Source organism: Xanthomonas arboricola, assembly GCF_003353015.1.
Taxonomy (GTDB): Bacteria; Pseudomonadota; Gammaproteobacteria; order Xanthomonadales; family Xanthomonadaceae; genus Xanthomonas; species Xanthomonas arboricola_E.
The window spans coordinates 1-57671 of the sequence record NZ_QREM01000008.1 but is presented as its reverse complement, the minus strand read 5'-3'; the positions used below and the strand labels follow the sequence as shown (position 1 = coordinate 57671).

The 57671-nt window shown below is 67.9% G+C and carries 46 protein-coding genes and 5 pseudogenes (1 of these 51 running past the window's edge); 25 read left to right on the top strand and 26 right to left on the bottom strand.

Annotated features, from left to right (window positions below; genetic code table 11):
- On the bottom strand, positions 1-387 hold the beginning of the coding sequence (locus C0541_RS08175) for a carbon starvation CstA family protein (RefSeq protein ID WP_115047498.1). The gene continues 1686 nt to the left of window position 1, outside the view; the window shows 387 of its 2073 coding nt (coding positions 1-387); it begins with the start codon at positions 385-387; its stop codon lies off the left edge, out of view.
- Positions 388-615: 228 nt separating this feature from the next.
- On the opposite strand from C0541_RS08175, the gene C0541_RS08170 reads away from it, so the two are divergent.
- On the top strand, positions 616-1476 hold the full coding sequence (locus C0541_RS08170; RefSeq protein WP_115047496.1) for a pirin family protein: 861 nt from the start codon (positions 616-618) through the stop codon (positions 1474-1476).
- A 29-nt stretch (positions 1477-1505) separates the two neighbouring features.
- Positions 1506-1631, top strand: coding sequence for a hypothetical protein (locus C0541_RS21475; RefSeq protein WP_274519094.1), 126 nt, complete (start codon positions 1506-1508; stop codon positions 1629-1631).
- 101 nt (positions 1632-1732) lie between these two features.
- Here C0541_RS21475 and C0541_RS08165 read toward each other — a convergent pair whose 3' ends face one another.
- Positions 1733-2194 (bottom strand): hypothetical protein, encoded by a 462-nt coding sequence (locus tag C0541_RS08165; RefSeq protein ID WP_115047494.1) that lies wholly within the window; start codon positions 2192-2194, stop codon positions 1733-1735.
- Between the two features lie 593 nt (positions 2195-2787).
- Positions 2788-3501: a deoxyribonuclease V gene (nfi, locus tag C0541_RS08160; protein WP_115047492.1), complete on the bottom strand. Its 714-nt coding sequence runs from the start codon at positions 3499-3501 to the stop codon at positions 2788-2790.
- Between the two features lie 103 nt (positions 3502-3604).
- On the opposite strand from nfi, the gene gpmA reads away from it, so the two are divergent.
- From gpmA to C0541_RS08140, 4 genes are all read left to right on the top strand, one after another.
- Complete coding sequence (gpmA, locus tag C0541_RS08155; RefSeq protein WP_115047490.1) at positions 3605-4354, top strand: 2,3-diphosphoglycerate-dependent phosphoglycerate mutase; 750 nt, start codon at positions 3605-3607, stop codon at positions 4352-4354.
- Positions 4355-4555: 201 nt separating this feature from the next.
- Positions 4556-4873, top strand: a complete 318-nt coding sequence (locus tag C0541_RS08150; protein WP_115048129.1) for a hypothetical protein — start codon at positions 4556-4558, stop codon at positions 4871-4873.
- Between the two features lie 248 nt (positions 4874-5121).
- Positions 5122-7221 carry a M13 family metallopeptidase gene (locus C0541_RS08145; RefSeq protein WP_115047488.1) on the top strand — a complete coding sequence of 700 codons (2100 nt, stop codon included), beginning with the start codon at positions 5122-5124 and terminating at the stop codon, positions 7219-7221.
- Positions 7222-7373: 152 nt separating this feature from the next.
- Positions 7374-8936: a phospholipase D family protein gene (locus C0541_RS08140; protein ID WP_115047486.1), complete on the top strand. Its 1563-nt coding sequence runs from the start codon at positions 7374-7376 to the stop codon at positions 8934-8936.
- A 25-nt stretch (positions 8937-8961) separates the two neighbouring features.
- Here the strand turns inward: C0541_RS08140 and C0541_RS08135 are convergent, their stop codons facing one another.
- The 8 genes from C0541_RS08135 to mfd all read right to left on the bottom strand — a co-directional run bounded on the left by C0541_RS08135 (position 8962) and on the right by mfd (position 21302).
- Positions 8962-10101: a protein-glutamate methylesterase/protein-glutamine glutaminase gene (locus C0541_RS08135; protein WP_161959998.1), complete on the bottom strand. Its 1140-nt coding sequence runs from the start codon at positions 10099-10101 to the stop codon at positions 8962-8964.
- Entirely contained in the window at positions 10098-10904 is an 807-nt protein-coding gene (locus C0541_RS08130) for a CheR family methyltransferase (RefSeq protein WP_115047481.1), read from the bottom strand. The genes C0541_RS08135 and C0541_RS08130 overlap by 4 nt, the downstream gene beginning before the upstream one ends.
- 2 nt (positions 10905-10906) lie before the next feature.
- Complete coding sequence (locus C0541_RS08125) at positions 10907-12190, bottom strand: EAL domain-containing response regulator (protein WP_115047479.1); 1284 nt, start codon at positions 12188-12190, stop codon at positions 10907-10909.
- 28 nt (positions 12191-12218) lie between these two features.
- The gene (locus C0541_RS08120; protein WP_115047477.1) at positions 12219-12746 is read right to left on the bottom strand and encodes a chemotaxis protein CheW; all 528 of its coding nucleotides are present in this window, start codon (positions 12744-12746) and stop codon (positions 12219-12221) included.
- Between the two features lie 10 nt (positions 12747-12756).
- Positions 12757-14910: a methyl-accepting chemotaxis protein gene (locus C0541_RS08115; protein WP_161959968.1), complete on the bottom strand. Its 2154-nt coding sequence runs from the start codon at positions 14908-14910 to the stop codon at positions 12757-12759.
- A gap of 68 nt (positions 14911-14978) precedes the next feature.
- Positions 14979-16973, bottom strand: a complete 1995-nt coding sequence (locus C0541_RS08105; protein WP_115047474.1) for a chemotaxis protein CheA — start codon at positions 16971-16973, stop codon at positions 14979-14981.
- Between the two features lie 18 nt (positions 16974-16991).
- The gene (locus C0541_RS08100; RefSeq protein WP_115047472.1) at positions 16992-17321 is read right to left on the bottom strand and encodes an STAS domain-containing protein; all 330 of its coding nucleotides are present in this window, start codon (positions 17319-17321) and stop codon (positions 16992-16994) included.
- A gap of 510 nt (positions 17322-17831) precedes the next feature.
- Positions 17832-21302 (bottom strand): transcription-repair coupling factor, encoded by a 3471-nt coding sequence (mfd, locus tag C0541_RS08095; RefSeq protein WP_115047470.1) that lies wholly within the window; start codon positions 21300-21302, stop codon positions 17832-17834.
- A 153-nt stretch (positions 21303-21455) separates the two neighbouring features.
- Between mfd and C0541_RS21290 the strand changes: the two are divergent.
- Positions 21456-21619, top strand: a pseudogene (locus C0541_RS21290) (IS5/IS1182 family transposase); the annotation flags it as partial.
- Here C0541_RS21290 and C0541_RS08090 read toward each other — a convergent pair.
- Positions 21591-21710 (bottom strand): annotated as a pseudogene (locus C0541_RS08090) (EcsC family protein); the annotation flags it as partial. The pseudogenes C0541_RS21290 and C0541_RS08090 overlap by 29 nt on opposite strands.
- 124 nt (positions 21711-21834) lie before the next feature.
- Here C0541_RS08090 and C0541_RS08085 point away from each other — a divergent pair.
- On the top strand, positions 21835-23214 hold the full coding sequence (locus C0541_RS08085) for an Hrp-dependent type III effector protein (RefSeq protein ID WP_238601288.1): 1380 nt from the start codon (positions 21835-21837) through the stop codon (positions 23212-23214).
- Positions 23215-23319: 105 nt separating this feature from the next.
- Here C0541_RS08085 and C0541_RS08080 read toward each other — a convergent pair whose 3' ends face one another.
- A complete protein-coding gene (locus tag C0541_RS08080) occupies positions 23320-23862 on the bottom strand; it encodes a GNAT family N-acetyltransferase (RefSeq protein ID WP_024939889.1) in 543 nt (180 codons plus the stop codon).
- A gap of 193 nt (positions 23863-24055) precedes the next feature.
- A complete protein-coding gene (locus C0541_RS08075; protein ID WP_115047465.1) occupies positions 24056-24964 on the bottom strand; it encodes a 23S rRNA (adenine(2030)-N(6))-methyltransferase RlmJ in 909 nt (302 codons plus the stop codon).
- 34 nt (positions 24965-24998) lie between these two features.
- Here C0541_RS08075 and creB point away from each other — a divergent pair, with 34 nt between their 5' ends.
- From creB to C0541_RS08030, 10 genes and pseudogenes are all read left to right on the top strand, one after another.
- Positions 24999-25703, top strand: coding sequence for a two-component system response regulator CreB (creB, locus tag C0541_RS08070; protein ID WP_193725896.1), 705 nt, complete (start codon positions 24999-25001; stop codon positions 25701-25703).
- Between the two features lie 48 nt (positions 25704-25751).
- On the top strand, positions 25752-27200 hold the full coding sequence (gene creC / locus C0541_RS08065; protein WP_115047463.1) for a two-component system sensor histidine kinase CreC: 1449 nt from the start codon (positions 25752-25754) through the stop codon (positions 27198-27200).
- A 126-nt stretch (positions 27201-27326) separates the two neighbouring features.
- Positions 27327-28646 (top strand): cell envelope integrity protein CreD, encoded by a 1320-nt coding sequence (gene creD, locus C0541_RS08060; RefSeq protein ID WP_115047461.1) that lies wholly within the window; start codon positions 27327-27329, stop codon positions 28644-28646.
- A gap of 7 nt (positions 28647-28653) precedes the next feature.
- Positions 28654-29070 carry a hypothetical protein gene (locus tag C0541_RS08055; protein WP_115047459.1) on the top strand — a complete coding sequence of 139 codons (417 nt, stop codon included), beginning with the start codon at positions 28654-28656 and terminating at the stop codon, positions 29068-29070.
- 42 nt (positions 29071-29112) lie between these two features.
- Positions 29113-29724, top strand: a complete 612-nt coding sequence (locus C0541_RS08050) for a GNAT family N-acetyltransferase (RefSeq protein WP_115047456.1) — start codon at positions 29113-29115, stop codon at positions 29722-29724.
- 58 nt (positions 29725-29782) lie between these two features.
- Complete coding sequence (locus C0541_RS08045) at positions 29783-30670, top strand: carbon-nitrogen hydrolase family protein (protein ID WP_115047454.1); 888 nt, start codon at positions 29783-29785, stop codon at positions 30668-30670.
- Positions 30671-30834: 164 nt separating this feature from the next.
- Entirely contained in the window at positions 30835-31926 is a 1092-nt protein-coding gene (locus C0541_RS08040; protein ID WP_115047452.1) for a DUF3616 domain-containing protein, read from the top strand.
- Positions 31927-31995: 69 nt separating this feature from the next.
- Positions 31996-33138 (top strand): annotated as a pseudogene (gene gltX, locus C0541_RS08035) (glutamate--tRNA ligase); the annotation flags it as partial.
- 115 nt (positions 33139-33253) lie between these two features.
- A pseudogene (locus C0541_RS21660) lies at positions 33254-33391 on the top strand (hypothetical protein); the annotation flags it as partial.
- Positions 33392-33404: 13 nt separating this feature from the next.
- Complete coding sequence (locus tag C0541_RS08030) at positions 33405-33911, top strand: transcriptional repressor (RefSeq protein ID WP_115047450.1); 507 nt, start codon at positions 33405-33407, stop codon at positions 33909-33911.
- Positions 33912-35172: 1261 nt separating this feature from the next.
- Here the strand turns inward: C0541_RS08030 and C0541_RS08015 are convergent.
- Positions 35173-36015 (bottom strand): annotated as a pseudogene (locus tag C0541_RS08015) (LysR family transcriptional regulator); the annotation flags it as partial.
- A gap of 166 nt (positions 36016-36181) precedes the next feature.
- On the opposite strand from C0541_RS08015, the gene C0541_RS08010 reads away from it, so the two are divergent.
- The gene (locus tag C0541_RS08010) at positions 36182-36385 is read left to right on the top strand and encodes a hypothetical protein (RefSeq protein ID WP_115047442.1); all 204 of its coding nucleotides are present in this window, start codon (positions 36182-36184) and stop codon (positions 36383-36385) included.
- A gap of 175 nt (positions 36386-36560) precedes the next feature.
- On the opposite strand, the gene C0541_RS08005 is transcribed toward C0541_RS08010, so the two are convergent.
- A complete protein-coding gene (locus tag C0541_RS08005; RefSeq protein WP_115047440.1) occupies positions 36561-38861 on the bottom strand; it encodes a TonB-dependent receptor in 2301 nt (766 codons plus the stop codon).
- A 113-nt stretch (positions 38862-38974) separates the two neighbouring features.
- Positions 38975-39682 (bottom strand): metallophosphoesterase family protein, encoded by a 708-nt coding sequence (locus C0541_RS08000; RefSeq protein WP_238601302.1) that lies wholly within the window; start codon positions 39680-39682, stop codon positions 38975-38977.
- 24 nt (positions 39683-39706) lie between these two features.
- Between C0541_RS08000 and C0541_RS21285 the strand changes: the two genes are divergently transcribed.
- Positions 39707-39862, top strand: coding sequence for a hypothetical protein (locus tag C0541_RS21285; protein WP_238601304.1), 156 nt, complete (start codon positions 39707-39709; stop codon positions 39860-39862).
- Positions 39863-40053: 191 nt separating this feature from the next.
- Here the strand turns inward: C0541_RS21285 and C0541_RS07995 are convergent, their stop codons facing one another.
- The gene (locus C0541_RS07995; RefSeq protein ID WP_115047438.1) at positions 40054-40959 is read right to left on the bottom strand and encodes a LysR family transcriptional regulator; all 906 of its coding nucleotides are present in this window, start codon (positions 40957-40959) and stop codon (positions 40054-40056) included.
- A gap of 100 nt (positions 40960-41059) precedes the next feature.
- Between C0541_RS07995 and C0541_RS07990 the strand changes: the two genes are divergently transcribed.
- The gene (locus C0541_RS07990) at positions 41060-42271 is read left to right on the top strand and encodes an MFS transporter (protein ID WP_115047436.1); all 1212 of its coding nucleotides are present in this window, start codon (positions 41060-41062) and stop codon (positions 42269-42271) included.
- 165 nt (positions 42272-42436) lie between these two features.
- Positions 42437-43468: an aldo/keto reductase gene (locus C0541_RS07985; RefSeq protein WP_115047434.1), complete on the top strand. Its 1032-nt coding sequence runs from the start codon at positions 42437-42439 to the stop codon at positions 43466-43468.
- Between the two features lie 102 nt (positions 43469-43570).
- On the opposite strand, the gene C0541_RS07980 is transcribed toward C0541_RS07985, so the two are convergent.
- From C0541_RS07980 to C0541_RS07965, 4 genes are all read right to left on the bottom strand, one after another.
- Positions 43571-45946 carry a TonB-dependent receptor gene (locus C0541_RS07980; protein ID WP_115047432.1) on the bottom strand — a complete coding sequence of 792 codons (2376 nt, stop codon included), beginning with the start codon at positions 45944-45946 and terminating at the stop codon, positions 43571-43573.
- A 400-nt stretch (positions 45947-46346) separates the two neighbouring features.
- Complete coding sequence (locus C0541_RS07975; protein ID WP_115047430.1) at positions 46347-47570, bottom strand: MFS transporter; 1224 nt, start codon at positions 47568-47570, stop codon at positions 46347-46349.
- Positions 47567-47989, bottom strand: coding sequence for a MarR family winged helix-turn-helix transcriptional regulator (locus C0541_RS07970; RefSeq protein WP_115047428.1), 423 nt, complete (start codon positions 47987-47989; stop codon positions 47567-47569). Before C0541_RS07970 ends, C0541_RS07975 begins: the two co-directional genes overlap by 4 nt.
- Positions 47990-48423: 434 nt before the next feature.
- Positions 48424-50490: a TonB-dependent receptor gene (locus C0541_RS07965; RefSeq protein ID WP_115047426.1), complete on the bottom strand. Its 2067-nt coding sequence runs from the start codon at positions 50488-50490 to the stop codon at positions 48424-48426.
- Positions 50491-50653: 163 nt separating this feature from the next.
- Between C0541_RS07965 and C0541_RS07960 the strand changes: the two genes are divergently transcribed.
- Both C0541_RS07960 and C0541_RS07955 read left to right on the top strand, forming a co-directional pair.
- Positions 50654-51070 (top strand): MerC domain-containing protein, encoded by a 417-nt coding sequence (locus C0541_RS07960; RefSeq protein WP_115047424.1) that lies wholly within the window; start codon positions 50654-50656, stop codon positions 51068-51070.
- Between the two features lie 136 nt (positions 51071-51206).
- Positions 51207-51389 carry a 30S ribosomal protein THX gene (locus tag C0541_RS07955; RefSeq protein WP_016904806.1) on the top strand — a complete coding sequence of 61 codons (183 nt, stop codon included), beginning with the start codon at positions 51207-51209 and terminating at the stop codon, positions 51387-51389.
- Positions 51390-51497: 108 nt separating this feature from the next.
- Here the strand turns inward: C0541_RS07955 and C0541_RS07950 are convergent, their stop codons facing one another.
- The 4 genes from C0541_RS07950 to C0541_RS07935 form a co-directional block, all read right to left on the bottom strand.
- On the bottom strand, positions 51498-52853 hold the full coding sequence (locus C0541_RS07950) for a chloride channel protein (protein WP_115047422.1): 1356 nt from the start codon (positions 52851-52853) through the stop codon (positions 51498-51500).
- Between the two features lie 195 nt (positions 52854-53048).
- On the bottom strand, positions 53049-54350 hold the full coding sequence (locus tag C0541_RS07945; protein WP_115047420.1) for an ectonucleotide pyrophosphatase/phosphodiesterase: 1302 nt from the start codon (positions 54348-54350) through the stop codon (positions 53049-53051).
- 36 nt (positions 54351-54386) lie between these two features.
- Positions 54387-54932 (bottom strand): methylated-DNA--[protein]-cysteine S-methyltransferase, encoded by a 546-nt coding sequence (locus tag C0541_RS07940; RefSeq protein WP_115047418.1) that lies wholly within the window; start codon positions 54930-54932, stop codon positions 54387-54389.
- Complete coding sequence (locus C0541_RS07935) at positions 54929-56392, bottom strand: AlkA N-terminal domain-containing protein (protein WP_115047416.1); 1464 nt, start codon at positions 56390-56392, stop codon at positions 54929-54931. The genes C0541_RS07940 and C0541_RS07935 overlap by 4 nt, the downstream gene beginning before the upstream one ends.
- A gap of 148 nt (positions 56393-56540) precedes the next feature.
- On the opposite strand from C0541_RS07935, the gene C0541_RS07930 reads away from it, so the two are divergent.
- Positions 56541-57671, top strand: a 1131-nt coding sequence (locus tag C0541_RS07930; protein ID WP_238601286.1) for a hypothetical protein, incomplete at its 3' end; no start/stop codon positions are given.

The window sequence follows — 57671 nt, the reverse complement described above, 5'->3', positions numbered from 1 at the left end:
CACCGCGCCGGCAAACACCACGCCGACCACCAGCCACAGCAGGCCGGGCAGGTAGCCCATCTGTGCGGCGAGCACCGGGCCGACCAGGGGCCCGGCGCCGGCGATCGCGGCGAAATGGTGGCCGAACAGCACGTGCTTGTTGGTGGGCACGTAGTCCAGGCCGTCGTTGTTGGCCACCGCCGGCGTGGCGCGGGTCACATCCAGCTGCATCACCTTGTCGGCGATGAACAGGCTGTAGAAGCGGTAGGCGATCAGATAGATCGATACCGCCGCCACTACGATCCATAGCGCATTGATGTGCTCGCCACGCCGCAGCGCCACGGTACCCAGACAGAACGCGGCCAGCAGCGCCAACGCGCCCCAGGCCAGCTTCGAGAACCCTTTCATGCATGCCCCTCAGGAACGATTCACCCAAGGGTCGCCCTCCGCCCGCCCGGGGTCAATGGCGCCGTTCCGGGGCGGGGTAAAACTTTAGTTGTAGAGCGTCTATCGCCAGATGCCGGATCGATAGGCAGCGGCAACGGGTTTTGGAACGATCGGTTGCGCCGGTCGCGGTTGGGCCGCGCGCCGGCTGTACCCATCATGGGAGCCAGTCATTCGCGCAGGGAGAGGTCGATGAGCGTCACCACCACCACCGCAGCGGCACATGTGCTGCGCACCATCCGTGGCCTGCCCACCTCCGACGGCGCCGGGGTCAAGCTGATCCGCGTGATCGGCACCCAGCAGTTGCCGGATCTGGACCCGTTTCTGATGCTCGACGAGTTCGGCACCGAAAAGGCCGAGGATTACATCGGCGGTTTCCCAAGCCACCCGCACCGCGGCTTCGAGACGGTGACCTACATGCTGGACGGGCGCATGCGCCACAAGGACAACCACGGCAACGAAGGCCTGCTGACCCCGGGCAGCGTGCAGTGGATGACCGCCGGGCGCGGGTTGATCCATTCGGAAATGCCCGAGCAGGAATCCGGGCGCATGCGCGGCTTCCAGCTGTGGGTGAACCTGCCGGCGCGCGACAAGATGACCGACCCCAGGTACCAGGAATACGCACCGGAGCGCATTCCGGTCGCGCAGCCGGCGCCCGGTGTCACGGTCAAGGTGATTGCCGGTGCGGTGGGCGAGGTGCGCGGCCCGATCGTGCAGCCGGCCACCGAACCGGTGTACCTGGATATCGCACTGGCACCGGATGCGGCCTGGGACTACGTGCTGCCCAGCGGCCACAACGCCTTCGCCTACGCATTCGAGGGCGCGCTGACGGTGGGCGAGGGCAATGCCGCGCGTGTGCTGCCGGCGCAGGAACTGGCGGTGCTCGGTGGCGGCGAGCGCCTGACGCTGCGGGCCGGTGCCGACGGCGCGCAGCTGATCCTGGTGGCGGGCCGTCCGCTCAACGAGCCGGTGATGCGGCACGGCCCGTTCGTGATGAATACCAAGCAGGAGCTGCTGCAGGCCTTTGTCGACTTCCAGGAAGGGCGGTTCTGAGCCGGCGGCGTCGCGCCCGGGAGCGCGGCATGCGCGATCGCCTGCTGGAGATCGCCGACACCTGCCCGCTCCAGCGGTGGCTCACCGGCCAGACGCGGGCCGATACCGCCGTGCAGGCCGACGGCGACGTGTCACGGGTTGCAGTGAGCATCTGAGAGCCGCGCAGCCGCGCCGGGTACACGACGGCATGCGGGCAACCGGCGCGCCTTGCATGCAGCGGCAAGGCGGCATGCAAGGCGCTGCACTGGCAGTTGCGTCAGCGCTGCAGGGCCAGGCTGGCCGGCTGCAGATCCATGTTCTGCACCAGCGACTGCATCGAGGCCAGTTCCTCGCTGCTGGCGCCGTCGATCCAGAGCTGTGCGTAGCGCTTCTTGCCCAGCTCGACGACGGTGACGCGGCGCGATTCCATGCCCGGCAGCTCCCGGCCGCCCAGGTCGAGCTTGTACCAGTAGATGTCTTCCTGCTGGATCTGGCCTTTCTCCGCGCGGCGGTCGCGTGCCAGCGTCATCGCCGGGTCGCGGGTGGTGAGCATCACGCCGAACACCTGGCGACCGTCGGCGGTCATGGCCTTGCAGACCAGGTAGTCAGCGCCCGCGAGCTCGTTCCACTGCAGCCCGGCGGCTGGCGGTAGCGGCGGGCAGACCGGTGAGGTCTGGGCGTGAACGGTAGCGGCGGCCAGCAGCAGGCTCAGGCCGACAAGGCAGGATGCGGACTTCATTCAAGTGTTCCCCGGCGTTGGATGTCTGCGCAGGGACAGCGTTGTCGACCGTGTCGCGGCATCAGCCCGTGCGCTCCCCGCCCGGCTGTGCCCGCACGCAACCTGTCCCCGACCTATGCAGTCATCACTACCACAGGTGTGGCTGCAGACTCAAGCGCAATTCGCAGTCGCGCGTGCAATCGCGCGTGCGCGCCGGCACTCCCGTTTCGAGACCTGGGCAGGCCAGACCGTCCCGGGGCAGTAGCTCGCACGGGAACGGGCAACGGCCTTCCATGGCTGGCGGATCGGTTGCACGACCGCCGGCGAGCGGCGTGTCGCAAGCTGCTGCGCTGACGGCAGCGGGGACATCTCCGGCCAGATGAGTTCAGTCGTCGCCGGAGCGCTCCCCCGCCGAACGCGCGACCGCTCGCGCATGTGTCGGCAACCGACGCACGCGCTGGGCGCGGACGATGGCAGATCGGTGCCCACCGCGACACTGCTTGCGGAGTCGTTACGTGGCGCGCCGGCCGCCGGCGCGTGCGGACGTGCCGGGATGGTCGGTGGCATGCGGCAGATGCGGACGCACGCCAGCTCGGCCGCATCGCTGCCGCGCGCTAGAACAGCTCTCCAGAGATGTTGCTGCCCAGGGCGATCCCGCCACGCCGCGAGGCCAGCCGATCGGCCAGGCGCGTGGGCTCGGGCAGGCGATAGGCGCGCAGGGTCTGCAGCGTCCAGTCGAGCGCGCCCTGCATCGAGACGCGATGGCCCGGCGAGACGATCAGCGGATTGCAGCGTGGCTTGCTGCGCAGCGCCCAGCCGATCTGCGTGCCGCCCAGCAGGATCGGGCTATGCGCGCCGCGCTCGGGATCCGGCGCGACGAAGCTGCCTGCCAGGCGTTGCTTGGCCACGCCGATGCTGGGCAGGCCGGTCACCACGCCAAAGTGCGCAGCGATGCCGAGCCTGCGCGGATGCGCGATGCCCTGGCCGTCGATGAAGACCAGATCCGGGCGGCGCGACAACAGGGCCAGTGCCTGCAACAAGGCCGGCAGCTCGCGAAAGCTGAGCAGGCCCGGCACGTAGGGCATCGAGGTGGGCACCCGCGCGATATGCGTTTCCAGCGGCATCAGCGTGCCTGCATCCAGCAGCACGGCGGCCGCGCGCGTGGTCCGGCCGTCGTCTTCGAAGCCGACGTCGAAGCCGGCGAGCAGCTGCGGTGTTGCGCCGAGCTGGTCCTGCAGCAGCACGCGCTGCGCCAGTTGCTGTTGCAACCGTCGCGCCTGGATGACGCTGCCATCCCAACCGGCAAAGACAGGATCGATCGTTTGCATGGCCGCAGCATCGCGCGCTGGCCGTGGCGATATCGTGCACGCCTGCGATGCGCTGGCTGCCGTTACAATCGCAGGCTGATCGGCCCCCAATCGGAGAACCGTAGTGACCCGTAAACTCGTACTGCTGCGCCATGGCCAGAGCCAATGGAACCTGGACAACCGTTTCACCGGCTGGGTGGATGTGGAACTCACCGAGCAAGGCCGCCAGGAAGCCGCTGCGGCCGGCAAGCTGATGAAGGACGAAGGGCTGCAGTTCGATGTGGCGCACACCTCGGTGCTCAAGCGCGCCATCCACACGCTGCAGGGCGCGTTGAAGGAACTGGATCAGGACTGGTTGCCGGTGTCCAAGAGCTGGCGCCTCAACGAGCGCCACTACGGTGGCCTGCAGGGGCTGGACAAGGCCGAGACGGCGGCCAAGCACGGCGAGGAACAGGTCAAGATCTGGCGCCGTTCCTACGACATCCCGCCGCCGGCGATGGACGTCGACGATCCGGGCCATCCGTGTCACGACCGTCGCTACGCCACGCTGGACCGCAATGCATTGCCCGGCACCGAGTCGCTGGCGACCACGCTGGTGCGCGTGCTGCCGTACTGGCACGACGCGATCGCACCGCAGTTGAAGGCCGGGCAGACCGTGCTGGTGACCGCGCACGGCAACTCGCTGCGTGCGCTGTACAAATACCTCAACGATGTCTCCAACGAGCAGATCCTGGAGCTCAACATCCCGACCGGCATCCCGTTGCTGTTCGAGCTGGACGACACCCTGCAGGTGCAGAGCTTCCGTTACCTGGGCGACCCGGAAGCGGCCAAGCGTGCCGCCGACGCAGTGGCCAACCAGGGCAAGGCGAAGTAATCGCCGCATCCGCCAGCCGCGTTGCGCGCATGGCGCGCAGCGTGGCGTGGATTTCGCCGCGCACGTTTGAACGACGCGTGCGGAGCTGACACGCCTGCGCGCCTGCTGGTGGATGCAGACCAGGTGCGTGCCGACACGATCAACGCGCGCAACACGTTGAAGGGCAGGCGCGCCTGCGCGCGGTCCTGCAGGGAGGACATGATGTCCGGTAAACGTAACAGGCAACAGATGAGTGCCACCTACTGCCGTGCGTACCTGGTGACGTTGGGGCTGTTGTTGGGCGGTGGCAGCGCTGCGTTCGCGTTGCTGGCCCGTGGCAGCGTGTCCGCCTCGGCGCTGGGCCTGGCGCTGCTGGTCGGCATCGTGGGTGTGGCGCTGCTGGCGTTCGGTTTCTGGGGGCCGGCGCGACACATGCAAGCCTGGGCGGAGGCAGCCTCCGGGCATGAGGTCGCGCTGGTGCTGATGGCGCTGGCGTATCCGGTGTATCTGCTGATGGCGCCGGTCTACGGTCGCAAATGATCGCAGTCGATGGCGCGCTGCTGCGTCGGCGGCTGGGTGGCTGTTGCGGCGGTAACAGCGGTGGCACGCGCGTGCCCAGGCGAGGCGCAGTGCGCTGTGGGTGTGGTGCTCTCCGATAGCACGCGGCAGCGCACAGCGGGGCGTTGCGGTGCCATTGCGTTGAATGATTGTGCGGTTGCTGTGCCTGTGCTGCTTGCCTACTTTTTTGACCGCGTACGACGCGGTCGCATGCCTTGGAGAATGGAAAGATGTTGAGCAAATTTGCGCCACTGTCGCTTGCGGTGGCCATCGCGGTGACGCTCCCGGCGTGTGGCGGCTCCGAGGACACCGCCAGGCCGGCACCGGCCGCAACGCCGGCCGCGCCGACCAGGGTGGATGTGTCCAAGCTCGACGCGCCGATCGTGGCCTTCGGCATCAACGACCTGGATCCGGCCATCAATGCGTGCCAGGACCTCAACGGCTTCGTCAACGCCAAGTGGCTCAAGGCCAACCCGGTGCCATCGGACCGCACCAGTTGGGGCAGTTTCGAGGTGCTGGCCGAGCGTTCGCTGACCATCCAGCACGCGCTGGTGGAGCAACTGGCGCGCGGCAACCTGTCGGCCGGCTCGGTGGATGCCAAGATCGCCGACCTGTGGCGCACCGGCTCGGACGAAGCGGCGATCGACACTGCCGGCATCACGCCGCTGCAGCCGCAGCTCAAGGCGATCGATGCGCTGACCGATGCGCCGTCCATCGCCGCATGGTTGCGCGACAGCTATGCCAGGGGCCAGGGCTTCCTGTTCTCGTTCGGCGCCAATGCCGACTACAAGCACTCCGAACAGATGATCGCCTACGCAGGCCAGGGCGGTCTGGGCTTGCCCGAAAAGGGCTACTACACCGATCCGGCGCAGGCCAGGATCCGCGAGCAATACGTGGCCTACATCGCGCGCGTGCTGGAGTTGTCCGGCATTCCCGCCGCGCAGGCGGCCACGCAGGCCAAGGCGGTGATGGCGTTCGAAACCCGCCTGGCCGCCGCTTCGCTGTCGCGGATCGAACTGCGCGACCCGGCCAAGCGCTACAACCCGGTCGATGTGGCCGGCGCCAATGCGGTGACGCCGCATTTCGACTGGCAGGCGTTCTTCAGTGCGCTCAAGGTGCCGGCGGGAACGTTCTCGCTGAGCCAGCCGGGGTATTTCGCCGAGCTCGATGCAATGCTGGCCGATACGCCGGTGGAGACCTGGAAGGCCTACCTGCGCTTCCACAGCGTGGATGAGGCGGCGCCATACCTGGCCAAGCCGTTCGAGCAGGCCAACTTCGATTTCTATGCCAAGACGCTGCGCGGTCAAAAGGACATGCTGCCGCGCTGGAAACGCACCTTGAATGCGGTCAACGAGGCGATGGGCGAGGCCCTGGGCCAGTTGTACGTGCAGTCCGCATTCCCGGCCGAATCCAAGCAGCAGATGCAGCAGCTGGTGCAGAACCTGTCGGCGGCGCTCAAGGCGCGGCTGGAAAATCTCGACTGGATGAGCGCGGACACCAAGCAGCGTGCGCTGGAGAAGTGGGCCAGCTTCACGCCCAAGATCGGCTACCCGGATCAGTGGCGCGACTGGTCGGGCCTGGAGACCCGCGGTGACGGATTCCTGGCCAACATGCAGGCCGCGCAGGCCTTCAACTACCACTACATGCTGGACAAGATCGGCAAGCCGGTCGACAAGCGCGAGTGGCATATGACCCCGCAGACGGTCAATGCGTACTACAACGCCACCCGCAACGAGATCGTGTTCCCGGCGGCGATCCTGCAGCCGCCGTTCTTCGACCCCAAGGCCGACCCGGCGTTGAACTACGGCGGGATCGGCGCGGTGATCGGGCACGAGATGATGCATGGCTACGACGACTCGGGCAGCCAGTTCGATGCCAAGGGCAACTTCGCCACCTGGTGGACCGATGCGGACCGCAAGCTGTTCACCCAGCGCACCGACCAGCTGGTGGCGCAGTTCGACGGCTACGAGGCGATTCCTGGCGTCAACGTCAAAGGCAAGCTGACCCTGGGCGAAAACATCGGCGATCTGGGTGGCTTGACCGTGGCCTTCGATGCATTGCAGATGGCGTTGAAGGAACAGCCAGAGGCCAACAAACCGATCGATGGCCATACGCAGGACCAGCGCTTCTTCATGAACTGGGCCACCGTGTGGCGGCGCAACTTCACCGACGGCGAATTGCGCGTGCGCCTGAACACCGACCCGCATGCGCCGGCCAATTTCCGCGCCAATGGCGCGCCGTCGAACATGCCGGCATTTGCGCAGGCGTTCCAGTGCAAGCCGGGCGATGCGATGGTGCGTGGCGACAAGGAGCGCGTGGCGATCTGGTAAGCGGCATCGCATCCGGTGCGGACTGTTGCGACGGTCCGTGCTGGAAAACCGGCTGTTTTCGGGTTTGTCGAGCTCGCTTGTGCGCTTGCGTCTGCACATCCAGAGACAGGTGCAGCGTCTAGACTGCCGCGCTCTGCAACACGGGGGCGGCAGTGACAAAGCAAAAAATCATCACATGGATCGGCATCGGTGCACTGCTGCTGGTGCTGGGCAGCGTGCTGTCGCTGTACGGCTACGGACGCTTTGCCGATCGTCAGCGTGGTGCGGTGAGCCACGCGCTGCCTGCCACGGCAATCGCCACGCCGATCGATCAGGTGGTCGCGCCGCTGCAGCAGGCACATGCCGGCCAGACCGGCATGGTGATGCTGCCCGACAATGTCGATGCGTTTGCGGTGCGTGCGCTCACCGCGCGTGCGGCCGGGCGCAGCCTGGATCTGCAGTACTACATCTGGCATGCGGACTTCACCGGCAACCTGCTGCACAACGAACTGCTGCATGCGGCCGATCGCGGCGTGCGCGTGCGCCTGCTGCTGGACGACATGAACATCCATGGCAGCGATTCGGTGCTGGCGGCGCTGGACAGCCACCCGATGATCGAGATCCGTCTGTTCAATCCCACCCGTGCGCGCGAAGGCACGCTGATGCGCGGCGTGGAGATGGTGCTGCGCATGTTCAGCATCAACCGGCGCATGCACAACAAGGCCTGGATTGCCGATGGCCGGATGGCGGTGGTGGGTGGCCGCAATGTCGGCGATGAATACTTCGATGCGGCGCGCGAGACCAACTTCACGGACATGGATGCGGCCTTGATGGGGCCTGCGGTGGGCCAGGCCGAGCAGGTCTTCGATGCGTACTGGAACAGCCCCAATGCCCTGCCGCTGGCTGCGCTGGTGAGCGCACAGCCGCAGGCACTGGATGCGTTGCGCGGCAGCCTGGATGCCGGCCTGGAATCGGCACGCGCGCATCCGTATGTGCAGTGGCTGCACCAGTCGCCGAGCGTGCAGGCGTTGACGCAGGGCCAGCGCCAGGTGCATTGGCTGGACCAGGCGCGCATCGTTTCCGATCCGCCGGAAAAGGCCGAGGGCGCATCGCCGCAGGCGGACTGGATGACGCCGGTGTTGCTCGGCGAAATGGCGCATGCGCAGCGCGAACTGAAGGTGATCTCGCCGTACTTCGTGCCGGGCGATGAGGGCATGCGCTGGATCGGCGCATTGCGTCGGCGCAACGTGCGCGTCAGCGTGCTCACCAACTCGCTGGCGGCAAACGATGTGGTTGCCGTGCACAGCGGCTATGCCGATTACCGGGTGCCCTTGCTCACCCAGGGCGTGCGCCTGCACGAGCTCAAGCCGATGGGCAAGCCGGACGGCAGCCTGTTCGGCTCCAGCGGCGCCAGCCTGCACACCAAGGCGTTTGTAGTGGACGACCGCAGCGGCTTCATCGGCTCGTTCAATCTGGATCCGCGCTCGATGAACCTCAATACCGAGATGGGCCTGCTGTTCGACGACCGCGCAGTGGCCGCGCAGCTGGAGCAGGTCTACAACCGCAAGATCAGTGCGCCGCTGAGCTACCGCGTGACCCTGGAGCAGGGCGCGCTGCGCTGGCACGACGATGCAGCGCAGCCACCCGAGGTGTGGTCGCAAGAGCCGGCCGCGAGCGTGTGGCGGCGTGGTGCGGCGGCGGTGATGGGCTGGTTGCCGCTGGAGTCGCAGTTGTAGTTCCGCCGTCTGCGCGTGCGGCGCGCTACTGCAGCTGCGTCACGATCTCGCGCGCCATCGCGCCCAGCGGCAGGATGCGGTCGGCACCGCCGCGTTTGATCGCTTCCTTGGGCATGCCGAACACGATGCTGGTGTGTTCGTCCTGCGCCACCGTGCGTGCGCCGGCCTGGCGCATTTCCAGCAGCCCGGCGGCGCCGTCGTCGCCCATGCCGGTCATGATGATGCCCAGCGCATTGCTGCCGGCCGCGCGCGCGGCCGAGCGGAACAGCACATCCACCGATGGGCGATGCCGGTTGACCGGCGGGCCCTCCATCACTTCGACAAAGTATTGCGCGCCACTGCGGCGCAGCAGCAGGTGCTTGCCGCCGGGCGCGATCAGCGCGCGGCCCGGCATCACCCGGTCGTTGTTGGCGGCTTCTTTCACTGCGATCTGGCACAACCCATTCAGGCGCGCGGCGAAGGCGGCGGTGAATTTCTCCGGCATGTGCTGCACGATCACGATGCCGGGGCAGACGCGTGGCAGGGCGGTCAGCACTTCTTCCAGCGCCTGGGTGCCGCCGGTGGAGGTGCCGATGGCGACGATGCGCTCGGTGGTCTGCGCCAGCGCGCGTCCGCTTTGCGCCGGCAGGATCACGTCGGCGGTGTGCTTGACCTCCGCTTCCAGCGGCGCTGCGGCAACCCGCGCAGCCAGCCGTTTGACGTTGGCGCGTGCGGCGCTGCGCACGGTAGTGACCAGTTCCTCGGCCGAGTCGGTGAGGAACTGCTTCAGCCCCAGGCGCGGCTTGGTCACCACGGCCACCGCACCGGCGGCCAGGGCGTCCATGGTGACGCGTGCGCCTTTTTCGGTGAGCGTGGAACAGATCACCACCGGGGTGGGGCGCTCGCTCATGATCTTGCGCAGGAAGGTGATGCCGTCCATGCGCGGCATTTCCACATCCAGCACGATCACGTCCGGCCATTGCTTGCGCATCTTCTCGATCGCCAGCAGCGGGTCGGCCGCGGTGGCGATGACCTCGATGTCGGGGGCGTCGTTGAGCACGCCCACCAGCACCTGGCGCACCACCGCCGAGTCGTCGACGACCATGGCCTTGATGGCTTCGGTGCGGGCAATGGGGCTGGCGGCAGGGCGGTTGAAGGCGGTCGACACGGCGGATCCTTGGCTCAGGCCTTGCGGAATATCGAGGGTGCCACCTGGACCAGATCGATGTCGAGTTCGCTCAGGCTCTCCGAATGACCGATGCAGAAATAGCCGCCCGATTTGAGGTTGGACAGCACGCGCAGGATGACCTCGCGCTTGGTCTGCCCATTGAAGTAGATCATCACATTGCGCAGGAAGATCGCATCGAAGCTGCCTAGCATCGGCAAGGCCGTATTGAGGTTGGCATGCACGAACCTGACCCGGTCGCGCAGGCGGCGTTCCACCAGCAAGGTGCCGTCGTATTCGCCCTGGCCACGCAGGCAATAGCGCTTCAGATACGCCTGCGGAATGCCGTCGATACGCTGCAGCGCGTAGTGCCCGGTGCGCGCCTTGGCCAGCACGCGGGTGCTGATGTCGCTGCCGACCACTTCGAACGGGCGGCCCTGCAGGGCGTCATCGAGCACCATCGCCATGCTGTAGGCCTCTTCGCCGCTGGAGCTGGCCGCGCTCCAGCAGCGCAGCGGCAGGCCGCCGCGATGGTCGCCGGCCAGCCTGCGCAGCAGCTCGAAGTGCTTGGGTTCGCGGAAGAAGTAGGTTTCGTTGGTGGTCAGCAGGTCGATCGCGGTCTGGATCTCGGCGCGGTCCTGGCGGCTTTCCAGCAACTGCAGGTACTGCGTGTAGGTGCTGAACTGGTGTTCGCGCAGGCGCTTGCCCAGCCGGCCGCACAACATGGCCTTCTTGCCGGTGGAAATGCTGATGCCCGCCGCTTCGAAGATGAAGCGCTGGAAGCGGCCGAACTCCTGTTCGGTGATGGCGGTGGCTGTGCTCATGGTCAGGCGACATCCGCATCGCTGGGCAGTGCATTGCCGCACAGGCGGGCGATACGCTCGGCGTGTTCGCGCCACCATTCCGACAGCATCGGCCCGGGCATCGGCGAGCCCATCAGGTAGCCTTGCGCCAGATCGCAGCCCAGCTCGCGCAGCAGCCGCCAGTCCTCCGGCGTTTCCACCCCTTCGGCCACGGCGGTGAGGTCGAGCCGGTGCGCCAGCTCCAGCGTGGATTCGAGCACGGTGCGCTGACTGCGGCTGCGATGTGCGGCATGCACGAAGCTGCGATCCAGCTTGAGTTCGGTGAAGGGAATGCTGGCCAGGCGCTGCAACGAGGAAAACCCCGTGCCGTAGTCGTCGATCGACAGGCCGAAACCATGCAGGCGCAGGCGCGCCAGCATGCTCAAGGCATTGGCCGGCTCCACGATGGCGCTTTCGGTGAGTTCCAGCACCAGGTCGGCCGGGCTCAGGCCGTTGTCGCCCAGCTTGCCGCACAGCTGTTCGAGAAAGCCCTGCTCGCCGAGCAGGTTGGGCGACAGGTTCAGCGCCAGGCTCAGCTCCAGGCCTTCAGCGCGCCAGTCCACCAGTTGCGCGACCGCCAGGTCGATCACCTGCTGGGTCAGGGCATGGATCAGGCCCTCGCGTTCGGCCAGCGGAATGAAGCGGTCCGGCCCGATCATGTCGCCTTGCGGGCGGCGCCAGCGCGCGAGCGCTTCCACGCCGCGCAGGCGGCCATCCTTCAGATCGAGCTTGGGTTGGTAGGCCACGCGGATTTCGCCGCGGCGCATGGCCCGGTCCAGCCGCGAGGCAGCCGCGCCGCCGCCGGGCATCAGCGGCGACAGCGCCGCCTGTACAAACGCGGGCGCGTTCGTGGCCAGTCCCGGTTCGCACTCCAGCACGGTGGCCAGGTCCTGCAGGTGCATCGGCTTTTCGATGCCGCCGAGCACGCGCACGCCGGCGCTGCGGCTGAGCTGCATCACCGCATCGATCAGGGCGCCGCCGCGCTGCGAGACCACCACTACCGGCACGCTGTACTTGCCGCGTGCCAGCGCATCGAGCAACTGCACGCCATCCATGCCCGGCATTTCCAGGTCGATCAGCAGCAGCGATGGGGCCACCGCACTGCTCAGCCAGGCCAGTGCGGCGTGGCCGTCGACTGCGCCGTCGACGGCGACGGCGCCGAGCTGGCGGCACAGCGCCATCGCGTGTTCGCGCTGGACCATGCTGTCGTCGACGACCAGTACCGGGCCGTCCAGCGCGCAGCGGCAGGAGAGAAGGGTGGGGCGCATGGGAGTCCTTGCGTGCAGGCTGGACATGTCAGGCTGCCAGGTCGGCGACAGGCAGCTGGGCGAGTGCGTCGTTGCCCAGCACCGCATCGGCGTCGAGCAGGATCACGAAGCGCTCGCCGATCCTGGCCATCGCATGGATGCACTCGCGTGCGATGCCGGCGCCGAAACTCGGGGCGTCGGCAATCGCGTCGGGTGCGATCTCCAGCACCTCGCTCACCGCATCCACCAGCAGGCCGAGCACCTGGTGGTTCTGGCCATGGACGATTTCCACGATCACGATGCAACTGCGCCTGGTGATCGCGCTGGCGCTACGGCCGAAGCGTTGTTGCAGATCCACCACCGGCACCACCGCGCCGCGCAGGTTGATCACCCCGCGTAGCGCCGGCGGCATCATCGGCACGTCGGTCGGCGTGCGGTATTCGATGATTTCCTTGATGCCGAGAATCTCCAGGCCGAACATCTCCGTGCCCAGCAGAAAGGTCAGGTATTGCCGTGGCGCCGTCGATGGCGGCGCGACGGCGGTTGGCGTGGTGCCGGCAGCGCTGTGCGGTTGCATCGTCGTGTCCTCAGAAGCTGGCGAACTGCGATTCGTCGATCGCATCGGCGGTGGCCGCCACTGCGCCGATCTGGCGCACGTTGGTGCGACGCGGCGGTGCGCTGGTCGGCCCCGGGTGGCTGGCCGGCACGACACGGCGTGGGCCGCTCTTGTTGCCTGCGCCAGCGCTGCGCCCGCCATTGCCCAGGCGGAAGAAGCCCATCAACTGCTGTAGCTGTTCGGCCTGCGCGCTCATTTCCTCGGAGGTGGCGGCCAGCTCTTCGGCATTGGCGGCAGCCGACTGCGTGGTCTGGTTCAACTGGCCGACGGCAGTGTTGATCTGGCTGACCCCGGCGGTCTGTTCTTCGGAGGCGGCGGCGATTTCCTGCACCAGGTCGGAGGTGCGGCGGATCGAGGGCACCATCTCGCCGAGCACGCGGCCGGCGCTTTCGGCCAGGTCCACGCTGGAGCCGGCCACCTCGCCGATCTCCTGCGCGGCGATCTGGCTGCGTTCGGCCAGCTTGCGCACTTCCGCCGCCACCACCGCAAAGCCCTTGCCGTGTTCGCCGGCGCGTGCGGCCTCGATGGCGGCGTTGAGCGCCAGCAGATTGGTCTGGTAGGCGATGTCGTCGATGATGCCGATCTTCTTGGCGATGTCCTTCATCGCCACCACGGTGGCGCGCACGGTGTCGCCGCCGTCGGCCGCTTCGCTGGCAGCCTTGGCGGCCATGCTGTCGGTGACGCGCGCGTTCTCGGTGTTCTGCGCGATGGAGGCGGTCATCTGCTCCAGCGAGGCGCTGGTCTCTTCCACCCCGGCGGCCTGTTCGCTGGCGGCCTGGGCCAGCGCCTGTGCGGTGGCGCTGACCTGTTCGGAGGCGCTGGCCAGGTTCTCGGCGTTGCGGTTGACCTCATCGACGATCTCGGTCAGCCGGCTCATGGTGGTGTTGACGTAGCGCTGCATGTCGGCAAACGCGCCTTCGTAGCGGCCTTCCACGGTGTGGGTGAGGTCGCCGTCGGCCATCGCGCCCATCACCTGGATCACTTCGGAAATACTGCGCAGGTTGCCGCGCGCACGCTCCACGGTGTCGTTGATGAAGGCCTTCTTGCCCGGCAGCTGCGCCAGCGGCGCCTCGAAGTTGCCGCGGCCGAATTCGGCCACCACGCCCATCGCCAGCTTCTTGACCGCGATATGCGCGCCCACCATCTGGTTGATGCCGGTGGCCATGCTGCGGAAATCGCCATCGAAACCGCTGCTGTCGATGACCACGTCGATATCGCCGGCTTCGTGTTCGGCCGACATGTGGTTGATCTCGCGGATCAGGCCGGTGAGGTTGCCGCGCACCTGTTCCAGGGTCTCGTTGATGAAGCGCTTCTTGCCCGGCAGCAACGGCAGCTGCGCGGTGAAGTTGCCGCGGCCGAATTCGGCCACGCAGGCGATGGCCTGCTTCTTGACGGTGATGTGGCTGGCCACCATCGCATTGATGCCTTCGGCCATGCGGCGGAAATCGCCGGGGAAACGTTGCGTGTCGATGACCACGTCGATATCGCCGGCATCGTGCTCGGCCGCCATGCGGCCGACCTCGGCGACCATGCCGGTGAGGTTGCCGCGGATCTGCTCGACGATCTCGTTGATCAGGGCCTTCTTGCCCGGCAGGCGTTCCAGCTCGGCGGCGAAGTTGCCGCGGCCGAACTCGGCCACGCAGGCCATGAGCTGCTTCTCGACCGCGAGATGGTTGGCGACCAGGCGGTTGATGCCTTCGCCGATGGTGCGGAAGTCGCCGTCGAAGCGTGCCACGTCGATGCGCGCGTCGATCTCGCCGGCGTCGTGTTGCTGGCAGACGCGGTTGATCTCCTGGTCGACCTGGGCGATGGCGCTCTGCAGCTTGCGCAGCGCACGCAGCACCTCGCAGGCCTGTTCGTCGCGCAGCTGCGGCAGGGCGACGGCGAAGTTGCCGCGCGCGAATGCATCCAGCGTGGTGGTGGCAAGCTCGAGCGAGCCGGTCGCGATGCGGATCGCATGGAACAGCAACGCACCGCTGACGAGTGCGGCCAAGACGCTGGCGGCGAGCAGGGCGCCGTGCGACAGCGTCAGCGCAAAGCCGGCGACCACCACCACGACAGGCAAGGCAAGGGCGAGGGCGGCGGTGAACCACAACTGCGTGGCGATCGGGAGACGGTGTGACATGGCGGCAGCTTCCTGGGGTCAGGGAACAACGAACGAGGCGGTGATGTGGGGAGTGCTTGTGTGGTGACTCAGGCCGCCAGGGCGTCCTGGTTGGGATGCAATTGCTGGAGCAGGCTGGGCACGTCGAGAATCAGCGCGACATCGCCGCTGCCCAGGATGCTCGAGCCACTGATGCCCTTGACCTGTGCGAAGACCCTGGACAACGGCTTGATCACGGTCTGCCATTCGCCCAGCAAGGTGTCCACGACCAGGCCGAAGCGCTGGGTACCCTGGCGGATCACCACGATGCTCTCGCGCGCCGGCGTCTTGCCGCCGAGCGCGAACAGTGCGCGCAGGCGCACATACGGCAGCACGCTGCCACGCAGGTCGATGTAGTCGCTGCTGTAGTCGGGCGCGAACTCCACGCATTCCTCCACCACGTCCAGCGGCACCACGAACACCGACTTGCCGACGCCGACCTGGAAGCCGTTGATGATGGCCAGCGTCAGCGGTAGCCGCACCGAGATGGTGGTGCCTAGGCCTGCGGTGCTGTCGATCTCCACGGTGCCGCGCAGCGCGGTGATGTTGCGCTTGACCACGTCCATGCCCACGCCGCGGCCGGAAAGGTTGGTGACCTTTTCGGCAGTGGAAAACCCCGGCTCGAAGATCATCGCGAATACCTCGCGGTCGCTGAGCTGGCGGCCCGGCTCGACCAGGCCGCGTTCCAGCGCCTTGGCCAGGATGCGCTCGCGGTTCAGACCGCCACCGTCGTCGGTGATCTGGATGACGATGCTGCCGGAGTCGTGATACGCATTCAGGCCCACGGTGCCGCGGGCGGGCTTGCCGCGCGCCACGCGCACCTCCGCCGGCTCGATGCCATGATCCATGGCGTTGCGCACCAGATGGGTGAGCGGGTCGCCGATCTTTTCCACCACCGACTTGTCCAGCTCGGTGTCTTCGCCGGCCACCACCAGCGCGATGTCCTTGCCGAGTTCGCGCGCCACGTCGTGCACCACGCGCTGGAAACGGCTGAAGGTGCCGCCGATCTTGACCATGCGCAGTTGCAGGGCGCTTTCGCGCACCTCTTCCACCAGCCCGGCCAGGATCGAGGCCGATTCCAGCAACTGCGCATCGCCGCTGCGCTGCGCGTTGGCATTGGTGCCGGCCACCGCGATGATGAGTTCGCCGACCAGGTCGATCATGCGATCGAGCTTGTCGGCGTCCACGCGGATCGAGCGCGCGTCCGAGTTGCGGGCGCCGGTGTCTTGCGGTGCGCGTGCCGGCGCTGCGGCCGGAACGGCGGCCGCTGCGGCGGCGGTCACGACCGGCTCGTCTGCAAGCACCGCGGCGGCGTCCATCGGTGCCGGCACCGGGATGATCTCCAGGTCGCAGTCCTCGCGCACGAACTCGAACACGTCTTCGATCGCGGCACGGTCGGCGTCGCTGCGCAGCAGGATCCGGAAACCGAGGTAGCTGGCTTCCGGATCCAGCGCGTCGAAGCTTGGCAGCCCGCTGACATCGGTATTGATCGACTCGACCGAGCCCAGCCCGCGCAGGTTGCGGATCAGCTTGAGCGGCGAGTTGCCGTAGCGCAGCGCATCGGCGAACAGCTTCAGCGTGATGCGCCAGTAACCGCTCTGTTTTTCCGGGGTGTTGTGCTGGAAGGCGGTGGCAGTGACTCCGCAGGCGCTGGCCTGCAGATAGGTTTGCAGTTGCGCCAGCAGGGGCTCGGCCTCGGCAGCCAATGCATCGGCATCGGCGTGAGCGGGATCGGCGGCGGTTTCCACCAGGGCATGGATGTGGTCGCAGCACACCAGCAGCAGCGCGATCAGTTCCGAGCTCAGCGTCAGCGCATCATCGCGCACCAGGTCCAGCACGCTTTCCACCACGTGGGTGAAACCGACCAGCTGCGGCAGGTCGAACAGGCCACCCGAGCCCTTGATGGTGTGTGCCGCACGGAAGATCGCATTGACCGCGTCCGGCGAGGATTCGCCACGCTCGGCTTCGAGCAGGTGACGTTCCATGTCTTCGAGCAGGTCCCGGCTTTCGGCCAGGAAGGTCTGCATCAGCTGGTTCATGTCCATGCGAGCGCCACCGTTCCCTTAATGAATCTGTTCGCCGAGACCCGCAACCGCATGCGGGTACAGTGCTTCGAGCAGGCCCAGCAGCTCGATCACATCGACCACCGCGCGGCTGGAATCGGTCAGTGAAAACGGGCGGCCATCGGCCTGGATCGCCTGCTTGGTGGCCAGCAGCAACTGCAGGCCGGTGGTGTCGATCTCGCTGACCGCCCCCAGGTCCAGGCGCAGTCCGCCCGGATGCAGCAAGGCCGGCTGCAGCAGCGGCTTGAGTTCGGCAGCGCGACGGATGGTCATCTCGCCTTCCAGGGCGAGCGTCAGCGGTGCGGGTAGATCGGACAGTGGCGTGATCATGGGTGCCTCAAGCGATGCGATGGCGCACGGATGCGTGCCATGACGCGGAACAGGGGTGCTCCGGCGTGGGCTTGCGTGGGCAGTGCTGCACACGGGGATCACGCCGGTCCATGCAGGTATCGGCGCGTGGCAGGAATATTTAGGCCAAATTCAGTGCAGTGACGGATTTGAGAAGGCCATCACTGCCTGGGCATTAATTGCTCAGCTTTGTCGCAAGCAGGCTCAGGTCACCAATGTCCTGGACAGTCCCGCAGGACAGATGGCTGCATGTCAGCCGACGTCTTTCATGCACGCGGTCCGGAGTCATGCGCGGCCTCTACTGAAAAAAGATGCATGAAACACGCAGTGTGCGCCATGCACCGCTAGCGCACGCGGCGATGGGCGTTTGTCGAAATGCCGCATTGCACCGCAGTCACCTGGCGCTGGCAGTGCAGCGCGTTCGACGCGTCCTTGCGTTGTAGATGGTCGAGTGCGCTGCACAAGGCAGGCGCAACCGACCGGGCCGCTGCCTTATCGCGGTGCCAGCATCGTCAGCAAGCCGCGTGCGGCGTTGAAGCGGTCCGCGCCTTCCGGTAGCGGCAGCTTGATGCGCAGCTTGTCCGGGCCGTCCATGCTGTAGATCTTGGGCTGCTTCTGGATCATCTGGATCACTGCCACCGGGTCGATCGCCGGTTTGGCCTCGAACACCAGGCGGCCGCCGTTTTCGCCCAGGTCCAGCTTGCGCACGCCCAGCGCATTGGCCTGCAGCTTGAGCTCGGCAATGGCGAACAGGTGCTTGACCGGGTCCGGCAGCAGGCCGAAGCGGTCGATCATCTCCACCTGCAATTCGCGCAGTGCATCGGCATCGCGCGCGCTGGAGATGCGCTTGTACAGCGTCAGCCGCGTGTGCACGTCGGGCAGGTAATCCTCGGGAATCAGCGCGGCCACATGCAGCTCGACCTCGGCGCCGCGGACCTCCTCGCCGGCATCCAGATCCGGCAGCTTGCCCTGGCGGATGCTGCGTACCGCGCGTTCCAGCAGTTCGGTGTACAGGCTGAAACCGACCTCGGCCATCTGCCCGCTCTGGTCTTCGCCCAGCAGCTCGCCGGCGCCGCGGATCTCCAGATCGTGGGTGGCCAGGGTGAAGCCGGCGCCGAGCTCGTCCATGGAGGCGATCGCCTCCAGGCGCTTCTCCGCATCGGAGGTCATCGAACGCCGATCCGGCACCACCAGATACGCGTACGCGCGGTGATGCGAGCGGCCGACGCGGCCGCGCAACTGGTGCAGCTGGGCCAGGCCGAAGCGGTCGGCGCGGTTGATGATGATGGTGTTGGCGTTGGGGATGTCGATGCCCGACTCGATGATCGTGGTCGACAGCAGCACGTTGAAGCGCTGCTTCTGGAAATCCAGCATCACCCGTTCCAGCTCGCGCTCGGGCATCTGCCCGTGGGCGATGCCGATGCGCGCCTCCGGCACCAGTTCGGACAGCTCGCGCTGCATGCGCACGATGCTCTCCACATCGTTGTGCAGGAAGTACAGCTGCCCGCCGCGACTGAGCTCGCGCTGGAAGGCCTCACGCAGCAGCGCGTTGTCCCATGCAGTGATGAAGGTCTGCACCGCCAGCCGGTTCGGCGGCGGGGTGGCGATGATCGACAGGTCGCGCAGCCCGGCCATGGCCATGTTGAGCGTGCGCGGGATCGGGGTTGCGGTGAGCGTGAGCAGATGCACGTTGGCGCGCATCGCCTTGAGCGCCTCCTTCTGCCGCACGCCGAAGCGCTGCTCTTCGTCGACCACGACCAGGCCCAGGTCCTTGAACTTGACGTCCGGCTGCAGCAGCCGGTGCGTGCCGATGATCACGTCGATCTCGCCGCTGGCGACCTTCTCCAGCTCGGCCTTTATTTCCTTGGTGCTCTTGAAGCGCGACAGCACTTCCACCTTCATCGGGTAATCGGCGAAGCGGTCGCGGAAATTGCGGTAATGCTGCTCGGCCAGCAAGGTGGTCGGCACCAGCACGGCAACCTGCTTGCCGGCGCTGGCGGCGGCAAAGGCGGCGCGCACCGCGACCTCGGTCTTGCCGAAGCCGACATCGCCGCAGACCACGCGGTCCATCGGCTGGCTGCTGCCCAGGTCGCGCAGCGTCGCATCGATGGCCGCCAGCTGGTCGCCGGTTTCCTCGAACGGAAAGCCGGCCGCGAACGGCTCGTACATCGCCCGGTCCACCTGCAGGGCCAGGCCGGCGCGCGCGCGCCGGCGCGCCTGGATTTCCAGCAGTTCGGCCGCCACGTCGCGGACCTTTTCGGCCGCCTTGCGCTTGGCCTTGGTCCATTGCTCGCCGCCCAGCGAATGCAGCGGCGCGGTCTCGGCCGAGGCGCCGGAATAGCGGCTGATCAGATGCAGCTGCGCCACCGGCACGTACAGGCGGTCGCCCTTGGCGTATTCGATCTCCAGGAACTCGCCGGGCATGCCACCGGCATCGAGCACGATCAGCCCGCGGTAGCGACCCACACCGTGGTCTTCGTGCACGATCGGCGCGCCTTCGGACAGCTCGCCCAGGTCGCGGATGATCGCTTCCGGTTCGCGCCCGACCCGGCGGCTGCGGCGCGGCTGGTTGGCGCGCTCGGGAAACAGCTGGCGCTCGGTCAGCACCGCAACCTGCGGGGTGTCCAGCGCAAAGCCGTCTTCCAGCGGCGCCACGGTGATGCCGAAGCGCAGTGCGGGCGCCGCCAGGAAGGCGGGCAGGTCGGCGACGACCTCCGGCTTCAGCTGCGCGGCGGCCAGCACTTCCATCAGGGCCTCGCGACGGCCGGCGGTATCGGCGGCCACCAGCACGCGGCCGCGGTAATGGTCCAGGAACGAGGCCAGCGCCTGGCCGGCCGGCGCGTCCTTTGCCGCCACCGGCAGCGGCGGCAAGGGCTGGTCGCCCAGGGCGGCGGCCTCGTCGATGCGCGGATGATCGCCGGCCCAGACCTCGATGCGCGCCAGCTTGTTGAGCCGCTCGCGCAAGGCGTCCGGCGACTGGTACAGCTCGTCCGGCGTCAGCAGCGGGCGCTCCACATCGTGGCGGCGCTGTTCGTAGCGGTCCTGTGCCTGCGCCCAGAACGTATCGGCCGCATGGGAGACGCCGGTGGCGACCAGCGGCAACACGCGCTTGTCCAGATAATCGAACAAGGTGGCGGTCTTGCTGAAGAACATCGGCAGGTAATACTCCACCCCCGACGGCGCCAGACCCGATTTCAGATCCTGGTACAGCGCGCTGCGCCGGGTATCCACGTCGAAACGCTCGCGCAGGCAGGCCAGCACGCGCTCCACGCTGGCATCGTCCATCGGCACTTCGCGGCCGGGCAGCAGCTTGACGGCCTCGACCTTGTCCAGCGAGCGCTGCGATTCCGGGTCGAAGGCACGGATCGAGTCGATATCCTCGTCCAGCAACTCGATCCGCAACGGCGTGGCTTCGCCCATCGGAAACACGTCGAGCAGGCCGCCGCGCACCGCGAAATCGCCCGGGTCCATCACCTGCGGCACGTTGCGGTAGCCGGCGCTTTCCAGCCGGCGTTTTTCCGCATCCAGATCCAGCCGCTGGCCGACCTTCAGATCGAAACTGCCGCCGACGATATAGCTCAGCGGTGCCAGCTGCTGCATCAGCGTCTGCACCGGCACGATCACCACCCCACGGGTCAGTGCGGGCAGCCGATGCAGCGCCGCCAGGCGCTGGCTGATGATTTCCGGATGCGGGCTGAACTGGTCGTAGGGCAGGGTTTCCCAGTCGGGAAACGGCACCACCGGCAACGTGGCGTGCTCGCCGAGCAAGGCATGCAGATCTGCCTCGATCTGATGCGCGCTCTGGTTGTCGCGGGCGATCACCAGCAGCGGGCCGGCATGCGCCTCGGCAGCGCGTGCGATCGACCAGGCCAGCGCAGTCGGCGAAGACGGGGCGCGCCAGTAGGCGCGGAGCTGGCCGGACTTGGGCAGCGGCGGAGAGGGGAAGGTGGTTGGCGACGGCATCAGCCGGCAATTTTATCAGAGCCCCCGCCGCGGCCGGTCCATCCGGCGTGAAAGCCGGCCTTGGCCCGCCTGCACGCGCGCGCCGCAGAGCCCTGCCTTACGTAGCGACATGCTTGTACCGGGCAACCCTTGGCAAGCAACCGGTTGGACGATCTGGTGGTGGACGGCCCGGGAGTCCCGTTGTCGCTCGTCGTGACCGGGGCCAGCGTTCATGACTGCAAGCGCCTCGACGAGGTGTCACCGCCACCGTGGTCAGGCGCAACAGTCCGCCGCATCGCCGAAGCAAACATCGTCCAGCCGCTCGCCCTCGGCGCGGGCGATGTCGGCGATCGAACGCAGCATCAGCGTGGTGGTCAACGGCAGCTCCACCAGCAGCCCGGGCAGGCCGAAGAAACTGCCGATCGTGCCTGGGTTCGCACATGGCCCAACGCTTTCGTGCAGCAGGCAGACACATTCGCATCCGGCGCTATCTTGCGTATCAATCGGTGAATTTACGCCGCGCGGCAGATGTTTTTCAGCAGGAGACAGTCACATGAAGAAATTGACCGCGCTCTTCCACTCAAGCACGCCCCAGCACGATGGCGCGAATGAAGCAGCCACCTCCAGCCCATCGCGTCAAGGAGCGGCGTCCGGCGAAAGTGCATCACCTGCCCTGGTTGCCTTGGCTGCCCTGGCAGAAGGAAGTCCGAGGCGTCAGAGTGCCAATGCAGGTAGTCGCCCCCGGACCGGCCACGTGTCCGCCCACGAGCCGCCGCCGCCGCAGCCCTCCATGTTCAGCAGGATGCGGGAATGGATGGCGGAAGGGGCGTCGAGCAAAGCCCCCCAACCCAGGGCCTGGATCGATGCCAACCTCCCGCATGCGCGGGCTGCCAGGACAAGCCTGCTCGACACTGCAGCCGCGGTGACCCGTTCGTCGGCATTCACCCTGCCCGCACAACAAGGCGGGCACCAGTTCCACATATGCCTTGCAGCCGATGCATCCGGCACCGATACGATGACTCTGGCACCGGGCCAGGAGTTGATCCCCGGGCTACTGCGGTCTGACCAGATGATCGAGCTTTCGTCGAGCCACCTGGATCAGCTCAACGCACTCTCCACCAGGCATCCAATGGTCAAGACGCAGCTGCCGGACACGACCCCACGCTTGCGGGTGATCACACCCGCAGTTGCCGCCAATCTGGCAGCGGCACGCGAGGCCATCGACCTGGTCAAGGCGCTTCTTCCCTACGGGGCTGGCAACCAGATCAAGGACATCGCAGCAACCGGCGGGGAAAGTGTGCTCCGCTCTTCGCTGTCGCGTACAGTGGCGCAGAATCCGGCGGCCCGCGCCTTCGTCGCAATCCAGTCGCAGGGTGGCGACTGCGAAGCGCAAGCTGCCTTGACGTACCAATTTCTCTCGCAGAATCCTGCGCTGAGGGACTGCACCATAGACATGGTGGGCGGAGAAGACCACGTGTTCGTGGTGATCCGGGGGCAGACGTCAGAACAGGATATCGTGGTGGATGCGTGGGCGCCTTTCGCCTCACCCACGCTTGTCCAGGATGCACTCCCCATGCACCAGGCGCTGCTGAGCGGAGCACCGCTCTGGTACACCAAACCGGCCGGCACCGTTCTGCCGGCCCTGAACATCGAAGGGGCGCTGAGCCAGGAGGCTATCCGACGCAGTAAATACCCGTCGATACGCGAACAATACTTCGCTGAAAAATTCCGAAATCCCGACACCGTCATCGCGGACCAACTAGAAACTTCGGAAGATCAGGCAGATCTATGGGATATACCCTTCAGCGGAAATCCCAATGTCCGCTATGAAGTGCGTGACGAATCCGGCCGCCGGTTGATCCACGGTCCGCTCAGGTTCGACATGCAGCGGATCTCATGTTGGCCCGGACCCTACCAGGCGCAGGGTGCATGACGCCCGCCGTGTCCCGCGAGGGTGGGCGGGCAAGGCCCCTGCAACCAGGCAACCGCCCCAAGCCGCTTCACGAATCCCTGATCACCAGTCCCGAATCCCGGCCCCTCAGGCATCCAGCTCCAGCACCATGCGCACCAGCTCGGGCGAATCCGGATGCGGCTGTGGCTTGAAGCCCAGCGACTCGGCCAGCTGCAGCATCGGCACATTGCTCTGCAGTACGTCGCCGAACAGGCAGTCCAGGTATTTGCGCCGTGCCCATTTGACCAGCTTGCGCATCAACTGCCGTCCCAGGCCCTGGCCGGCGACGAAGCTGCTGACCAGGATGGTGTACTCGGCCTGGCGGGTGCCCGGCACCAGCGCCGCACGCGCCACCGCGCCCACCAGCGCTTCACCCGGCGGCAGCTGCTCGGCGGCCACCAGCACGATTTCGCTCTTGGGGTTGGGATGGGTCAGGCGCTGCACCATCTCCGGGGTGATTTCGGCGGAGGACCGCACGAAGCGTGCGCGGATTTCCTCCGGTCCCAACAGGCTGAAAGCGCCCTGCAGCGGCGGACCGTCCTCCGGACGGATCGGGCGGAGCAGCAGCGTGCGGCCATTGGGCAGGCTGAAGTTTTCATGCCAGGGAGGCATGCGATTGCGAATGGCCATGACCGGTGTTCCTTGAAGATCGGAAGATTCTGGCACCAGCCCAGCGCACAACCGTGAATGAATCCGGTGCGCCGCCAGGGGCCATCAGAGGGGTGGCAGTGCTTCCCTCACCACTGTACCGAGCGATACCGTGATCCAGTCGTGAGTATGCAGCGGCCTTCGCCGGTACGACGGGCCGCCTGGCAGCGGCGACTCAGGCGTCCTGGCGCAGCCACTCCAGCCGGGTCGAGGCACCGGCCTGGCCGAGGTGCTGCTTCAGCACCGGCAGCGCGGGCGCCAGCATCTGGTCGAACTGCCACGGCGCATTGACGATCAGCAGTCCGCTGCCGGTCAGGCGCAGCGGTGAGTCGTCCGGGAGCACCTGCAGCTCGGCCACCAGCACCGACTTGGCCGGCAGCGTGGCGGCCTTGCGCATGAAGGGCTGCAGGCTGCGGCGCAGCTTGATCGGGTACCACACCATGCAGATCGCCTGCGGCCAGCGCGCCAGGGTCTCGCGCACGCTGTGGATGACCTGCGGGTACTCGGCGTCCTGGGCTTCGTACGGCGGGTCGATCAGCACCAGTCCGCGGCCGATCCTGGTCTCGCCCGCACGCGGCGGCACGAATGCACGAATCGCCTCGTAGCCATCGCCGGCATGCACGCGCACGCGGCTGTCCCTGGCGAACAGGCGCTTGAGCGCCTCGGCCTCCTCCGGCTGCAACTCGCAGAACGCCATGCGGTCCTGCTCACGCAGCGCCTGCGCCGCCAGCAGCGGCGAGCCGGGGTAGTGGTTGATCTGGATGCCGGCGGTGGGGCGCGCCGGCTTCTGGCCGGGCGTGGCCGGGCGGACCACGCTCTGGTTGTCGGCCTGTACCGCGCGTAGATAGCGTTCCACCACCTCGGGCAGGGTCGACTCGGCCATCAGCCGCATCACCCCGGCATCGGCCTCGTTGGTCTTGCGGCTCTCTTCGCCGCCGAGCTGGTAGCGCCCGCGTCCGGCATGGGTATCGAGCACGAAGAACGGGGTGTCCTTGCGCTTGAGGGTGTCGATCAGCGCCAGCAAGGCGATGTGCTTGAGCACGTCGGCATGGTTGCCGGCATGGAAGGCGTGGCGATAGTTCATCGCGGCAGTGTACGGGCCGCGCCCGCATGCGGCTATGCTGCGCGCCATGTCCGAGTCCCCCGCCCGCGTGCTCGTCGTCGAAGACGAAGCCGCCATTGCCGATACCGTGCTGTACGCGCTGCGCAGCGAAGGCTATGCGCCCGAGCATTGCCTGCTGGGCCGCGACGCGCTGGCGCGGCTGCGCGCGGACCCGGCCGATGTGGTGGTGCTGGACGTGGGTTTGCCGGACATCAACGGCTTCGAGGTGTGCCGCACGCTGCGCGGTTTCAGCGATGTGCCGGTGATCTTCCTGACCGCGCGCAATGACGAGATCGACCGCGTGCTCGGCCTGGAGCTGGGCGCCGACGACTACATGGCCAAGCCGTTCTCCCCGCGCGAGCTGGTGGCGCGGGTGCGCGCGCGGTTGCGTCGTCGCAACCCGGCGGCCGTGGCGGAGCCGGGCTGGCAGCCGCATGGCGCGTTTGCGATCGATCGCGAGGGCAGCCGTATCCGTTACGGCGATGCGCTGCTGCCGCTGACCCGCTACGAGTACGCGCTGCTGTCGGCGCTGTTGCAGCGCCCCGGCGCGATCCTGAGCCGCGCGCAGCTGATGGACCGCGGCTGGGACGCCAGCGCCGACAGCGCCGACCGCACCGTCGATACCCACATCAAGACGCTGCGCGGCAAGTTGCGCCAGGCCGGCGTGCCGGCCGACCCGATCCGCACCCACCGTGGCCTCGGCTACGCGCTGGAGCTGTAGCCATGGGCGAGCGCAGGCGTGGCGTTGCTCTCCGGGCCGGGGCCTGAGATGCGGCTCGGTCTCAAGCTGTTCCTGGGCTTCTTTCTGATCGTCGGGCTGGCCGCGTTCTTCGTGATGCGGGTGTTCGTCAACGAGGTCAAGCCGGGCGTGCGCCAGGCGATGGAATCCACGCTGGTGGATGCGGCCAACGTGCTGGCGGAAATGGCCAGCGGCGAGCTGGCGGCCGGCAGCATTGCCAGTGGCAGCTTTGCGCGCAACGTGGCGCAGGCGCAGCGGCGCGATCCCAAGGCCTGGGTGTGGCGGTTCCGCAAGAACGATGTGGCCTACCGCGTCACCGTGACCGACGCGCGCGGGGTGGTGGTGTTCGATTCGCTGGGCCGCGACGTGGGCCGCGACAATTCGCGCTGGAACGATGTCTATCGCACCTTGCGCGGCGAATACGGCGCGCGTTCCAGCCCCGAGGTCGATGGCGACCCGGCCGCCACGGTGATGCATGTGGCCGCGCCGATCTATGCGCCGAATGAGCCGGGCACGTTGATCGGCGTGCTGACGCTGGCGCAGCCCAATCGCAGCATCGACCCGTTCATCGAGGCCAGCCAGCGCAACATCCTGCAGCGCGGGGCCTGGCTGATCGGCATTTCCGCGCTGATCGGCATCGGCATGACCTGGTGGCTGATGCGCGGCATCGGCCGGCTCAATCGCTACGCGCAGGCGGTGAGCGCGGGCATGCCGGTGCCGCCGCCCAAGCCGCGCGGCGATGAAATCGGCGACCTGGGCCAGGCGCTGGAACGCATGCGGCGCAAGCTCGAAGGCAAGGCCTACGTGGAGCAGTACGTGCAGTCGCTGACGCACGAGATGAAGAGCCCGCTGGCGGCAATCCGTGGCGCGTCCGAGTTGTTGACCGAGCCACTGCCGGAGGCCGATCGCCAGCACTTCGTCGCCAGCATCCGCGCGCAGGAGCTGCGCCTGACCGAAACCATCGACAAGCTGCTGGCGCTGGCCGAGGTGGAGCAACATGGCTGGCTACAAAAGCGCGAGCGCATCGCGGTGGCCGGCTTGCTGCAGGCGGCCATGGATGCGGTGCTGCCACGCGCGGTGGCGGCCGGCGTGCTGCTGGACAGCGATGCCACATCCGCAGCGGCGCGCGAGCAGTACGTCCTCGGCGACGGATTCCTGCTGCGTCAGGCGCTGATCAACCTGCTGGAAAATGCCATCGCGTTTTCGCCGGCAGGCAGCACCGTGCAGTTGCGCACGCAGGTACACGCCGGGCACCTGCAGTGGTCGGTCGAAGACCGCGGCAGCGGCGTGCCGGACTACGCACTGGAACGGGTGTTCGAGCGTTTCTATTCGCTGGCCCGCCCGCAGACCGGGCAACGCAGCTCCGGGCTCGGCCTGCCGTTCGTGCGCGAAGTGGCGCGCCTGCATGGCGGCGAGGCGACACTGGGCAACCGCGAGGGCGGCGGTGCGCTGGCCACGCTGCGGCTGCCTGCTGGCTGATCCAGGCCTGGCCCGGCACGACCGCCCCGCCGTTCGATCGCCCACTTCACATTCGCTTCAAATTCGCCTCAAACCCCCGACACCGGCCCATCGCACCCTGGCGACCTCCCAGACTGAGGAAGGTCGATGAAATCCCTGACACTGTTGTTGCGCTTCGCCACCATTGGCGGACTGATCCTGTTGCTGCTGATTCCGTTGCTGTTGATCCGCGGCACCGTGCAGGACCGTGCGCGTTACCGCGACGAGGCGGTGGAGCGGGTGGCGCAGAGCAAGGCCGGCGAGCAGCGCTTCATCGCGCCGGTGCGGGTGCTGCCGTATGTCGAAGACGTGCAGGTCACCGAGGCCGACGAGCAGGGCAATCCGCGCAAGGTCTGGCGCAAGCGCGACGGCCAGTTGCTGCAGACCCCGCGCACGCTCAGCCTGAGCGGCGAGCTGGTCCCGTCCGAGCGCAAGATCGGCCTGTTCCGCGTGCAGGTGTATGCGTGGAAGGCCAGGCTCAAGGCGGAGTTCGACCCGTTTGCCTATCCGGCCGTGGACGGTCGCCGCTATGGGCAGCCGCATCTGGCGGTGGGCATTTCCGATGTGCGTGGCCTGGTCGGCACGCCGAGCCTGCGGGTGGATGGCCGTACGCTGCCGCTGGAAAGCGGGGCAGGCGGCCTGGCGGAGCGCTTGGCCGGTATCCACGCCGATCTGCAGCCGCTGGGCGATGCGCTGGCCGGTACCCTGGGCGAGGGCAACCTGGTGGAGATGTCCTTCGTGCTGGACGGCACCCGCAGCCTGGCGATCGCACCGATCGCCGACAACAACGACATCGCGCTGCGCTCGGCCTGGCCGCACCCGTCCTTCGGCGGGCGCTTCCTGCCGAATGCGCCGACCATCGGCGCGCGCGGTTTCGATGCGAGCTGGTCGTTGTCCTCGCTGGCCAGCGGTGCGCAGACCCAGCTGCAGTCCAGCCAGTCGTCGCTGGACATGCTGCAAGTGCAGCTGGTCGACCCGGTGGACGTGTACACCCAGGCCGACCGCGCCAGCAAGTACGGCATCCTGTTCGTGGTGCTGACCTTTGTGGCGTTCGTGTTGTTCGAGCTGATCAAGCGTCTGCCGATCCATCCGCTGCAATACCTGCTGGTGGGCCTGGCGCTGGCGATCTTCTTCCTGCTGCTGCTGAGCCTGTCCGAGCACATCGCGTTCTGGCAGGCGTACCTGGTCTCGGCCGCGGCGTGCATCGGCCTGCAGTTGTTCTACCTGTCCGGGGTGTTGCGCAGCTGGGCGCGCGCAGCCGGGTTCTCGGTGATGCTCACTGCGTTGTACGGGGTGCTCTACAGCCTGTTGATCTCCGAAGACAACGCGCTGCTGATGGGATCGCTGCTGCTGTTCGGCATCCTGGCCAGCATCATGTGGGTGACCCGCAAGCTCGATTGGTACGAGCTTGGCAACAGCCTGCGCTGAGGCCGGCATGTTGGCTCACGCACGGCTGCACCGGCGGGCGCAGCGCTTGCTGCCCGCCGGGATCGCCACGGTGGCGCTGCTTCCCGCAGCGCTGCCGCAGGCCTGGGAAGCTTCGCCGTTGTCGGCCTTGCCCTTGTGCCGGGACGGACGCCGCGGGGTGATCGGCCTGCGCCTGCATCCGGATATCGCGCAGGCACTGCGCACGCACGGATATGCGTTGTTGCAGGCGTTGCGGCAAGCGCAGCCAGTCGGCCCCGGGGGCCGCGGGTATGGGCCCTGGCAACGCCTGAGCAATGGCAGTTGCTGGGCGCGCAGTACCGACGCGCTGCTTGGAGTGCTGGTGGCCCAGGACGATGCGGCCGTGTGGTTGCTGTGGCAGCAGCCGTTGCGCACGGCAGCAGGTCACCACCGCTGGTTGCGCTGAGGCGCGTCAGCGCAGCATCACGCTCGACCTGGCTGGCTTACCATGGCCGGCATGACCGCGACCTCCATCACCATCGAAACCGTGCGCGGCACTGCGGTGTTGCCCTATCTGGATGCGCTGGCGCAGTTGCGTATCGCGGTCTTCGCTGCATGGCCCTACCTGTACGAGGGCGACGCCGGCTACGAACGCGATTACCTGGCGGCCTACGCGGCCTCGCCGGACAGCGTGTTCGTGCTGGCGCGCGAGGGCGATGCGGTGGTCGGTGCGTCCACCGGGCTGCCGCTGCGCGATGACAGCGAAGCCTTCCACGCGCCGTTCCGCGCGGCCGGCATCGACCCGGCCAGCGTGTTCTATTTCGGTGAATCGGTGCTGCTGCCGGCGTATCGCGGGCAGGGCATCGGCCACGCCTTCTTCGACCGGCGCGAGGCGCATGCACGCGCGCTGGGCCGCTTCGCGCTCACCGCGTTCTGCTCGGTGGAACGTGCGCCCGACGATCCGCGCAGGCCGGCCGATTACCGTTCCAACGACGTGTTCTGGCGCAAACGCGGCTATGCACCGCAACCGGACATGCGCGTGCAGCTGGGGTGGGCGGAGTTGCAACGCGGCGAGATCGACCACAGCTTGCGTGTGTGGACGCGGGCGCTGTCGTCGTGACTGCCGGCGAGCGTAGCGCCACCTTGCTTCTTCCGATCCACCGCAACCGGGCCGCCAGATGAAAATTGCCGTCGCCAAATATCCGATCGGCAAACCCGCCGACTTCGCCGCCTTTGCCGCACGCCAGTCCGCGCTGGTGGGGGAGGCCGCTGCCGCCGGCGCGCGCCTGCTGGTGCTGCCGGAATACCTGTCGCTGGAGCTGGGCGCGACCTTCGGCACGCAGGTGTCTGCCGGCTTGCCCGAGTCGCTGGCGGCGATCCAGGCGCTGCGTGCGCCGTGGCTGGAGCTGTTTGCCGGCCTGGCGCGCCAGCATCGGCTGCACCTGGTTGCCGGCAGCTTCCTGCTGGATCTGGGCCAGGGCCGCTACCGCAACCGCAGCGACTGGTTCACGCCCGACGGCCGGCACGGCTGGCAGGACAAGCTGCAGCTGACCGGCTTCGAAAAGGCCACCGGGCTGATCGAGCCGGGCGATGCGCTGAAGGTGTTCGAGCTGGATGGCGTGCGTGCGGCGATCGCGATCTGCTACGACAGCGAGTTCCCGCTGCCGGTGCGCGCGCAGTACGAAGCCGGCGCACGGCTGCTGATCGTGCCCAGCTGCACCGACACCGCCGCCGGCGCGATGCGGGTGCGCGTGGGCTGCCTGGCGCGCGCGCTGGAAAACCGCGTGTTCGTCGCGCAATCGGTCACCGCCGGCGAGGCGCCGTGGAGCCCGGCGCTGGACGTCAACACCGGCGAAGCGGCGGTGTTCGCCCCGATGGATGTCGGCTTCCCGGCCGACGGCGTGCTGGCGCAGACCCGGGGCAGTGCCGTGTGGGCGTATGCGGAGCTGGACTTCGCCGCCTTCGAGGCCAGCCGCGCGCAGGCCCAGGTTGCCAACGACCGCGATTGGCACGGGCAGTCGGGCGCTCACCTCGCGCGCGCCAGCGTGGCCGCCTTCGACGGATAGGACGCGTCCGTCAGCCGAGCATGCCCATCGCCAGGCACGCGCGGTCGGTGCTCGCGATGGCAGCTGCCCGCTGTACGCTCCAACGTTCTGCGCGCGCCCCGACGAGGCAGCACTCCGGTGTCTCGGCCACGCGCCTTCCCTGCACCACCACCCACCAGGTTCCCATGGCCACCAAAACCCTGATTCCGCACAGCGTCCGTCTCGAGTTCGCGCCCGGCGCGCTGGTGCACAGCAATCTGTCCGGCGCGGCCTTTACCGACGACTGGCTGTGGGTGGCCGGCGACGAAGCCTGCGCGGTGGACCGGCTGCGCAGGCTCGAGCCCGTGCAGCGCGAGACGTTGCGCTTCGGCCAGGGGCAGAGCTTTGCGCTGGCCGAGCTGCTGGACCTGCCCGGCGAGGCCGCCGAGGAGGCGGACCTGGAAGGCATGGCGCTGTCGGATGGCTTGCTGTGGGTGGTCGGCTCGCATGGGCTCAAGCGCAAGAACGCCAAGCGCGGTCGCGACGATGCCGACAACGCCAAGCGCCTGACCAAGCTCAAGCTCGACGCCAACCGCCGCCTGCTGGCCTGCCTGCCGATCGAGCGCGACGCCGACGGTACCCCGCGCCTGGTGCGCGAAGCCGCCGACGGCCGCCGCGCGCTGCGGCTCAAGGGCGATGCCAGGCACAACCAGCTCACCGAGCTGCTGGCCGACGATCCGCATGTCGGCCCGTTCATGAAGATTCCCGGCAAGGACAACGGCTTCGACATCGAAGGCATCGTGGTGGACGGCGAGCGCCTGCTGCTGGGCCTGCGCGGGCCGGTGCTGCGCGGCTGGTCGGCGCTGCTGGAGATCCGCGTCCAGGCGCATGGCGACCACCTGCGGCTGGCGCCGCTGGACGAGGACGGCACGCTGCTGCGCAAGCACTTCCTGCAATTGGGCGGCCTGGGCATCCGCGACCTGCATTACTCCGGCGACGACCTGTACCTGCTGGCCGGCCCGACCATGGTGTTGAACGGCGAGATCCGCCTGTTCAAATGGCCGGATGCGCGCAGCGTCCTGGCCGCCAACCAGGCGCCGGTGCGCTTTCAGCACGCGCTGCTGGAATCGGCGGTGTTGCCGCATGGCACCGACAGCGACCGCGCCGAGGCGATCTGCAATCTTCCCGGGCAGCTGGCCGGCGGCACGCCCAGCTGGCTGGTGCTGTACGACGCCCCCGGCCCGGCGCGCAGCGGTGGCGATTGCGTGGTCTACGGCGACCTGTTGCGCAACCGCTGAACCGGCGGGCCGGGCAGGGCCGCGCTGCGCAAGGTAAAATCGCACGATCCCCGTTTCGCCGAGCGCTCCATGACCTGCCGCACCCGTTTTGCCCCCAGCCCCACCGGTTACCTGCACATCGGCGGCGCCCGCACCGCGCTGTATTGCTGGCTGGAGGCGCGCCGTCGCGGCGGGCAGTTCGTGCTGCGCATCGAGGACACCGACCGTGAGCGCAGCACCCAGGCCGCGATCGACGCCATCCTGGAGGCGATGGACTGGCTGGGCCTGGACTACGACGAAGGCCCGATCTACCAGACCCAGCGCGTGGCCCGCTACCAGGAGGTGGCCGAGCAGCTGCTGGCGCAGGGCAAGGCCTATTACGCCTACGAAACCCGTGAAGAGCTCGACGCCATGCGCGAGGCCGCCATGGCCAGGCAGGAAAAGCCCCGCTACAACGGCGCCGCCCGCGAGCAGAACCTGCCGTACCGCGACGACCCCAATCGGGTCATCCGCTTCAAGAATCCGGTCGGCGGCACGGTGGTGTTCGACGACCTGATCAAGGGCGTCATCGAGATCGCCAACAGCGAGCTCGACGACATGGTGATCTTCCGCCCGGACGGCTTTCCCACCTACAACTTCGCGGTGGTGGTGGACGACTGGGACATGGGCATCACCGAAGTGATCCGCGGCGATGACCACATCAACAACACCCCGCGCCAGATCAACATCTACCAGGCGCTGGGCGCACCGGTGCCGACGTTCGCGCACATGCCGATGATCCTGGACGAGCAGGGCGCCAAGCTGTCCAAGCGCACCGGCGCGGCCGACGTGATGCAGTACAAGGACGCCGGCTACCTGCCGCATGCGCTGATCAACTACCTGGCGCGCCTGGGCTGGTCGCATGGCGACCAGGAGTTGTTCAGCCGGCAGGAACTGCTCGACCTGTTCGACGTCAAGGACGTCAATTCCAAGGCCGCGCGCCTGGACATGGCCAAGCTGGGCTGGGTCAACCAGCATTACCTCAAGACCGACGACCCGGCCAGCATCGCCCCGCAGCTGGAAGACCAGCTCGCCCGGCTCGGCATCGATGTGGCCGCCGGCCCGGCCGCCGCCGACGTGGTGGTGGCGCTGCGCGAGCGCGTGCAGACGCTGAAGGACATGGCCGAAAAAGCCGTGGTCTGGTACCAGCCGCTGGAAACCTACGACGAAGCGGCGGTGATGAAGCACCTCAAGCCTGTCTCTTATACACATCTAGATGTGTATNGCTCAACGCGGCGCAGCCGCCTTGCAGTAGCGATCGATGAACTGCTGGTGGGTGGGCATGACATCCGCGCAGTGAGATGTGTATAAGAGACAGCAGCCGCTGCGCGTGGCCATCACCGGCACCCAGGTCAGCCCGGACATTTCGCAGACGGTGTACCTGGCCGGACGCGAGGGCGCCTTGAAACGCATCGATGCCGCACTCATCAAGATCGGGGCGGCCTGACGCCGGAGCCTGTATGACCAAGCACACCCACGCACACGACCACGCCTGCACCGAACCGCACCACCACGTCGACGATGCCAACGGCTTCGTGCGCGCCGTGGAGCGCGCCTGCAGCGAGCGCGGCCTGCGGCTGACGCCGATCCGCGCCAACGTGCTGCGGCTGATCGCCGATGCCGGCAAGCCGGTCAAGGCCTACGAACTGCTGGACTGGGTGCGCGAAGGCAAGGGCGTGGGCGCCGACGCCCCGCCCACGGTGTACCGCGCGCTGGATTTTTTGATGGCCAACGGTTTCGTGCACAAGCTCGAATCGGTCAACGCCTTCGTCGCCTGCCACCACCCCAACAGCGCCCAGCACTCGGTACCGTTCCTGATCTGCGACCGTTGCCATAGCGCGGTGGAGCTGGAGGACCGCGAGGTGGTGGCGCAACTGGAAGCGCGCGCCAAGGCGCTGGGTTTCCAGCCGCAGGCGCAGACCCTGGAAGTGCACGGCCTGTGCGCCAAGTGTGCGGTGGCGGAATAACGAGCGCCCGGGAAACCGGCGATTTACCTGTCGGGCGCCAGTGAGCATGTTAGCTATTGGGCGGCACCAAGCATGGCGGCACTCTGCCGCCCACCTGGCAGCGTCCAAAGCGTGCCGCAATGCGACGATCACCAACCTCCAACCAACGCTGTCGTAGGAGCGCGCTTACGCGCGATGGGCGTTACCGAGAAGGCCTCATCGCGCGCAAGCGCGCTCCTACACAGGCATCGCAACGCACCCACCGGCATTCCAGCGCGTGCACAGGCGTCTCAGCGCGCCAGAGCGCACCGCAATGCATCGATCACCACCATCGAACCTGCCGCCAACCAACGCTGTCGTAGGAGCGCGCTTGCGCGCGATGGGGCGTTACCGAGAAGGCCTCATCGCGCGCAAGCGCGCTCCTACACCGGCATCGCATCGCACCCACCGGCATTCCAGCGCGTGCACAGGCGTCCCAGCGCGCCAGAGCAGGCCGCAATGCGTCGATCACCATCCTTCAAACNTACCGAGAAGGCCTCATCGCGCGCAAGCGCGCTCCTACACCGGCATCGCATCGCACCCACCGGCATTCCAGCGCGCACACAGGCGTCTCGGCGCGCCAGAGCGCACCGCAATGCATCGATCACCACCGTCGAACCTAATGCGTCGATCACCATCCTTCGAACCGCCGCCAACCGATGCTGTCGTAGGAGCGTGCCTGTGCGCGACGGAGCGTTACCGATAAAGCCTCATCGCGCGCAAGCGCGCTCCTACACAGGCATCGCATCGCACCCACCGGCATTCCAGCGCGTGCACAGGCGTCCCAGCGCGCCAGAGCAGGCCGCAATGCGTCGATCACCATCCTTCAAACCGCCGCCAACCACCGCTGTCGTAGGAGCGCGCTTACGCGCGATGGGCGTTACCGAGAAGGCCTCATCGCGCGCAAGCGCGCTCCTACGCAGGCATCGCATCGCACCCACCGGCATTCCAGCGCGTGCACAGGCGTCTCGCCGTGCCAGATCGCACTGCGATGCATCGATCACCACCATCGAACCTGCCGCCAACCGATGCTGTCGTAGGAGCGCGCTTGCGCGCGATGGAGCGTTACCGAGAAGGCCTCATCGCGCGCAAGCGCGCTCCTACACCGGCATCGCATCGCACCCACCGGCATTCCAGCGCGCACACAGGCGNGCGTTACCGAGAAGGCCTCATCGCGCGCAAGCGCGCTCCTACACCGGCATCGCATCGCACCCACCGGCATTCCAGCGCGCACACAGGCGTCTCAGCGCGCCAGAGCGCACCGCAATGCATCGATCACCACCTTGAGGCCACTCGAGGATTGGCGGCGGCTGGGGTAATCGGCGTAGTGGCCGTCGAACGGGGCGCACCAGTCCTCCAGCACGCGGCGTAGCTGGCCGGCGGCGAGGTGTTCCAGCACCATCACCATGGTTTCCGGCAGGAACGCGAGTCCGCCGCCGGCCAGTGCGGCACGCAGCACCGCGCTGCTGCCGTTGAGGGTCCATTGCCCGTCCACGCGGACCTTGACCTCGTGCCCGTCCTTTTCGCAATCCCGGACCAGCAAGCCGCCGTGGGTGGGCAGGCGCAGGCCGATGCAGTTGTGCCTGGCCAGGTCGGCCGGGACAGCAGGGATGGTGTGGTGCACGAAGTCGTCCGTCACCACCACCGCCGCCATGCGTTGCATCGGACTAATCGGCACCGCGATCATGTCCTTGGCGACCTGACCGCCCAGCCGGATGCCGAGGTCGTAGCGCTCGGCAACGATGTCAGCCAGCCCGTAACCGATGCTGACCTCGATCCCGAGGTCAGGAGAGTCGGGCAGCACCGTCGACAACGCTGGCCAGATGCAGGCGTCGGCGGTGTGGCCGGCAATGGTGATACGGATGGTGCCGGCCGGCGTGTCGCGGAATTCGGTGAGCGCGGACAGTTCGTGGTCCATCTCCTGCAGCCGCGGAGCCACGGTGTCGAACAGGCGTGCGCCGGCTCCGGTCATCGACACGCTGCGCGTGGTGCGGGTCGACAGGCGGATGCCCAGACGTGCTTCCAGTACGCGCACGGTATGGCGCAGCGCCGATTGCGAGACGCCATGCTGCGCGGGCGCGGTGGTTTCGATCGTACACGCGGGCCGGCCACGCGGCCGGCAAGGCCGGCGGCGGGGTAAGGACGCGGGCGCAGGCGATGGCCAGGCCGCCACTGCCAGCATGCGGTAACGGTGATAAACCGCTCACGTGGCGGTCGTATCATGGCGGTCCAGCCAGTATCCGCAGCGTCCCATGCCCGCCCAGTCCACGCCCCTGCCGACGCCGACCAGCCCCGCCGAGTGGAAACGGCTCGAAGCCGCTGCCACCGCAGAACTCGCCCGGCGCACCGCGCAGGCGCATCAGCAGATCCTGGGGCTGTTGAGCGCGTATGGGCATCTGTTGAGCGATGCGCAGCGCCGTCGCCTGCACCAGCGCCTGCAGCGCGGCGGGCGTTGAGCAGGCGTCACACCGGCGCCTGAGGTCGGCCGCGCAGGCTCGCTGCAACGGGAGCCCGGACGCGGACGACCGGCACGCGCGCGGCTGGCGCCGGTCGCCATCGCAACGGTGGGCGGCGCCGATCGCATCGCGCGCGCACTGCGCATCCACGGCCGAAGCGGCTGCCGCCGCGTGCTCAGAAGTGTTTGCGTACGCTGACAAACACCTGGCGCGGTGCGCCGACCTGCAAGGTCGTGTAGGTGCCATCCGGATCGGCGGTCACGAAGCCGCTGGTGCCGAGCGAGGCGATATAGCGCTTGTCCAGCAGGTTGGTGACGTTGAGATCCACATCGGTGCCGTCCAGCCAGTGCGCGCCGCTGGGTGCAGCATGGAAGCGGTAGCCGGCACCGAAGTTCATCACCGTCGCGCCGGCGATGGGCTGGTCGTTCAAATAGCTGTAATAGCGCCTGCCGGTGGCATGCGCCGACAGTTGCGCCCACGCGGCGCCATCGTCGTAGCCGAGCTGGAGGTTGCCCAGCGTGCGCGCCGAACCCACCACCCGCTTGTCGCGCGTGGCCACCACGCTGCTGCCGGGCACTGCCACGTCATCGTCGTAGTGGGCGTCGTTGTAGGAGCTGCTCGCGTACAGCGACCAGTGCGGCAGGAAGTTCCAGCTGGCCGCCAGCTCCAGCCCCTGCGAGGTGACGCCGCCGACGTTCTGCAGCACGTTCTGGTTGCCCACCACCGCCGCGCTGATCGATGAGGCCAGCAGGCGATTGTCGAACTGCACATGGTAGGCGGTGAGCGAGGTCTGCACGCAGGCGCCGGTATGGCGGAAGCCCAGTTCGGTGGTCGCGGTCTTTTCCGGTTTCAGGGTGTCGCGGATGTAGTCGAACCCGGCCTTGGTGGTCGAGAACGGGCCAGTGGACGCGGAGGCAACGAAGGCCGACAGATTGCGCGTGTAGTCGACGAAGGCCTCGTTGCGGCTGTCGAACCGGTACAGCGCGCTGGCACTTGGCAACAGATGGTCCGACGCCTTGATCCGGCCATCGATCGGCTGGCTGCTGGTGAGGGTGCGGGCGGTGTTCTCCGCCTGCAGCGACTTCACCCCCAGGTCCACCCGCAATGCATCGCTGACCTCCCAGCTGTCGCCGACATGCAGCTGGTACACATCGGTATCGAAGCTGTAGTGCCAGCGGGTGCGGAACGGGGTGTCGTAGAAGCGCTGGAAGTTGCGCGGCGCAATGCCCGCCTGCAGGCCATAGAGCCTTGCGATCTGATCGAAGCGATTGTTCTCGTACCAGAGCCCGGCCTGCAGCGTGTGCCGGTCCAGCCGCAGTTCCAGTTGCGACAGGACGCCCTTGCGCCGGATGGCGTAGCCGACGGTCGACACCGACACCGGGGAGCCGCCGAACGCGGCCGGGGTGGGGTCGTACGGGCTGGCGAAGGTGCCGATGCCATGGTTCTGGTGCCAGTACACCGTGGTCTGGCCGCTCAGTTGCGCGCCCAGGTCGTAAGCGAGTTTTTCGTAGGCGAACAGGTCCTTGCGCACGCCGCCGCCGTTGTAATAGACATCATCGCCGTTGCGGTAGGGCGCCGGCGCCGGCGTGCCGTTCTGCAGGGCGCGCGCCATGCGTTCGGCCAAAGGAAAATCGTTGGCGATGTTGTCGACCCGAGCGCCGAGGCGACGAAGCAGGTCCAGCGACACATCGAGATAATCGTCCTCGCGGCGATCCACGCCATCGATGAAGGTGGTCGCGGTGACGCTGTCCGACAACGGTTGCACGGACTTGAAGTTGAGCTGCGTCTGTTGCTGCGAGCCGCTGCCCTTCCACTTGTCGGCATCCTGACGGCTTGCCGACAGGTAGAAGCGCCCGCCGCCACGCAGGGTGCCGCTATTGAGGCGCGCAAAGCTGCGCAGGTTGCTGGAGCTGCCGACGGTCTGCGCCAGGTCGACGCCGAAGCCGTCGCCGGGATCGAGCGAGGTGAAATCGATGGTGCCGCCGATGTTGCTGGTCGAGGCGGTACCCACGGCGGCGCTTCCCTGGGAGAGCGTGACCGGCCCGTTGTTTTCTGCCTGCAATGCACGCCCGATGCTCAGGCCGTTGTTGTTGCGGTACTGCATGTTGCCCAGCGGCACGCCGTCCAGGGTGTAGCCCATCTGGTCGGTGCTGAAGCCGCGGATGGTGATCTGCTGGGCCCATTCGTAGCCGCCCAGCGGATCCGAGGATTGAAAGTTCACCCCGGGAAGCTTGGACAGGCTGGCCAGCGGCGAGGTGCCGGGCGCAGCCTTGGCCAGGTCGGCCGGGGTGATCGTCTGCACCTGGCGCGATTCCCCGGCGCCCAGCACGATGATGGCGTCCAGTGTGGTCTTCGGCGCCGCGCTCGCATTGGCGGCCGTGCCGTCGGGCGGTTCGTCGGCCGCGGCGCGCGGGATGGGCAGCATCAGCAGCAGGGGCAGGCCGCAGGCAAGGCGGCACGGCAGTGGCATGGGCATGGTGTGGCTCGGTGAGGTGGATGGGCTGTCCAGGTGCAGCCATGTCCTACGGCAAGCGGCCTGACCGTTGTTCGCGCGATGGCTGTTTGCGCTATGTCAGCACGGCGCGCGCATCACGCCTGCGCATCGCCGATGTCGACGTCGTGGCGATCGATGGTCTGGAAGTCGAGGCGTTGGTAGTGGCTGCTCACGCGGTCGCCATCGATCTCCACGCGCATGTAGCCTTCGGCGGTCCCGAGAAAGCGCCCCTGCCACCAGTTGCCGCTGACCGCGCCGCCGGTGACGAAGGTGATGCCGTTGAGCACCACGCTCTCGGCGACGTGGCTGTGACCTTGCAGCACCGCCAGCACGTTGTGGCCACGCAGCAATGCCAGCACGTCCCTGGCATTGGTCACGAAGGTCCAGTTATGCGGTGCGTTGGTCCAGGACGGCGGCTCGTAGCACCCGAGCGCGGTGACCAGCGGGATATGCGTGGTGATGACGATGCGCGTGCCCGGTGCCAGTGCGGCCAGGTCATCGCGCAGCCAGCGCATTTGCGCCGCGTCCAGCCGTCCCTCGTAGCTGCGATCGGGCGTCAGGCCGATCGAGTCGAGCACGATGAAGTGCACGCCCTTGTGGTCGAACGCGTAGTACAGCGGGCCAAACCGCTCGGTGTAGTAGGCCTTGCCGTAGCCCGGGCTGCCGGGGGCCACGCCGCTGCCGGGAAACACGCCGAAGCAGTCGTGGTTGCCGATGGTGTGATAGACCTGTTTGCCGATCTCCCTCTCCACCTCGAAGTAGAGATCGCGCAGCATGTAGGCGCGTCTGCGATCGACTTCCAGCGCATCGAAGACGTGGTCTCCACCGTGGATGACGAAGTCCCCGGCTCGCTGGCGATGCGGCGAAAGCAGCCCAGGCAGCCCGAGCGCGCATCGAGCTCCGGCTGGATGTGCGTATCTGTCATGAACACGAAGGAAAACCGGTCCGTCGATGACGCGCTGGTCATTGCGCGCGTCGTTTGACCCGCCACCAGCACCGCGGACGCTGCGGCCGCAGCGGTCAGTAGCCGTCGCCGGCTGATGGGCAAAGATGGCATGAATGCAGTGCTGTCTGGAACACGCTGCGCAGTTTGGGCAGCGCATGTGTCAGTTGGATGTGCCCGCTGTGTAACGGATGTGACCGCTTGCACCACCAGTCAGGCGCAAGCGGTCGGTCATTCCCACGGTGGCCGCTGGCCCAGCCGCTCCAGCAGGAAGTCCACGAATGCGCGGACCCGTGGTGGTTGCAGCCGGCGGGCCGGCATCACCGCGTTGATCTGCGAGGTTGGCGGCGGGTAGTCGGGGAGGACCTCGACCAACCGGCCGTCGCGCAGCTCCTCGGCAATGTGCCAGTACGAATGCAACGCGATCCCCTGGCCGGCGACGGCCGCATCGCGGACCAGCTCACCGAAATTGCTTTCGAAGCGGCTTTGCATGCGCACGCGCACCAGCTGCCCGTCGGGTGACTGCAGGGTCCACACGTCCTGGCGGCCGTCGCGGCCCATCAGCAGCACGCCGGCGTGCCCGGCCAGGTCGTCCGGTGTGCGTGGGGTGCCGTGGCGCTGCAGATAGCCGGGCGAGGCGGCGAGGGTGCGGCGGTTGTCGGCGATGCGCCGCGCCACCAGCCCGGAGTCGTCCAGCGGGCCGATACGGATCGCCAGATCGAAGCCCTGCCTGACCAGGTCCACCAGGTCGTCGCTCAGATGCGCGCTGATGTGCACGCGCGGATGCCGGGCCTGGAATTCCGGCAGCAACGGCGACACGTACTGCCGCCCGAACGAGGCCGACAGGGTCACGCGCAGGATGCCGCCGACCGCGTGTGCGCCCTCGCGCAGGTCGTCGGCCAGCGCATCCAAATCCTGCACCAGCACGCGGCCGCGCTCGGCCAGGCGCTGGCCTTCGGGGGTGGGGTGCAGCCGGCGCGTGGTCCGATGCAGCAGGCGTACGCCCAGGTCGCGTTCCAGCCGCTTCAGGCGCTGGCTGGCGACCGCCACCGACAGGTCGAGGCTGCGCGCACCGGCAGTGATCGAGCCCAGATCGAGGATGCGCAGGAACAGGGCGATGTCGCCGAGGCGGTCCATGCGATTGTCAATGATTGGTTGATAGTGAATCAGGATAGCAGGGGTTTTTGCTCAGGACGCCGGAGCGCAGGCTGTGGGTCGTCTTTCCTGGTGCCTGCCCATGTCCGCTTCCGCACGTTCGTCCCGTTTTCCCCCCGCGCTGCTGGCGCTGACCATCGGCGCCTTCGGCATCGGCACCACCGAGTTCGTGATCATGGGCCTGCTGCAGCAGGTGGCCACCGACCTGGGCGTGTCGCTCAGCGCTGCCGGCCTGCTGATCAGCGGCTATGCGCTGGGCGTGTGCGTCGGCGCGCCGGTGCTGACGCTGGCCAGTGCGCGGTTGCCGCGCAAGGCGGTGCTGGTCGGATTGATGGCGATCTTCACCCTGGGCAACGTGGCCTGCGCGCTGGCGCCGGACTACACCAGCCTGATGGTCGCGCGCGTGCTGACCTCGCTGGCGCACGGCACCTTCTTCGGCGTGGGCGCGGTGGTGGCGACCTCGCTGGTGCCGGCCGAGCGTCGCGCTTCGGCGATCTCGCTGATGTTTGCCGGGCTGACCGTGGCGACCCTGCTGGGGGTGCCGGCCGGGGCCTGGCTGGGCCTGCAGCTGGACTGGCGGGCGACGTTCTGGGCAGTTGCAATCGTCGGCGTGCTGGCCACGGCCGCGGTGGCGCTGTGGGTGCCGGCGGACACAGGCGCGACCGCAGCGGTGTCATGGCGGCAGGAAGTGGCGGTGCTGGGGCGCGGGGAGGTGCTGCTGGCGCTGGCGATGACGGTGGTGGGCTATGCCGGTGTGTTCGCGGTGTTCACCTATATCCAGCCGTTGCTGGTGGAGGTGACCGGGTTTGCGCAGGCGGCGGTGTCGCCGGTGTTGCTGGTCTTCGGTGTCGGCATGATCGTCGGCAATCTGCTCGGCGGGCGTCTGGCCGACCGCCGCCCCACCGCCGCCTTGCTGGGCAGCCTGGCGGCATTGGTGGTGGTGCTCGCTGCGCTGGGCCTGGTGCTGCACAACAAGACCGCGATGGTGGTGCTGGTCGGGCTGCTGGGCGTGGCCGCCTTCGCCACCGTGGCGCCGCTGCAACTGCGCGTGCTCGAGCATGCGCGTGGTGCCGGCCAGAACCTGGCCTCCAGTCTCAATATCGCCGCGTTCAATCTCGGCAATGCCGTGGGCGCCTGGCTGGGCAGTGTGGTGATCGCCACCCATGCCGGCCTGGTCGCCACGCCGTGGGTTGCCGCGCTGTTGAGCGCGGTGGGCCTGGGGATCGCGTTGTGGAGCGTGCAGCTGCAACGCCGGCGTGCCGCTGCGCCGGGCGTCTGCGTGCAGGCGGGCTGATTCGATCCTGCGGCGTGGCGCGCCGCGTCCGCGCAACCGGCAGAGCTGCGCGATTGGCGCGACTGGCGCAGGTCGCCGGCGAGCGGAGCGTCGCACGTGGCGTCTCGCAGTGGCGGACCTACCGGCACGGCGCGCGGGTTTTGTAGATTTCCAAGGAGGAGTGCGATGGACACACGTTTTCTCGGCCGGTCCGGCTTCAAGGTGCCGGTACTCGGTCTGGGTACCGGCACCTTCGGCGGCAAGGGGCCACTGTTTTCTGCCTGGGGCGCGACCGATGTGGCGCAGGCGCAGCGCATGATCGACCTGTGCCTGGAGGCGGGCCTGAACCTGTTCGACACCGCCGATGTGTATTCCGACGGTGCCTCCGAAGAGATTCTCGGCCAGGTGCTGCAGGGGCGCCGCGATCAGGTGATCCTGTCGACCAAGACCGGCCTGCGCCTGGGCGATGGGCCCAACGATGCCGGCGCCTCGCGCTTTCGCCTGCTGCGTTCGGTGGATGCCTCGCTGCGGCGCCTGCGCACCGACCATATCGATCTGCTGCAGCTGCATGCCTTCGATGCGATGACGCCGGTGGAGGAAACCCTGTCCACGCTGGACGGGCTGGTACGTGCAGGAAAGGTGCGCTATCTGGGCGCGTCGAACTACGCCGGCTGGCAGTTGATGAAGTCGTTATCTGTGGCGGACGCGCATGGCTGGAGCCGCTTCGTGGCCAACCAGACCTACTACTCGCTGGCCGGGCGCGACTACGAATGGGAGCTGATGCCGCTGGGCATCGACCAGGGTGTGGGCGCGGTGGTGTGGAGTCCGCTGGGGTGGGGCCGCCTGACCGGCAAACTGCGCCGCGGCCAACCGCTGCCGGACACCAGTCGCCTGCACGCGACGGCCGCCGCGGGCCCGGCGATCAGCGATGAGCGCCTGTTCGACATCGTCGATGTGCTCGACGCCATTGCCGAGGAGACCGGGCACAGCGTGCCGCAGATCGCCATCAACTGGCTGCTGCAGCGGCCCACGGTCAGCACGGTGCTGATCGGCGCGCGCGACGAAACACAGCTGCGCCAGAACCTGGGTGCGGTGGGCTGGTCGCTGACGGCCGAGCAACGCACGCGCCTGGAGGCAGTGAGCGCGGTGGAGCCGCCGTATCCGTATTACCCGTATTGGCGCGGGCAGTTTGCCGAACGCAGCCCGCTGCCGGTGTAGGCATGGTGGCCGCCCGCGTGCCACCGGCAGACCCCAGCACCACGCGCGGGCTGGTGGGCGCGCCGCAGCGTGGCAACGGCAGTTGCACGCCATCTGCGCGGATCACCAGCGATACGCCACCGACATCTGGTACTGCCGCCCGGCGATCGGCCGGCCCATGAACACGCCGCCGGTGGCCGCACCCGGCACGCGCACATTGCCTTCGGTCAGCCCCAGCGTATCGGTGACGTTGCTGCCGCTGGCGGTCATTTCCCAATGCTCGCCCACGTGCAGGTTGGCGCCGATATCCAGCATGTCGTAGGACGGCAGGCGCTGGCTGTTGGCCAGGTCGGCGAAGCGGTCGCCGATGTAGGAATAGGTGGCAAACACCTTGAGGTCGCCGAACGGCAGCATCCAGTAATAGCTGGGCGTGATGCGGAACTGGCGCTTGGGCTGGCGCATCACCTGGTTGCCGGTGAACTCGCGGTAGTTGCGGTACTTGGCATCCAGCCACACCCCGGTGCCGGCCAGCTCGAAGCCGCCGAACGGGCGGATGGCACCTTCCACCTCCAGCCCGCGCGCTCGCGAGTCGCCGACGGTGGTGAAGTTGGCGCCATTGGCCAGGAACGCCTGGAACGGCGAGTTCTTGAAGGTGTTGTAGAACGCGGTCAGGTACAGGTCGTAGCTGCCGGCACCGGACTTGAGCCCGAGTTCGTACTGATCCACGTCCTGCACGCGGTTCTGGCCATCGCGCAGATTGTCGAAGCCGGGGAACTTCACCCCCGAGTTGACGCGTGCGAACAGGCTGTTGCTGTCGTCGAGCTTGAAGTTCAGGCCCGCCGTCCACGAGAACGCCTCGTCGTCCTGGTCGATGCGGCGCGTGCTGGCCAGCGCCAGCGAGGTGGTGTTGTCGTACAGCGTGGCCGGGTTGCCGTCCAGGTCCACCGTGGCGGTGTCGTGCACGTCGCCGGTGACGCTCTGGCGCTCGTAGCGTACGCCCAGGTCCAGGCGCAGCCGTTCGCTGAGTTCCCATTCGTCGGCGACGAAGGCGGCGATGTTCTCGCCGTCGTAGTTGGCGCGCAGGTTGAAGAACGCGGTGTTGGTAAAGCCCTGCCGCGTGGCCTGGCGCCCGTCGGCCAGATCCACGTCGATGCGGCGCGCGTTGTTCTGCGCGGTGAGCAGCATGGTGTTGCCCAGGTACCAGGTATCTGCAGAGGAATATTTGGCGTAGTAGGTGCCCACGGTGAGCGTATTGCCGGCAAACAGGGCGCGGCTCAGGCGCAGGTCGTTGGTGACCGAGTTCAGGCGCTTGTCCACCGACCACCAGCCGGCTTCCAGCACCTGCTGGTTCGGATCCACCGCGCCGCCGCCGTTGGTGAAACGGCCGCTGCCAGCGCTGCCGTAGCCGGCGATGAAGTCGCCCAGCCGCTGCGGCGCATCGCCGGTGAACAGCGCATAGGTCGGCGCACTGCCGCTCATCACGTTGAAGCGGTCGGCGATGGTCCAGTCGCCGCGCTCCCAGTTCAATTCGCCGCCGAACACATCGATGTTGACGCCGCGCCCATCGGCCAGATCGCGCTGGATGGTTTGCCCGTTCGGTCCGACCAGCAGATCGACATTGCGGAAGTCGCGGCCGAGCAGGGTGCCGGTCTGCGCATTCAGGCCGGGGAAGCTGGACAGGTCGTTGCCGTTGTTGCGCGACAGCAGCGGGATGGCGGTGTAGAAGGCGTTGTTGTCGTCGGTATGGCGTGCGTAGAACGACACCTCGCCGCTGTCCCAGCGCTTGCTCAGCGTGGCGCTGAACTGGCCGCCCTTGTCGGCGGCGAACTGCGGGTCGCGCACGCCGTCGGTTTCGCGGAAGAAGCCGCCCACACTGTAGAACCAGCCATTGCCCATCGGCCCGCTGTTGAACACATCGATGCGGCGCAGCGCATTGTTGCCGCCGGTCAGGCGCACGCTGCCCTCGGGCTCGTCCTGGCCTTTTTTCTGGATGAAGTTGACCGTCAGCCCCGGCTGCCCGTTGGAGAAGATCGGGCTGGAACCGCCACGCAGCACCTCCATGCGCTCGACGGTGTCGTCGACACGGAACAGCGTGGAATTTTCCAGGAACGACAGGGTCGGCGGCGGAAACAGCGGCGAGCCATCCAGTTGCATGGTCACGAACGGCGCATCGCCTTCGGACGGCATGCCGCGCACGAAGATGTTGGCACCGGTGCCGCCGCCGCTGGGCTCGGCCCACACGCCCGGCACGATCTTCAACAGGTCCGCGGTGCTCTGCGGCACGGCCTGCTGGATCTGCTCCGGGCTGGCGGTGGTGATCGAGAAGCTGGCATCGCGCTTGGCCAGGCCCTTGAAGCGCGCGGTGCCGCTGACGATCACCGCATCCAGCGTGGTGGCGTCGCTGCGAGATTCCGCGGTTGCGGTTTGCGCATGCGCAGCGGGCGCGAGCAGGGCACCGATGGCAAGGGACAAGGCATAGCGGGGCATCGATGAGGTCATGACAGCTCTCCTGAGATGGCGTCGCAGCAGACGGCAATGCGTGCAGTCGCGCGCGCTCTGCCAGGAAGGTGACCGGCAGCACATCACCGCGCCGGCAGTGCAACGCGGCACCATGCGTCACGTCGTTGTTCTAACGGAGTTGTGCGTAAAAGCTGTTGTGCGCCGCGTCAACGCATGCGGCCGCTGTGCCCGCGCTCCGGTCAACCCTTGCAAGGCGTTCGGCAGCGCGTGCGCACTGCACGCCGATTGATGTCGGCTGCAGGAGGCGCTGTTGCCACCTGCCGTGCCGCAGCAGACGCTGCGCCGCATGGCGCCAGCGCGATGGTCCTGCACCCAGCGCACACCACGCGCCGGGCAACGGTAAAGCACCTCATTGCAGGCAGGCGCGCTTGCCCATGCTTCACGCCGCCGCGCGGGCCGGCGCCGCTTCCCGGATCGGCAGGTTGATCAATGCAGCGATCAATGCCAGCAGCATGTCGGCGTACCACATCCAGCTGTAATCGCCGAAGCGCTCCAGTGCCAGTCCACCCAGCCACGCACCGAAGAAACCACCGACCTGATGCGACAGCAAGGTCAGTCCGAACAAGGTGCCCAGGTAGCGCGGGCCGAACAGTTTGCCGATCAGTCCGGCCGTCGGCGGCACCGTGCCCAGCCAGGTAAAGCCCAGTGTCGCGGCGAACAGGTAAAAGGTCAGCGGCGTCGGCGGCGCGATCAGGTACACGCCAATCAACATCGCACGGCTGGCATACAACGCGCACAGCAGCCACTTCATGCGGATGCGTTCGCCGAGCTTGCCGGCGACCAGGCTGCCGGCCACGTTGAACAGGCCGATCAGCGCGATCGACACCGCCGACACGCTGGCGGGCAGGCCGCATAGCGCGATTTCGCCGGGCAGGTGCGTGACCAGGAACGCGATGTGCACGCCGCACGTGAAAAAGCCCAGGTGCAGGCACCAGTAACTGCGATCGCGCAGGGCCAGACGCAACTGCGCCCGCAGGCCGATGTCCTGGTTTGGGGGCGGCGTGCGCGTACCCGGCGGCGGCGCCCGGCGTCGCAGCGGCCAGGCCAGCGGCAAGGTCAGCAGGGAGAGCATCGCCAGGCCGGTCATCGCCCTGGCCCAGCCGGCTGCACCGATCATCAGCTGCACCAGGGGTGCGAAGACGAACTGGCCGAGCGAGCCGCCGGCATTGATCAGCCCGGCCGCGAACGAGCGCCGCTCCGGCGCAAGACGGCTGGCGGTGGCGCCGATCAGCACCGAGAAACTGCCGGCGCCCGCACCGGCGGCGGCCAGGATGCCCAGCGAGACGATCAAGCCCCGGTCGCTGGCCAGCCACGGGCTCAATCCCAGGCCCAGCGACAACAGCACGCCGCCGAACAGCAGCACCGGCAACGGCCCGCGCGCATCGGCAATCGCGCCGAACACCGGCTGCACCGCGCCCCAGACCAGTTGCCCCACCGCCAGCGCGAAGCTGATCGAGGCGATGCCGATCCCGGTCTGGCGATGGATCGGCTCCACGAACAGGCCGGTGGTCTGGCGCGCGCCCATGGTCAGCATCAGCATCGCCGAGGCGGTGAGCAGCAGGCCCCATTGCGCACTTGCGCGCGCGGTCGCCGGCGCGCTCATGCGGCGTGTTCCAGCACGGCATCCAGGCGGCCCAGCGTGGCATGCAGCTGCGCGGTCGGCGCTGCACCAAACAGCGTCTCGATCCGTTGCTGGGCTGCCAGCCAGCGCGGTTGTGCGCGCCGCAGCAGCCCACGGCCGCTGCGGCTCAGGATCAGCCAGGTTTGCCGGGCATCGTCGCCGCGCTGGGTGGTGATCCATCCGGCAGCAAGCAAGGGTTTGAGGTTGCGGGTGAGGGTGGTGCGGTCCATGCCCAAGGCCTGTGCCAGCGTGCCCAGCGACTGCGCTGCGTCGAGTCGGCGCAGGATCGAATACGCGTTGAGACTCAGGCCGACCGGCGCCAGTGCGTGGTCATAAAGCTGCGACATCCGACGCGCCGCCCGGCGCAGATGAAAGCAGGTGCAGTCGGACGTGCTGGACATGGACGCGCTCCGCAGGATGGCTGCATATTGCGTGTATATGCACGTATCTACAAGCGGCCGGATGTGTGCTCGCTACCCAGGCGAAGGCGGCCTGCCTCAGAAGCCGTCATCCCAACCAACCGCGTAGGAGCGCAGCCGGGCGCGACACCCCAAGCCCGTGACCGGTTGTCGCGCAGCCTATCGTGTGCCGTGTGCGGTTTTCGCCTGCGAAATGCATTGGCACTGCGACAGAACGCATGCCGCCGCAACGACGCTGCCGCCTGCGCGATCGAGGGGTGATGCCGAGCCGACGCCGGCTCCCGATCGCAGCGTGCGCGCCCCCGGGTCGGGGACAGGCAACACACCTTCGCCGCAGCGCGGAGCTTGGTGATCCCAAATAAAGAGGCCGCCCGAAGGCGGCCTCGCTTCTACCCAGCGGGGGGGAGAGACCGCTGTCAGAAGAACATCCGCACGCCGAACGAGGCACTGCGGCCAGGCAACATCACATCGTCCTTGAGGAAGGAGGTGTGCACGCGTGCGTCCTGGTTGGTCAGGTTGTTGCCGTCAAGGAACACTTCCCACGCGTTACTGCCGCGGTCCACGTGGTAGGCCAGATGCGCATCGACGAACGTGTAGCCGTCGGTGGGCGTTTCGTTCACCGCCACCTTGTCCTGCTTCATGGTGCGGGTGGCGCCGAGCGAGGCGCGCCACGCATCGGCATTCCAGCGCATCTGCGCGCCGACCCGGCCCGGGGCGATGCGCGGCAGGTTGCCGCCATCCTTCAGGCGTGCACGCACGGTGTCGCCGAACACGCGCAGGTCCCACGCGCCGGTGGCGTTGTCGGCCAGGTGGAAGGTGGCCTCGCCCTCGAAGCCGTGGAAGACCGCATCGTTCTGCGTCCACTGGCGGATCGGCAGGAAGTCGTTGTCTTCTTCGTTGAACCACTGGCCGCCGGTATCGACGATGTAGACGAAGTCGTTGTAGCGGTTGTAATAGGCGGCGATCTTGGCATCCACCCATGCGTTCTGGAAGTTCAGCCCCAGCTCGGCCTGGTTGGCCTTTTCGGTCTTCAGGTCCGCATCGCCGACCTCGTAGGCGAGGGTGGCGATATGCGGGCCGTTGGCGAACAGTTCCTCCTCGGCCGGCGCACGCTCGGCATGGTCGAGGTTGGCGGTCAGGCGCCACTGTTCGTTGAAGCGGAAACCGCCGCTGGCCGAGAAGCTGGTCGGGGTGAAGTCGCGGTCCACGCCGATGTCGGTCCGGTACTTGACCTTGTCCACGCGTGCGCCGAGTTCGGCGGTGACGCGTTCCCAGCTGTTGCGCGCCACGCCGAACACGCCGAGCGAGCGCGTATCGGTCTTGGGCACGAACGACTCTTCGCCCACTGCCTGGAAGGTGGTGTCGCTGCCCTGCAGGCCGAACGCGGTCTGCCAGCCGCCACCGAAGCTGAAGGAGGCTTCCACGCGGCCTTCGTTGGCGCGCTTGGTGAACACGGTACCGACGTCCTCGCCTTCGAATTCGGTATGCGCGTAGTCGGTGTGGCCGAAGCTGTAGCGCAGCGCGCTGCCTTCGCCCCACGGATCGGTCAATCCGCCCTTGAGGTCGTAGCGGTCCTGCTGCAGCTTCAACGACACGCCGCGCTCGCCGATCGACAGATCGCCCGGCTCGCCGGGGTTGCCGTAGTTGTCGCGGAAGCGCGAGGCCGACAGGCCGACAAAGCCCCAGTCGCCGGACAGCGAGGCGCCGACCGAGCCGACCTTGGAGTCGATCCAGGAATTGGCCTGGCGTCCCTGCGGGGTGTCGTAATCGTTCTGGTTGCGGTACACGCCGTCGGCATGGATCGACAGGCCGCTGCCGTTGCCGGCATCGACGCGGAACATGTCGGTGTTGCCGTCCTTGTCACCACCGTCGAAGCGCACCTCGGCGCGGCCGCTGAAGCCGTCCACCGGGGTTTCGGCAATGCGTCCGTCGACCACGTTGACCACGCCGCCGATCGCGCCGGAGCCGTACAGCAGCGTGGACGGACCCTTGAGCACTTCGATCTGGTTGGCCAGGAACGGCTCGATCGCCGGCGAATGGTCCTGGCTGACCGTGGACACGTCCTGGGTGGACAGGCCGTCGCGCAGCACCGCCACGCGCGGGCCGTCCAGGCCACGGATGATCGGCCGGCCGACGCCGGGGCCGAAGTTGGAACTCTGCACGCCGGGCAGGCTGGCCACGGTTTCGCCCAGGCTGGAACTGCGCGCCTCGTCCAGGCGCTCGCCGGCCAGCACCTCGACCGGGCGGCTCAGCTCGCCGGCGGCATCGCGCAGCGGGCTGGCGGTGACGACGACCTTGTCCAGGTCCTTGATGTGGCGGCCACTGGACGCGGTGGCGTCGTGGCGCGTGTCCGAGCTGGGCGGGGTCTGCGGATCGGCAACCGCCGGTGCGTCCTCGGCCATGGCCAGGGCGGGAGTCAGCAGGCTGGTCAGCGCCAGCGAGAGGGCGGAGCGACGGAACGAAAACGCGGGGCGAGGGTGCATGGCGGGCCGGACTCTGTAGTTGTTACTTTATATCAATGATAAGGCGCAGCTTGGCCACTGCGCCGACGGCGGGACCCGCTCAGCTGCGCGATGCAGTGGTGCGGGCCTGGAACGAGGAAGATGTTATATTATTCCACATCGCCGCGAGCCCCTGCTGGAAGTCATGCCCCTACCGTCCCTTCGCCATGTGCTCGACCGCTTCGGTGCGACCGGTTCGCTGCTGTGCGCGGTGCATTGCGCGGTGTTGCCGCTGGTACTGGCCCTGGCGCCGTCGCTGGGCCTGTCGTTCTGGCTGGGGGACGGGGTGGAGCGGGTCATCGTGGTGTTCGTGACGCTGCTGGGCCTGTTCAGCCTGGTGCTGGGCTACCGCCGCCACAAGGCGCTGCATGCGCTTGCGTTGTTGCTGCCGGGCCTGCTGCTGCTGTGGGCCGGCCTGCTGTACGACCCGTTGCACCACGCGGTGCTGCCGCATGCGGTGGTGATGACGCTCGGCGGCGCGCTGGTCGGCATCGCCCACCTGGTCAATCTGCGCCTGAACCACGGGCACGCCCACGTCCACGACGCCAGCTGCGTCCACTAGCCCGGGCTGCGCGGGCCGGGGCCTACGTGATAGGCTTGCCGGCCTTGCGCGAGGGCGCCGCCGGCGTAAACCTCGCCAGACCCGTGTTCAGCGCGGGGATTTTGTATTCAGTATTCACATTCAGGAGTCGACGAACATGGGTAAGGGTGACCGCAAGACCGCCAAGGGCAAGCGCTACAATTCCAGCTACGGCAATTCGCGTTCGCACGCGGTGAGCAAGGTCGTCGTGGGTGCAGCTGCCCCGGTTGCCAAGAAGGGCGTGGTCAAGGCCCCGGCCAAGAAGGCCGTCGCCAAGAAGACCGTTGCCAAGGCCGGCTGATCCCTCAGCCCGCTTCGCGACACCGGAACGCGGCGCTTGCGCCGCGTTTTTTTTATGTCCGGTATCGGCGCAGACGCGCGCTGGAGCACTTGTCCACCAGCCGTGCCGCTACCGGTGTGCGTCGCACTGGCAAGGCGTGCGCGCCGCCGGCGAGGGCTGGCTCGGCCCCAGCAACTGTTCGGCCAGGCCGCGGTAGATCGGCGTCCTGCACACCAGCCCGGACATGGCACGGGCAATCAGCACGGTGGCCAGGATCGGCAACAGCATCTGGCTGGTGTCGGTGAGTTCCAGCGAAATCACCGCCGAGGTCAGCGGCGCCTGGGTCACGCCGGTCAGGTATGCGCACATGCCCAGCAGCACGAAGGTGCGCGGATCCACGCCCGGCATCAGCACCGACAGGTTGTGGCCGATGCCGGCGCCCACTGCCAGCGCCGGCGAGAACAGCCCGCCCGGAATGCCGGCCAGGTACGAGACCAGGTTGGCCAGCAGCTTCACCAGCCCGAATTCGTGCCCGACCACCGCATGGCCCTGCACCAGGCTGCGCGCCTGCTCGTAGCCGGTGCCGAACGCGCCTTGCCCGAACAGCAGCGCAAGGCCGACCAGGGCCACGCCGCACAGCGCGGCCAGCAGCACCGGATGGCGCTGGCGCAACGCCGCCAGCCAGCGTGGCTTGCCGCCGACGCTGGCCAGCACCAGGCGCGCGAAGATGCCGCCGAGCAGGCCGGCCACGCCGCCGCAGAGCGCGATCGCCAGCCAGGCCTGGCCCAGCGGCAAGGCCACCGCCACCTTGCCGAAGTAGGTGTAGTTGCCCAACAGGCCCAGCGAGACCACGCCACCGACGATCACCGCGGTCAGCAAGGTGCCGGAGAAGCGGTGCTCGAAGCGCCCGCTCAATTCCTCGATCGCAAACACCACCCCGGCCAGCGGCGTGTTGAACGCCGCGGCGATACCGGCAGCGCCGCCGGCCAGCAGGAAATGCGACAGCTCGCGCGGATCGTGGAACCCGAACCAGCGCCCGAACACATGCATCAGGCTGGCGCCGACATGCACGGTGGGGCCCTCGCGGCCGACCGAGGCGCCACCGAGCAGCGACAGGGTGGTCAGGGCAAGCTTGCCGATCGATACGCGCAGCGACAGATTGGCCTGGCGGAACGCCGCGTCGTCATGGTCCAGCGCCGCGATGACCTGCGGGATGCCGCTGCCACGCGTGGGCCGCATCGCGCCGGAGGTGAGCCAGGCCAGCAGGGCGAAGATGCCTGGCGTCAGCAGCAGCGCCCACCAGATCGAATGCGCGGTGATGCGCTGGAACACCTGGAAGGCGGCGTCGCTGGCCTTGGCGAACACGATCGCCACCAGTGCCACCGCAATGGCGCCACCCCAGAGTGCGGCACGGCGACGCCAGCCCTGGCTGGACAACAACGGCCGCAGCCGACGTCGGCGCGGCGAGGGATCAGAAGCAGACATGCCGCCATTGTCGCATCGACGGGTTGCGGCGGGGCCGTCTTGAAGTGACCGATAACACGATGGCGCTCACCGCAAGGCGCGTGCGGTGAGCGCTCGGTGCGGCATGTAGCCCCACATGCCGGTTTCCAGCGCGTCTGCCTGAAGTGCATCGGCTATACGTGCAGCGGCTACATGTATCCAGTCAGCGGCTCTCGCTCAGCGTGCGTCGGCCGGCAGCACGCGCAAGGCCGGCAACAGCGTGCGTGGATTGCCATCGTTGGGCGCTGCGGGAATTCCCAACAGCCGTGTCATCAGGGAATACACATCGACATTGTCGAACCCCGGCAAGGTCGTGCCCTGCGCCAGGTCCGGGCCCTGCGCCAGGAACACCGCACGCATCGACGGCAGCGCCGGATCGAAGCCGTGCGAGCCGCGCATCTGATCGCGCGGGCGCCTGGCCAGCTTGTCCGGGAACAGTGCATCCCAGCCTTCGTGCATCTGGCATACGATCGGCGGAATGCGCGGATGCGTGCCGTAGTGCCAGCGTGCGGGCAGCGCCGCCTTGCGCCAGCAGTCGTACTGCGCATGCGCACCGAGCAGGCGGGCTTCGGCGCGCGCCTGCTGCCCCGGCAATGGCGCAAAGCCGATCACCTGCCCGTCGGTCACGGCAGTGGCGATGTCCGGCGCTGCCATGTCGTTCACGCTGATCGCCTGCCCGGGCGGCACCTCGGCCATGCCGTGATCGGACACCACCACGATATTGGTGCGCTCGCGCGTGCCGTCGCGCTGCATGCCGGCCAGCAGCCGGCCGATCGCGCCATCCACCGCGCGCACGCTGTCGGCGTATTGGCGCGATTCCGGGCCGTGGTCGTGGCCGGCTTCGTCCACGTGTTCGAAGTACAGCGTGACCAGGCGGTTGCGGTCGGCGCCGGAAGCGGACAGCCAGCCCAGCACCTCGTCCACGCGCGCGTCCAGGCCGGTGCCCTCTTCGTAGTGGCGCCAACGCGAGGGGCGCACGCCGCCGATCGCCGCCTCGCTGCCGGGCCACGACCAGGTCGCCGCGTGCTGCCCGGCCTTTTCGACGCCGACCCAGAGCGGCTCGCCGCCCCACCAACGCGCATCGCCGACCGCTTCGGGCTTGCTCAGCCAGAAGCTGCCCAGCGTCGCATCGCGGATGCTGTTGTGCACGATGCCGTGGTGATCCGGACGCAGGCCGGTGACCAGCGTGTAGTGATTGGGGAAGGTCAGCGACGGATACGACGGCGTCATCCAGCGCGCACGGACGCCGTCGTGCGCGAGCTGCGACAGATGCGGCGTGATGCCGCGATCGAGCATGTCCGCGCGCAGGCCGTCGATGGAGATCAGCAGCACGCTGTGCGGTAGATCGCCGTGCGGTGCGCCTGCCGACGCGGGCGCCGCCGGGGCGGGTGCTGGCGGACTGCGCGAAGGGGCGTGAGAACTACAGGCCGCGAGCAGCGCGAGTGCGGTCGCGGTGAACACAAGACGTCGATCGATCATCGCCGCAGTTTACGGCGTCGCAATGACGTGGCGAAGTCAGCGCGGGCCGGTGGTGGAGGCTGCGGCGAACAGATCGTCGGCCGCCGCGCGCTGGCGCGGCGACCAGCCCTCCAGCTGCAACAGCGCCTGCTTGGTCGGCAGGCCGCCGCCGAAGCCGGTCAGCGCACCATTGGCGCCGATCACGCGATGGCAGGGCAGCACGATCGGCAGTGGATTGCGTCCATTGGCAGCGCCGACCGCGCGGCTGGCGGCGGGGCGTCCCACCGCATGCGCGAGTTGCGCATAGCTCCAGGTCTGCCCGAACGGAATCTGCGCCAGCGTGTGCCAGACCTGCAGCTGGAACGGCGTGCCGGTCGGGGCCAGTGGCAGGTCGAAGCTGCGCCGCCCGCCATGCAGGTAATCGAGCAATTGCTCGCGCGCCTCGCGCACCAGCGGCGCCTCCGGATCGTGCTGCCAGCGCGCGCGGCCGATCGCGTCGTGGCGGTTCTGCGCGAACAGGATGTGGTGCACGCCGGCCGCATCGGCGGCCACGCTGAGTGCGCCGATCGGCGAAGGGAAGGTGTCGTACTGCAGTGTGCTCATGAACGGGTGTCCTTGCGATCGACAGCGAGATGCCACAGGTGCAACACGGCGTAGGCGCGCCAGGGTCGCCAGGCCTGCGAGCGCGCTTCGGTGGCACGCTCGCTCAGGCGTTCGGGGGTGCCGAGCACCTGTTGCAGGATCAGGTCGCCGGCCGGAAACGCATCCGGATGCGACAGCGCACGCATGGCGACGTAGTGCGCTGTCCACGGCCCGATGCCGGGCAAGGCCGTGCAGGCGGCGACGAACTCGGGCAGGCGCTGGCCGGCGCCGAACTGCAGCCGCCCCTGCGCGCACGCCGATGCCAGCGCACGCAAGGTGGCGGCGCGTGCACGCGGCAGGCCGAGTTGCTCCAGCGGCGCCTCGGCCAGTTGTGCCGGGGTCGGAAAGATGCGGTCCAGGCCCAGCGGCATGTCCACATGATGGCCGCCATGCCGATCGACCAGCCGCGCCGCCAGCGTCGCCGCGCCGGCCACGCTGATCTGCTGGCCCAGCACGGCGCGCACGGCCACCTCGAAGCCATCCCAGCCGCCCGGTACGCGCAGGCCGGGGCGGCGCGCGATCGCCTCGGCCAGCAGCGGCTCGGCCGCCAGCGTCGCGTGCACCGCCTGCAGGTCCGCATCCAGGTCGAACAGCCGGCGCACCCGCCGCACGATCTGCGGGATCTGGCGCGGGTCGGTCGCGCCGATGCGCAGCAGCAACTCCGCACGCTGCGGCGCCGCGCTGACCTCGATCAGCGTCGCGTTGCCCGGGGTGCCGATCACGCGCCGGTAGCCGCTGGCGTCGACCTGCTCGATGCCGGGAATCGCGCGGCGCTGCAGGAATGCCAGCATCGCCTGCAGGTCCAGTGGCGGGCGATAGCCCAGGCGCAGCGTCAACGCGCCGCCCGGCACCTCGGCACGCTGCTTGCGCAGCGCCGAGGGCGGCATCCCGCAGCCTTCCAGGAAGGCCGCATTGAAGCGACGCAGGCTGTTGAAGCCGGCCGCCAGTGCGACCTCGGTCACCGGCAATGCGGTCTCGGTCAGCAATTGCTTGGCCAGCAGCAGCCGGCGCGTGCCGTGCACCTGGATCGGGGTGGCACCGAGCTGCTGCACGAACTGCCGCTGCAGCTGGCGCGCGCTCAGCCCCACCGTGTCGGCCAGGGTCTGCACCGGCTGTTCCTGCAGGGCGCCGTCGGCAATCATCGCCAATGCGCGTTGCACGCTCTCTTCGCCCAGGTGCTGCTGCGCCTGTGGCGACAGCTCGGGGCGGCAGCGCAGGCAGGGCCGGTAGCCGGCGGCACTGGCTGCCGCCGCGCTGGGGTAATAACTGATGTTGCCCGGCTTGGGCGGCGGCGCCGGGCACACCGGGCGGCAGTAGATGCCGGTGCTGCGTACCGCAGTGAAGAACAGCCCGTCGAAGCGTGCATCGCGCGCCAGGCGGGCGCGGTCGCATTGGAGTCGGTCGGGCGTGACGGTCTGCATGGCGCCAGTCTATGCGCTCGCCCTGGCCCCGGCTGGCCGTTTTCGGACACGGCTGCGCCGGGCTGCGGTGTTCATGGCAGGGTCAAACGCCTGGCCCATTCAGCCATAGACTGAGGGTGATCTCCGTCGCGGTCCGTTGCCTGCCACCATGCTGAAACTGCTCTGCCTGTCCCTTTCCTGCGTGCTGGCGCTGGCGGCCTGCGACCGCGCCAGTCCCTCGGCCGATGCCGCCGCGACGCAACAGGGCAGCACGGTGCAGGGCGATGGCGACCATATGGTGTCGGTGGATACGCCCGAGCCGGAGGCGCCGCCGCCGCGACCGCGTGCACAGGCGGGCGAGGCCGGCTGGCCGCAGGCGGAGCTGGACGCCGGCAAGGCCTGGATCAGTTGTGCCACCGATTACAACGGCGACGCCGGCGACGGCACGCTGCTGCCGGCGCTGGACCGCGCCAGCGTGGAAGCGGCGCTGGCACCGTGCCGCGAGACCGGCCTGCTGCGGGTGCGCTATGCCGGCAAGATCAACGCCGGCTTCGCTGCGTTGGTGTGGCGGCTGGCCACGGTGGCCGGGCAACTGCAGTTGCCGCATCGCATCCTGGACCTGGATTCCAGCGGCGGGCAGGTGGAAGCGGCGATCCGCGCCGGCGATGCGATCGGGGAATCCAACTGGACCATCTGGGTGCGCGAAGGCTCGATCTGCCACAGCGCCTGCGTGTTCGTGCTGGCCGCCGGCGACAACCGGCTGGTGGCCGGCAAGGTCGGCATCCACCGCATGATGCGGATCAGTTCCAAGGCCACCTCGCGCGCGGAACTCAATCGCGAATTGCGCGAGGTCTACGGCAACGTCAAGGATTATCTGGAGCGCAACGGCGTGGCGGTGGCAGTGGCCGACCTGATGATGACCGTGCCCAACCGCAGCCTGCGCCTGCTGACGATGGAGGAACTGCGCGAGTACGGGCTGGACGGCACCAATGCGGTGCAGGACGACCTGGAACGCATCCGCCAGATGCGCAAGTGCGGCGACGCCTTCGTGCGCCGCAAGGACGCGTTCCTGGTCGCCTTCGACCAGCAGTGCAAGGGTGCGGGCGCCGATCTGGAGGCAGTCAACGCCTGCGGCCTGGCCTTGAAGCAGCGCTTCGGCTTCCCGGATGCGGCCTGCCCGGAAGAAAGCCCGCTGGCCGAAACCGATGCCGCCGCGCGCGATCTCGCCCTACGCCGACTGCGACACGGTGCTGCAGGTGATCGATGCGCAACTGGCCAGGGGCGACTATCTGTTGGGCGA

What these genes read in the sequence shown, in the direction of transcription:
- C0541_RS08010 (WP_115047442.1), top strand. Translation starts at nt 36,182, where the DNA reads ATGCCCGCCCAGTCCACGCCCCTGCCGACGCCGACCAGCCCCGCCGAG.
- C0541_RS08075 (WP_115047465.1), bottom strand. Translation starts at nt 24,964, where the DNA reads ATGAACTATCGCCACGCCTTCCATGCCGGCAACCATGCCGACGTGCTC.
- C0541_RS08050 (WP_115047456.1), top strand. Translation starts at nt 29,113, where the DNA reads ATGGCCGGCATGACCGCGACCTCCATCACCATCGAAACCGTGCGCGGC.
- C0541_RS07935 (WP_115047416.1), bottom strand. Translation starts at nt 56,392, where the DNA reads ATGCAGACCGTCACGCCCGACCGACTCCAATGCGACCGCGCCCGCCTG.
- C0541_RS07950 (WP_115047422.1), bottom strand. Translation starts at nt 52,853, where the DNA reads ATGTCTGCTTCTGATCCCTCGCCGCGCCGACGTCGGCTGCGGCCGTTG.
- C0541_RS07985 (WP_115047434.1), top strand. Translation starts at nt 42,437, where the DNA reads ATGGACACACGTTTTCTCGGCCGGTCCGGCTTCAAGGTGCCGGTACTC.
- C0541_RS08145 (WP_115047488.1), top strand. Translation starts at nt 5,122, where the DNA reads ATGTTGAGCAAATTTGCGCCACTGTCGCTTGCGGTGGCCATCGCGGTG.
- C0541_RS08165 (WP_115047494.1), bottom strand. Translation starts at nt 2,194, where the DNA reads ATGAAGTCCGCATCCTGCCTTGTCGGCCTGAGCCTGCTGCTGGCCGCC.
- C0541_RS08080 (WP_024939889.1), bottom strand. Translation starts at nt 23,862, where the DNA reads ATGGCCATTCGCAATCGCATGCCTCCCTGGCATGAAAACTTCAGCCTG.
- C0541_RS07945 (WP_115047420.1), bottom strand. Translation starts at nt 54,350, where the DNA reads ATGATCGATCGACGTCTTGTGTTCACCGCGACCGCACTCGCGCTGCTC.
- C0541_RS08120 (WP_115047477.1), bottom strand. Translation starts at nt 12,746, where the DNA reads ATGCAACCGCACAGCGCTGCCGGCACCACGCCAACCGCCGTCGCGCCG.
- C0541_RS21475 (WP_274519094.1), top strand. Translation starts at nt 1,506, where the DNA reads ATGCGCGATCGCCTGCTGGAGATCGCCGACACCTGCCCGCTCCAGCGG.
- creB (WP_193725896.1), top strand. Translation starts at nt 24,999, where the DNA reads ATGCTGCGCGCCATGTCCGAGTCCCCCGCCCGCGTGCTCGTCGTCGAA.
- C0541_RS07955 (WP_016904806.1), top strand. Translation starts at nt 51,207, where the DNA reads ATGGGTAAGGGTGACCGCAAGACCGCCAAGGGCAAGCGCTACAATTCC.
- creC (WP_115047463.1), top strand. Translation starts at nt 25,752, where the DNA reads ATGCGGCTCGGTCTCAAGCTGTTCCTGGGCTTCTTTCTGATCGTCGGG.
- C0541_RS07940 (WP_115047418.1), bottom strand. Translation starts at nt 54,932, where the DNA reads ATGAGCACACTGCAGTACGACACCTTCCCTTCGCCGATCGGCGCACTC.
- C0541_RS08045 (WP_115047454.1), top strand. Translation starts at nt 29,783, where the DNA reads ATGAAAATTGCCGTCGCCAAATATCCGATCGGCAAACCCGCCGACTTC.
- C0541_RS08100 (WP_115047472.1), bottom strand. Translation starts at nt 17,321, where the DNA reads ATGATCACGCCACTGTCCGATCTACCCGCACCGCTGACGCTCGCCCTG.
- C0541_RS08170 (WP_115047496.1), top strand. Translation starts at nt 616, where the DNA reads ATGAGCGTCACCACCACCACCGCAGCGGCACATGTGCTGCGCACCATC.
- C0541_RS07965 (WP_115047426.1), bottom strand. Translation starts at nt 50,490, where the DNA reads ATGCACCCTCGCCCCGCGTTTTCGTTCCGTCGCTCCGCCCTCTCGCTG.
- creD (WP_115047461.1), top strand. Translation starts at nt 27,327, where the DNA reads ATGAAATCCCTGACACTGTTGTTGCGCTTCGCCACCATTGGCGGACTG.
- C0541_RS08130 (WP_115047481.1), bottom strand. Translation starts at nt 10,904, where the DNA reads ATGAGCACAGCCACCGCCATCACCGAACAGGAGTTCGGCCGCTTCCAG.
- C0541_RS08055 (WP_115047459.1), top strand. Translation starts at nt 28,654, where the DNA reads ATGTTGGCTCACGCACGGCTGCACCGGCGGGCGCAGCGCTTGCTGCCC.
- C0541_RS07990 (WP_115047436.1), top strand. Translation starts at nt 41,060, where the DNA reads ATGTCCGCTTCCGCACGTTCGTCCCGTTTTCCCCCCGCGCTGCTGGCG.
- C0541_RS07980 (WP_115047432.1), bottom strand. Translation starts at nt 45,946, where the DNA reads ATGACCTCATCGATGCCCCGCTATGCCTTGTCCCTTGCCATCGGTGCC.
- C0541_RS08030 (WP_115047450.1), top strand. Translation starts at nt 33,405, where the DNA reads ATGACCAAGCACACCCACGCACACGACCACGCCTGCACCGAACCGCAC.
- C0541_RS07995 (WP_115047438.1), bottom strand. Translation starts at nt 40,959, where the DNA reads ATGGACCGCCTCGGCGACATCGCCCTGTTCCTGCGCATCCTCGATCTG.
- C0541_RS08085 (WP_238601288.1), top strand. Translation starts at nt 21,835, where the DNA reads ATGAAGAAATTGACCGCGCTCTTCCACTCAAGCACGCCCCAGCACGAT.
- C0541_RS08125 (WP_115047479.1), bottom strand. Translation starts at nt 12,190, where the DNA reads ATGCGCCCCACCCTTCTCTCCTGCCGCTGCGCGCTGGACGGCCCGGTA.
- C0541_RS07970 (WP_115047428.1), bottom strand. Translation starts at nt 47,989, where the DNA reads ATGTCCAGCACGTCCGACTGCACCTGCTTTCATCTGCGCCGGGCGGCG.
- mfd (WP_115047470.1), bottom strand. Translation starts at nt 21,302, where the DNA reads ATGCCGTCGCCAACCACCTTCCCCTCTCCGCCGCTGCCCAAGTCCGGC.
- C0541_RS07975 (WP_115047430.1), bottom strand. Translation starts at nt 47,570, where the DNA reads ATGAGCGCGCCGGCGACCGCGCGCGCAAGTGCGCAATGGGGCCTGCTG.
- C0541_RS08005 (WP_115047440.1), bottom strand. Translation starts at nt 38,861, where the DNA reads ATGCCCATGCCACTGCCGTGCCGCCTTGCCTGCGGCCTGCCCCTGCTG.
- nfi (WP_115047492.1), bottom strand. Translation starts at nt 3,501, where the DNA reads ATGCAAACGATCGATCCTGTCTTTGCCGGTTGGGATGGCAGCGTCATC.
- C0541_RS08150 (WP_115048129.1), top strand. Translation starts at nt 4,556, where the DNA reads ATGTCCGGTAAACGTAACAGGCAACAGATGAGTGCCACCTACTGCCGT.
- C0541_RS08115 (WP_161959968.1), bottom strand. Translation starts at nt 14,910, where the DNA reads ATGTCACACCGTCTCCCGATCGCCACGCAGTTGTGGTTCACCGCCGCC.
- C0541_RS07960 (WP_115047424.1), top strand. Translation starts at nt 50,654, where the DNA reads ATGCCCCTACCGTCCCTTCGCCATGTGCTCGACCGCTTCGGTGCGACC.
- C0541_RS08040 (WP_115047452.1), top strand. Translation starts at nt 30,835, where the DNA reads ATGGCCACCAAAACCCTGATTCCGCACAGCGTCCGTCTCGAGTTCGCG.
- C0541_RS08105 (WP_115047474.1), bottom strand. Translation starts at nt 16,973, where the DNA reads ATGGACATGAACCAGCTGATGCAGACCTTCCTGGCCGAAAGCCGGGAC.